Below are 57,671 nucleotides of genomic sequence, written 5' to 3' on the forward strand. Positions count from 1 at the left end.
TGAGGCCGTCACGATCAACATCAATGTTGTTTGATAATCCGCTTTCGCTGGCAAGCCAGCTCCTACAGGCAGAGCATTTCATCGGCACCCAACGTGCCAAAGTCCCTGTAAACTCCGCCTCTTTACCCGAAGCTCAGGGAGTTCAAATGTCCGGCTCGATCCTTTATATCCACGGTTTCAACAGCGCGCCTGCGTCGAAAAAGGCCACCCAGTTGAGCGAAGTGATGGAACGCCTGGGCTTGAGCGACCAATTGCGTGTGCCGGCCCTGCATCACCACCCCCGCGAGGCCATCGGTCAGCTGGAGCAGGCGATTGAAGCGCTCGGACGGCCACTGCTGGTCGGCAGCTCGCTCGGCGGCTACTATGCGACTCACCTGGCCGAGCGCCATGGCTTGAAAGCCCTGTTGATCAACCCTGCCGTCAGTCCGCACCGGATGTTCGACGGGTTCCTGGGTACACAGAAGAACCTGTATACCGACGAGGCCTGGGAAATGACCCACGACCATGTGACGGCCCTCGCCGAGCTGGAAGTGCCGGCACCCCAGGACCCGCAGCGCTATCAGGTATGGTTGCAGACCGGTGACGAAACACTGGACTATCGCCTCGCCCAACAGTATTACCGGGCCTGTGCCTTGCGCATCCAGGCCGGTGGCGACCATGGTTTCCAGGGTTTTGCCGAGCAGCTTCCGGCCATGCTGAGTTTTGCCGGCATTGGCGCAGATTTGTATCAGGCGATTGATTTCACCGCGCTGTGAAACCTTGCCCCTATTTTCAATGAAAGACTGACGACGAGACCCCATGGCCACTCCCAGCGCTAGCTCTTATAACGCCGACGCCATCGAAGTCCTCTCGGGCCTCGACCCGGTGCGCAAACGCCCCGGCATGTACACCGACACCAGTCGGCCGAACCACCTCGCCCAGGAAGTCATCGACAACAGCGTCGACGAAGCCTTGGCCGGACATGCCAAATCGGTACAGGTCATCCTCCACGCCGATCACTCGCTGGAAGTCAGCGATGACGGCCGTGGCATGCCAGTGGACATTCACCCCGAAGAAGGCGTTTCCGGGGTCGAACTGATCCTCACCAAGCTTCACGCGGGTGGCAAGTTTTCCAACAAGAACTACCAGTTCTCCGGCGGTCTGCACGGGGTGGGTATTTCGGTGGTCAACGCCTTGTCGACCGAAGTCCGGGTGCGTGTAAAACGTGACGGCAACGAATACCAGATGACCTTCGCCGACGGTTTCAAGAAAACCGAGCTGGAAATCCTCGGTACGGTCGGCAAACGCAATACCGGCACCAGCGTGTTCTTCGCGCCGGACCCGAAATACTTCGATTCACCGAAATTCTCCATCAGCCGCCTCAAGCACGTGCTCAAGGCCAAGGCCGTCCTGTGCCCGGGGCTGCTGGTCAGTTTTGAAGACAAGGCCAGCGGCGAGAAAGTCGAATGGCATTACGAAGACGGCCTGCGTTCCTATCTGGTCGACGCGGTCAGCGAATTCGAGCGCCTGCCGGACGAGCCGTTCTGCGGCAGCCTGGCCGGTAACAAGGAAGCCGTGGACTGGGCGCTGCTGTGGCTGCCGGAAGGTGGCGACGCGGTGCAGGAAAGCTACGTCAACCTGATCCCGACCGCCCAGGGCGGTACCCACGTCAACGGTTTGCGCCAAGGCCTGCTCGACGCCATGCGCGAGTTCTGCGAATTCCGCAGCCTGTTGCCACGCGGCGTGAAGCTGGCGCCGGAAGACGTCTGGGAACGCATCGCTTTTGTGCTGTCGATGAAAATGCAGGAGCCGCAGTTCTCCGGCCAGACCAAGGAACGCCTGTCGTCCCGTGAAGCGGCGGCGTTCGTCTCCGGTGTAGTCAAGGATGCGTTCAGCCTGTGGCTCAACGCGCACCCGGAAACCGGCCTGGCGCTGGCGGAACTGGCGATCAACAACGCTGGTCGTCGCCTCAAGGCCAGCAAGAAGGTCGAGCGCAAGCGCATCACCCAGGGGCCGGCGTTGCCGGGCAAGCTCGCCGACTGCGCCGGGCAGGACCCGATGCGTTCCGAGCTGTTCCTGGTGGAAGGTGATTCCGCCGGTGGTTCTGCCAAGCAGGCGCGGGACAAAGAGTTCCAGGCGATCCTGCCGTTGCGCGGCAAGATCCTCAATACCTGGGAAGTCGACGGCAGCGAAGTGCTGGCCAGCCAGGAAGTGCACAACATTGCCGTGGCCATCGGTGTCGATCCGGGTGCTGCGGACATGAGCCAGTTGCGCTACGGCAAGATCTGCATCCTCGCCGACGCCGACTCCGACGGCCTGCACATTGCGACCCTGCTCTGCGCGCTGTTCGTCCAGCATTTCCGCCCGCTGGTGGATGCCGGTCACGTCTACGTCGCCATGCCGCCGCTGTACCGCATCGACCTGGGCAAAGAGATCTACTACGCCCTCGACGAAGCCGAGCGCGACGGCATTCTCGATCGCCTGGTGGCCGAGAAGAAGCGCGGCAAGCCGCAGGTCACCCGATTCAAGGGCCTGGGTGAAATGAACCCGCCGCAGCTGCGCGAAACCACCATGGACCCGAACACCCGGCGCCTGGTGCAACTGACCCTGGGCGATAATTTCGACGCGACCTCGGAAATGATGGACATGCTGCTGGCGAAAAAACGCGCTGGCGACCGCAAGACCTGGCTGGAGTCCAAGGGCAACCTGGCGGAGGTGCTGGGCTGATGCGGCTGGGCTTTGCCCTGGCGTGTGCGTTGCTGCTGACCTCGATGACGGTGTCTGCCAAGCCGACACCGCAGCTGCGCCTGTTGTCCGAGCACGCCGTGGACGGCATGCGCGGCGGCAACCTGTCCGGGCTGGCCCAGTGCGGCACGGAGTTGTGGACGGTCTCCGACCGCGACGACGACCAGATCTACCGCCTCGAGACGGGCGCGGGTGTCTGGCGTGCGGAAGCGGTGGGCATCGGCGTGCCGCCCGTGCCGGAAAGCGGCTTGCCCTGGGGCCTGCGTTCGCGGGCCTGGGTGTCGTCGTTCGTGCGTGGCGGTGACCTGGATTTCGAAGGGATCACCTGCGACAGCGCTGGCAATCGCTACGTGGTCAGCGAGTCCCATGCGGCGGTGCTGCAAATTCCGCCAACCGGGCCAACCTTCTGGCTGAAGATTTCGCCGCTCATGGTGCGCGAGGCGCGGGCCAGCGGTATGTTGCTGCGCTTTAATGCATTGTTCGAAGGCCTGGCGATCAATCCGCAAGGTGACCAGTTGTGGTTGGCTGCCGAGCGCGAGAGCCGCGGGTTGCTGCTGGTCAAGCGCAAGCAGACCGTCTGGGACTGCGATGGCGGCTGTGTGCTGCTGAGCGAAGGCGCAAAGGAGATGCAACCGGCACAATTTCCCAGCGCCAGGCCGATGCCCCGGGATTTTGCCGACCTGTCATGGTTCGACGGCAAGCTGTTTACCCTCGAGCGCAATGCGTACCAGATTTGCCGTCGTGATGCGGTGACAGCCAAGGTCGAGCGCTGCTGGTCGTTTGCCGATGAGGCGTTGCAGGAAAATCGTCGTTATCCCCAGGACTTTGCCCTGACGGAAGCCTTGATCGTGGACGCCGAGGGCGCCTGGATCGGCATCGACAACAACACCGGCGCCCGCGCCGATGGCGAGGTCCGTCCGATCGTCTGGCGCTTTGCTGTACCTGAAGGTGGCTGGAGTGCCAAGTCATGAGCCAGCAAACGCCGGGCAAACGTGCCGGTCGGGTATTGATGGTACTGGCCTGGTGCGCCGCTTTGTTTCTGGCGACGCGGTTTTTCGGCCAGTGGGAAGAGCGTCAGCAAAATCCGAATGTGGTCGTCAGCTCGGAACGCGGCGAGGGTTTCGTCGAGGTGAAACTGGTCAGCAATGGCCAGGGGCATTTCGTTGCCAGCGGCCATATCAATGGCCAGCCGGTGAATTTCATGCTCGATACCGGGGCGACCGATGTGGCGATCCCGGCGCAAATGGCCGAACGGCTGAAACTGGAACAAGGCTTCGGGGTGACCCTGAGCACCGCCAACGGTCGCACCGAGGGTTATCGAACCCGGGTCGACCGGCTGCAACTGGGCGACATTGTGTTGCGTGATGTGCGCGCAATAGTCGTGCCAGGCCTGGATGGCGAGCAAGTGCTGCTCGGTATGAGCGCGCTGAACAAACTTGAATTTACCCAGCGCGGTGGCACCATGCTGCTGCGCCAGACAACGAACCGATGAGGCCCGCATGAGCGACTCCCTTGATCTCAGCCTGGACGGTGTAGAACGCCGGTCACTGGCTGACTTCACCGAAAATGCCTACCTCAACTACTCCATGTACGTGATCATGGACCGTGCCTTGCCGCATATCGGCGACGGCCTGAAACCGGTACAGCGCCGCATCATTTATGCGATGAGCGAGTTGGGGCTGGACGCCGATTCCAAGCACAAGAAATCGGCGCGTACCGTCGGTGACGTGCTCGGTAAATTCCACCCCCACGGCGACTCGGCCTGTTACGAAGCCATGGTCCTGATGGCCCAGCCGTTCAGCTATCGCTATACGCTGGTGGATGGCCAGGGTAACTGGGGTGCGCCGGACGATCCCAAGTCCTTCGCCGCCATGCGTTACACCGAGGCACGGCTGTCGCGCTACTCCGAAGTGCTGCTCAGCGAACTGGGCCAGGGCACGGCGGACTGGGGCCCGAACTTCGACGGCACCCTCGACGAACCGCTGGTGTTGCCGGCACGTTTGCCGAATATCCTCCTCAACGGCACCACGGGTATCGCCGTGGGCATGGCCACCGACGTGCCGCCGCACAACCTGCGCGAAGTCGCCAGCGCCTGCGTGCGTTTGCTCGACGAGCCCAAGGCCACGGTCGAACAGCTCTGTGAACACATCCAGGGTCCGGATTACCCGACCGAAGCGGAAATCATCACGCCGCGCGCCGACCTGCTGAAAATCTACGAGACCGGCCGCGGTTCGGTGCGCATGCGCGCCGTTTATCACATTGAAGACGGCGACATCATCGTCACCGCGCTGCCACATCAGGTTTCCGGCGCCAAGGTGCTGGAACAGATCGCGGCGATGATGCAGGCCAAACCCTCGAAAGCTCCGCAAATCGCCGATTTGCGCGACGAGTCGGACCACGAGAACCCGTGCCGGATCGTGATTATTCCGGGCGCCCGGAAAAACTTTGACCACGATGCGTTGATGCAGCACCTGTTCGCCAGCACCGAGCTGGAGTCGAGCTACCGGGTCAACATCAACATCATCGGCCTGGACGGCAAGCCGCAGCTGAAAAACCTGCGTGCCCTGCTGGTCGAGTGGCTGGAATTCCGGGTCCGGACCGTACGCCGCCGCCTGCAATTCCGCCTGGACAAGGTCGAGCGTCGCCTGCACCTGTTGGACGGTTTGTTGATCGCTTACCTCAACCTGGATGAAGTGATCCACATCATCCGTACCGAGGAGCAGCCTAAAGCCGCGCTGATCGAGCGTTTCGCCCTGAGCGAAATCCAGGCCGACTACATCCTCGACACGCGTTTGCGCCAATTGGCGCGACTGGAAGAAATGAAGCTGCGTTCCGAGCAGGACGAACTGCTCAAGGAACAAGCCAAGCTGCAAGCCCTGCTGAGCAGCGAAGCCAAGCTGAAGAAGCTGGTACGCACCGAGCTGATCAAGGATGCCGAGACCTATGGCGACGACCGTCGCTCACCAATCGTCGAGCGCGCCGAAGCCAAGGCGCTGACCGAGCACGATTTGCTGCCGAACGAGAAAGTCACTGTCGTGCTGTCGGAAAAAGGCTGGGTGCGCTCCGCCAAAGGTCACGACATCGACGCCACCGGTCTCTCCTACAAGGCTGGGGATGGTTTCAAGGCGTTGGCGGCAGGGCGCTCCAACCAGTTTGCGGTGTTTATCGATTCCACCGGGCGCAGTTATTCGGTGGCGGCACACACCTTGCCTTCGGCCCGTGGCCAGGGCGAGCCGCTGACCGGCCGTCTGACGCCGCCGCCAGGGGCGAGTTTCGAATGCGTGCTGATGCCCGAAGACGATGCGCTGTACGTCATCGCCTCGGACGCCGGTTACGGTTTCGTGGTCAAGGGTGAAGACCTGCAGGCCAAGAACAAGGCGGGCAAGGCCCTGCTGAGCCTGCCGAACAACGCCAAGGTGATCCTGCCGCGTCCGGTGGCCGATCGTGAGCATAACTGGTTGGCTTCGGTGACCACCGAAGGTCGCCTGCTGATCTTCAAGATCAGCGATCTGCCACAATTAGGTAAGGGCAAAGGCAACAAGATCATTGGGATTCCCGGTGAGCGTGTGGCCAGTCGCGAAGAATATGTCACGGACATCGCCGTTGTGCCGGAGGGCGCCACTTTGGTGCTGCAGGCCGGAAAACGTACCTTGTCACTGAAAGCGGACGACCTCGAACACTACAAGGGTGAGCGTGGTCGTCGTGGGAACAAACTGCCACGTGGCTTCCAGCGGGTAGATGCGCTGTTCGTCGAAAACCTCAATTAAGCGTCCTAGAGGCCTCGATCTACGATTTAACGCGTAGATCGACGCTTTGGCGCTGGAGTCGGAACGCATATTCACGGATGATATGGCCTTTCAAGCGCCGGCGTGGCCGAGCGTTCTTCATATTTATTGAGTATTTTCACTGTGATTAGCCTTGTGGCAATCACCTGGATGGGACGATGACTGCTCTGCGCCTTCCTTTTATTTTGATGCTCGCCGGCGTACTTGGCCTGGCGGGTTGCAGCGTTCACCAGCCGGTGTCGCTGTATCAACTGGACAGCGGAAGTCCGGTTCAGCCTGCGCAAAGCGCGGGCATGGCGGTTTTGTTGGGCCCGGTAACCGTGGCGGACTACCTGCAGCGCGAAACCCTGTTGCAGCGTCAGCCCGATGGCAGCCTGCAAGCCTCGGCCGACGGCCGTTGGGCTGGCAGCCTGTCCTCCGACATCGACCAGCTGTTGCTGCGTCAGGTGGCTGGCCACCTGGACAGCCAGCGTGTCGTGCTGGCGCCTGCGACCACAGGCTTCACGCCGGATGTCCAGGTGCTGTTGACCATCACGCGCCTGGATTCGGGGAAGTCGCAACCGGCGATTCTCGATGCGCAATGGCGTTTGATCGATCGTCGTGGCCAGGTGCGTGATAACCGCATCATTCACCTGCAGGAACAGCACGCCGGCAACACGGCGGCTCAGGTCCAGGCACAGGGTGTATTGCTGCAGAAGCTCGCTGAACAGCTCTCGGTAGCGCTCAAGCCACTGGCCAACCAGCCACCGATCGCCGAAGCACCACGCAAGCCGGCCGCCAAGCCTGCAGCACCGGCGGCGGAACAGGAAAAACAGCCGAAGATCCCGATGGCTGCGCCGATTCGTACGGATATGGAAGTGTTTCGCTTCTAAAGCTCGATGGATTGGAAACAAGGCCCGCGTTGATGCGGGCCTTGTTGTTTCTGCCGGTTGGAGATCTCTAGTGCCTGTCCCGGCCTCTTCGCGGGCAAGCCCGCTCCTACAGTGATTGATGTCGTACACAAGACCTGCGTTCGGCATGGAACCCTGTAGGAGCTGGCTTGCCAGCGATAGCGAAAGGACAGGCAACAAAAAAGCCCGCAGACGATCACTCGCCTGCGGGCTTCTTCATGACAGGGCTTTTACGCCCGACGTTCGTGCATCCGCGCCAGCTGTCGTTCCAGCATCGACGGATAAGGCTCCATCAGCCGCTCCACGCAGCAGGCGCCTTCAGGGCTTGCAATCGGGCGGATCCGTGCGCGCTGGCGGATCAGCGCATCGTCACTGATCTTGCGCTCCACCAGCAGCAGGTTGCGGCTGTGTTGCGACAGGGCCAGGGCATCCTGCGCGGCGTCGGTCAGCAACAGGTCGATCTGGCTCAGGCCGAACAGCTCCTCGCCCAGAGTCAGGCCCAGTTGCAATTGCAAGGTGATGCCGCTGTCGGCGACTTCGATCTGCAATTGATGCCCCAGCGCTCGCAGCAGCTCACCACAGCAGATGGCGTTGGTCAGGTAATCGTCGCCACTGTCTTCAGCGTGGAACAGCATCAGGGTGCTGCCATCGTTCAGGGTGTGCAGTTCGCTCTGGTAGAGCGAGGCCGCCTGGTCGAGGCAGTCGCGGTAGCGCTTGAGCAGTTCTTCCAGGCGTGTCCGCGGCAGGCGTCGCAACTGTTCCTGTGAGCCCAGCTGTACGGCCAGCACGGCGCTGTGCTGCGGCACGTTGGAAGCTACGGGTTTGGCCAACGGTTTCGCCACGCTGTCCGGCACATCATCGAGCAAGTCTGCGAACGCATCGTCATCGTCATCGTCTTCAACGGTGCTGACGACACGCCGTGGCGCGGCTTTCATCGCGGCCATCGGGCGACTTTCATCGAAACTCGGATCACGCAGGTTGCGCACTTCGAAGCCCGGTTCGCCGTCGTCGACATCGTCGTATTCGGGTTCCGGCTCGGGTTCCGGTTCGGCCGGTTCCGGCGCGAAGTCGGCATGCAGCTGGCGCGCCAAGTCGCCGATCTCGTCATTACGCTCGGTGGCCGGGGTGTATTCGTCGATGTTGCGCAGCCACACCCGCAATTGCAGCAGCGGCGTGGACAGGTATCGACCCATGCGCAGGCTCAAGGCCAGGGACAGGGCCAGCAGGATCGCACTCAAGATGCCCATGCTTTGCAGGCTGATGGTCATCGGCTGCTGGAATTGATCCATGTCCAGGCTGATGCGCAGCTGACCGGCGGTCACGTCCTGGAAGGTGATCTTGCTCTGGTACATGCCCTCGGCTTCGCCCAGCAGGCCATGCTTGGGACGCTGGCCGGCTTCGGCGAGGATGCGGTTGTCCACGCTGTAGATGGCGGCGTGGGCCACCAGCTTGTTCTTGGTCAGGTTGTTGAGCAGCACGTTGAGGCTGAGGATGTCGTTGGACACCAGCAGCTCGGTGGCCGAGGTGGCCGTCTGCATGGTCAGGCTTTCACCCAACGCATCCGCCTGCTCGTGCATGGCCTGCTTGAACTGCAAACCCATCACACAGGCGTAGATCACCAGGGCCAGAGCGACCAGGATCACGTTATGGCTGGCAATGCGCAATGCAATCGGTACACGGCGGTGGCGCAGTGCACGGAAGATCAGCAGGAAGAAGTTATCGGTTTTTACTGGCGTGGGCCGGTTCACTTGAGCTCGGCTCTTTTGTCCGTGAAGTTGACGCGCAGTATAGCGACAGGCCCTAGGCCGTCAAAGCGCTCACGGTGCCCGATGGTCACTGAATGTGGGTAGAATGCGGTTTTTTTCCACCTGCGGGGGTGCGCCTTGCGCGAAATCGTCCTGATAAACATCACGGGAGTCGACCGTCCGGGTCTGACTGCGGCCATTACCGGCGTTCTGGCCCAGGGTGGTGTGAACATTCTCGACATCGGTCAGGCGGTGATCCACGACACCCTGTCGTTCGGCATCCTGGTTGAAATTCCTGATACCGAACAAGGCAAGTCGGTGCTCAAGGACATCCTGTTCAAGGGCTATGAGCTGGATCAACAGGTGCGTTTCACGCCGGTGTCCGAAGAGGATTACCAGCAGTGGGTCGGCAACCAGGGTAAAAAACGCCACATCGTGACCCTGCTGACGCGCAAGGTCACCGCCGGGCAATTGCAGGCCGTGAGTTCGATTACCGCCAAATATGGTCTGAACATCGACCATATCGATCGCCTGTCCGGGCGCATGCCGCTGGACACCCCGGCTGATAAAGGCAAGGGCTGCATCGAGTTTTCCGTGCGTGGCGAGGCGGCTGATCCGCAGGCGCTGCGGGCCGAATTTCTCAGCGTCGCCCAGGAACTGAACGTCGACATCGCCTTCCAGGAAGATTCGCTGTTCCGTCGTAATCGCCGCCTGGCGGTGTTCGACATGGACTCGACCCTGATTGAAGCCGAAGTCATCGACGAGCTGGCCAAGGCGGCCGGTGTGGGCGACAAGGTGTCGGAAATCACCGAGCGGGCGATGGCCGGTGAACTGGACTTCCGCGCCAGCTTCAAGGAACGCCTGGCGTTGCTCAAGGGGCTGGATGTCGGCGTGCTGGACTCGATCGGCGCCTCGCTGCGCCTGACCGAAGGCGCTGAAACCCTGTTCGCCGAACTCAAGCGCCTGGGTTACAAGACCGCCATCCTGTCGGGCGGCTTCACCTACTTCGCCAAGCAATTGCAGGCCAAGCTGGGTATCGACTATGTGTTCGCCAACGAACTGGAAGTGGTCGACGGCAAGGTGACCGGCGTGGCGGTCGAGCCGATTGTCGATGCCCAGCGCAAAGCGGATCTGCTGAAAGAACTGGCACACAAGGAAGGCTTGCGTCTGGAGCAGACCATTGCGGTCGGCGACGGTGCCAATGACTTGCCGATGCTGGCGATTGCCGGGTTGGGCGTGGCGTTCCGGGCCAAGCCGCTGGTCAAGCAGTCGGCGAAACAGGCGATTTCCACCCTTGGGCTGGATGGCGTGCTGTATCTGCTGGGCTTTCGCGATCGCGACGGACAACTCTAACAGCACCGCAAATCCACTGTAGGAGCTGGCTTGCCAGCGATGGGGACCTCAAGGACGCCATCGCCAGCAAGCCGGCTCCTACAGATTTGGGCTGCGCACTTATGCCTTCGGCAGCCCCATACCCTGACCCATCCGCACCGGCGAACCGGCCAGCAACTCTGCATCCCACTGCACTTGATCCGGCCCGAACAGCACGACAGCGGTCGAACCCAGTTTGAAGCGGCCCAGCTCCGCACCTTTTTCCAGGTGGATCGGCGCACGCGCGGTTTCGTCGTAGCGGAAGGTTTTCAGCTCGCGTTTCGGCGGCGTCACCAGCCCGGCCCACACGGTTTCGATCGACGCCACGATCATCGCGCCCACCAGCACCACGGCCATCGGCCCGCGCTCGGTGTCGAAAATGCACGCTACGCGCTCATTGCGGGCAAACAGTTCCGGAACGTTTTCAGCGGTGGTCTGGTTGACCGAGAACAGCCGACCCGGGATGTAGACCATCTCGCGCAGGGTGCCGGCCAGCGGCATGTGCACGCGGTGGTAGTCCTTCGGCGACAGGTAGATGGTCGCGAAATCACCGCCCATGAACGGCGCAGCGTTTGCCGCATCGCCACCCAGCAGTTCCAGCACACTGAAGCTGTGGCCCTTGGCCTGGAACACCCGACCGTGTTCGATCGGGCCGAGCTGGCTGACCGCGCCGTCGGCCGGGCTGAGGATGGCACCCGGAGTCTCGTCCAGCGGACGGGCACCGTCTTTCAATGCGCGGGTGAAAAACGCGTTGAAGTGCTCGTAGGCGGTGAGGTCTTCGACCAGCGCCTCGGACATGTTCACCTGGTAACGCTTGGCGAACCACGCGGTGAACGCATTCTTGAACCAGCGCACGCGGCATTCGGCGATGCAGCCGGCCAGTCGCGAGAGCAGGTTGTGGGGCAGCAGGTATTGGCTGACGATAAACAGACGCTTGTTCATTAACTGTCCTTAAAAACCTTAAATCTCTACGGGCGTGTCGGGGTGGTTGCCCCATTCGCCCCAGGAGCCGGCGTAGCCTTTGACCCGCGGATAACCGAGAGCCTTGGCCACCAGATAGGTGAAGCCAGATCGATGGTGAGTCTGGCAGTGGGTAATCACTTCTTTGTCAGGCGTAATGCCGAGCTGTTCGAGGATCTGCGACATGTCGCTGCGGATGCGCAGCTGGCGAGACTTGTCCATGCCGGCGGTCCATTCGAAATTGACCGCGCCAGGGATGTGCCCGGCCTTGGCCGCGAGGACTTTCTCGCCGGAATACTCCAGCGGCCCGCGCGCATCCCAGATCGCCAGGTCGGCAGCGCCGAGACGGCTTTGCAGGTACTCGCGGGTGGCGATGGGTTCGTCGTGCAGGGTCAACGCGACCGGGCCGCCTGCAGGAGCGGGGACCTGGATCGACATGGGCATGCCTTCAGCCAGCCAGGCCGTCAGGCCGCCGTCGAGATAGTGGTATTGGCTGTGGCCAATGACATCCAGCAGCCAGATAAAGCGCCCGGCCCAACCGCCGCCTTCGTCGTCATAGACCACATAGACGGCATCGGGGTTGTGTCCCAGCTCACCGAACAATGCTTCGAGCGCCGCTTGCGGCGGCATCAGCCCCGGCGCGGGTGCCTGGCCGAGTTGTGTGCGTTTCGGATCGACAAACCGCGCACCGGGAATATGCCCTTCGGTGTAGCGGGCATGGCTGGTCAGGTCCACCAGGATCAGTTGGCGGGCTTCGAGGCGAGGGAGCAAGTCGCTCGGCTCGATCACCAGCGGCAAGCCAGAGAAGTCAGACATGTGAGGTCTCCAGGGCACAAAAGGGAGGATTGTAGCGCAGCCTTATTGGCCGCGCTGACTAAAGCTGTGCAGCGCTTTTTCGATGCATTGCGCGGTTTTGCCGAAGGCTTGCACGGCGATGTCCGAGAATGGCCCGCCACCCTGATCCGCCACGACGATCATGATCACTCGCCCATTGTTGAGCAGCGAGCGCAGCAACAGGTGCTCGCCGCTGAACTGGCTACGCAGGTTGTTGGGCAGCAAGGCGGAAAATTGCGCGTTGTTGAGCGGCGTCAGGCGTACCTGGGCCTGTTGCGAGAGCAGGCGTTGCAATAGCGCGCTTTGACTGACGTTAAAATTCAGCCCGGCCACTTCATCAGGCAGGCCGGCCGTCTGGTGCACACGCAGATTGGCGTGGGTGCGGTCGGCCATCAGGATCATCACCCGACGCATGCCACTGGCCACCAGCGCGTCGCGGGCAGAGGTGGTCAGGTGGATGGCATTGGTGAAACGACTTGGCTCGTGCAACAGCTCGGCACATTGTTTGCGCCATTTCGCCAGGTCGTCGGCAGTGGGTGCCGGGGCTGGCTGCAAACCGGCATGTACAGGGTTCGTACCCCATGGCCAGATCAGTGCGACAGCGGGATGCCAAAGATCGGGCATGGCGTGATAACGCGCACTGTTGGCGGCTTGCTGGTGCAATTGTTGTTGCACCTCGTCCATCGGTATTTGCAGGTAAAGGCCGGTCAAGTACTGCCAGCGCTCACTGTGCGGACTGTCCCAGGCCTGCTGCGCCGAGAGGGCCAGGCCGTTGGCCAATAACACCGTGTTGGCCGGTTGATTAAGCCAGCGACGCAGGGTCGGGTGGTCATCCAAGCGGTTCTGCTGGCGTAGCGGATGTTCGCTGTCGCGGGCAATGCGCAGCACTTTCACCAGTTCCCGTTGCTCGGTGAGCAGCAGTCGATAGCCCTGTTGCACCCAGATCGGCAGGTGCCAGAGATCCACCAGGGCCTGGCCGATTTCCAGCAGGCGCGCGCCAAACAGTTGCTGTTCGACTGCGCGCGCCGACTCGCCTTTATGAATGACCCGCAGCTCCCAGTCTTCGAGCAGCTGCGGATGCGTCATGGCAAGCGGCCACAGCGGCGACAGGAACAGCAGGCTGCCCCAGTGGATGTCCTGCCACAGGCGCGCCAGGCGGCCGGCAAAAAAACCGTTGGCCTGTTGGCTGGCGTGTTGGCTGATCATCTGCAACTGGCGCAGGGCTTTCGGGATCTCGGCCTGGGGCATTGCGGGCAATCGCGCGAGCAGCTCCTCGGTGCGCTTCAAGCCAAGGCGGTTGATGGCGACCTCAAGGTTTTCCGCAGGCTCGCTCATGGCGCCATGGCTGTGCCGGTTGGCTTCGCGAATCACGCTCAAGGCCAGGGCCGGGCTGCCCTGCATCAAGTCGGCGATGTTGCGCAGCGAGCTGCGACTGTCGCGCATGGCCCGGCACACTTGATCGTGACTGGCCTGCGGAACCGGCAGGCGCACGCCGTCGAGAAGCTTGACCCAGCCTTCGAGCGTGTTCGGTGTTGGCGTCGGGGCGTTCGTTTGTCTAGCCATGTCTGGAGGCGATCATCGTCAACAATACCTGGGCCCGGAGGGGGTCAAATTGGCTTTTCGCCTGAACTGGCTATAGTCTGGCGCAGTTTTGCCGATAAGTAGAAGAAGAGATTTTTTAACTTCCGAATATGACCTTGAACCCGACTCAGTAAGTGCTCTCCTACCTATGGCTAAAATTATCGGCATCATCGTCGTATTCGCGAGCGTGCTCGGCGGATACGTGCTCTCCCATGGCAAGATTGCCGCCCTGATCCAGCCTTTCGAGGTCATGATTATCGGTGGTGCGGCCCTCGGTGCATTCCTGCAGGCCAACCCCGGTTACATGACCATGCACGTGCTCAAGAAGTCCCTGAGCATGTTCGGTTCGCGTTTCAGCCATGCCTTCTATCTTGAAGTGCTGGGCCTGATCTACGAGATTCTCAACAAGAGCCGCCGCGAAGGCATGATGGCCATCGAAGCGGACATCGAAGATGCTGCGGCGAGCCCGATCTTCGCCAAGTACCCGACGGTCCTGAAGGATGAGCGCATGACCGCGTTCATCTGTGATTACCTGCGCATCATGTCCTCCGGCAACATGGCGCCCCATGAGCTGGAGGGCCTGTTCGACATGGAACTCTACAGCCTCAAGGAAGACCTGGAGCACCCGTCCCACGCGGTGAACGGCATCGCCGACGCCATGCCCGGTTTCGGTATCGTCGCGGCGGTCCTGGGTATCGTGGTGACCATGGCCTCGCTGGGCGAGGGCGACCAGAAGTCGATCGGTCTGCACGTCGGTGCGGCACTGGTGGGTACCTTCTTCGGTATTCTCGCCGCCTACGGTTTCTTCGGCCCGCTGGCGCATTCCCTGGCCCACGATGCCAAAGAAGAACTCAACGTCTACGAAGCCATCAAGGCCTCGCTGGTGGCTTCCGCCTCGGGCATGCCGCCATCGCTGGCCGTGGAGTTCGGGCGCAAGGTCCTGTACCCGGCGCACCGGCCAAGCTTCGCCGAGCTGGAACAAGCGGTTCGTGGTCGTTAAGTAATGGAAAATAACCAGCCGATAATCATCAAGCGCGTCAAGCGCATCGCCGGTGGGCATCACGGGGGCGCCTGGAAAATCGCCTTCGCCGACTTCGCCACGGCGATGATGGCGTTCTTCCTGGTGTTGTGGCTGTTGTCCACCGCCACCCCGGAACAGAAAATCGCCATCGCCGGCTACTTCAAGGACCCGATCGGCTTTTCCGAAAGTGGCACACCCTACATCATCGATCTGGGCGGCACGCCGACCATGGCGCCGGAAAATACCCTCAACCCCGAGGTGAAGACCCAGCCGCAGCCGGACAAGCTGACGGTCGACGTCGATCAGGTCGAGGGCATGGCCGAGACGGTGGAGAAGGAGCGTCTGGAACTGCTGCTGCAAGAACTGCAGAACAAGGTCGAAGAGAACCCGCAACTGCAGAAATTCAAAGACCAGATCCTGTTCGAAATCACCCCGGACGGTTTGCGCATCCAGATCGTGGACGCCGAAAACCGGCCGATGTTCGACTCGGGCTCGGCCCGCCTGAAACCGTATTTCGAAGACATCCTGCTGGCCATGGCCGACACCATCAAGGCGGTGCCGAACAAGATCAGCATCAGCGGCCACACCGATGCCACGCCGTACAGCGGCAGCGGCGAATTCGGTAACTGGGAGCTGTCGGCCAACCGTGCCAACGCCGCGCGCCGTGCGCTGGTGGCGGGCAGCTACCCGGAGGCACAGGTGGCGCGTGTGGTTGGTTATGCCTCGTCGGCCCTGTTCGACCGCGAGCATCCGTTCAATCCGGTCAACCGCCGTATCGACATTGTCGTGCTGACCAAGAAGGCCCAGCGTGCCATCGAAGGTTCGCAAGGGGCGGAACCTACTCCTGATGCGCCGCAAGATTCGGCTGCTCCAAATGCCGCACCGGCTGCGCCAGTCGATCCAAACGCGTTGCCAGCGGACAAGGAGCCGCTGCCGGCGCATGAGCTTCGGGAGCGTCTGAACCTGTTTGACGATCCTGCACCAAAACCGGGTGAGCCAGCCAAATCGGCTGAACCAACCAGGCAGTGACCGAAAAAAGCCGACAGCAATGTCGGCTTTTTTGTGTCTCGTGCTGGTGTTTCCGAGTTTCTGTATTTGCTTAGTCGTGTAGGAATTATCTGAAATTTCGCACCAGGGTTCTCAGCCGTGCACGCACTGCCTATAGTTTAACCGTTGCTGCTCACGCAGTGACCGATCTTAGCCGGTCGAAACAAAGATGGAACCTCACCCATTTGTTCGGAGTTAGACCTATGGCTAAGTACCACCCTCTGCATGGCAGCTTCAGCGTCGGCCCGACGCTGTACATCGACACCGAAGCCCGCCCTTCGGATCTTCTTGAAACGGCCTTCCACCGAATCAAAGCCGCTCGCAATCTACTTAACAGCGTCACATGTCTTTGTGTGAAGGATGTCGAAGGCCATGACCTGGAACATTTCGCCAATGCTGCGCACATTTTGATTCAGGATGGGTGTGATGGCTTGGATGCGCTGAGTTGGAGACTGGAAAAGGCAGCGCGCTAAAGTTTAGAAGGTCGCGATACTCACGGCTTTTTTGTCACATATTTGGGATGCACGGTCCAGAATCTGCCTTTCAATATCAGTCAGATACTTATTATTGCAAGGCTTTGAAATTGACTCCCTCTGACTGCTCCGGAATTCGCTATGGATAATCAATCACTGCCACAGCTCCAACAGCGATTCGATGTACTGGTACATCAAGTGCCTGATGAAGGCATCGAATTCTGGTTCGCTCGTGAATTGCAAGAGCCTTTGGGTTATGCACGCTGGGACAATTTTTTGACCGCCATCAGGCGTGCCATGGCCTCCTGTGAGGCCACAGGAGTGGAGCCTGCCGATCATTTTCGTGACGTCACGAAAATGATCGAGGTCGGAAAAGGTGGTAAGCGCCCCGTCGAAGACTTCATGCTCACTCGATATGCCTGCTACTTGATTGCCCAAAATGGTGATCCGCGTAAACAAGCGATCGCTTTTGCTCAGAGCTACTTCGCGTTGCAAACGCGCAAGCAGGAGTTAATCGAAGACAGAATGCGCTTGCAAGCCCGCTTCGATGCGCGAGATCGTTTGCGTGAGTCGGAGAAGGAGCTATCGCAGAACATCTACGAACGAGGTGTAGATGATGAAGGATTTGCCCGTATTCGCTCCCGAGGAGATGCAGCATTGTTCGGCGGTAAAACCACGCAGGCGATGAAGGACAGGTATGGCATCGTTAAGAGCCGTCCATTGGCTGATTTTTTGCCGACACTGACAATTGCAGCCAAAAACCTGGCTAATGAGATAACTAATCACAATGTGCTACAGGTGGATTTGCAAGGCGAGCCCGCCATTGCCAAGGAGCATGTCCAGAATAATTTGAGCGTCCGAGATATGTTGGGACAGCGCGGCATCAAGCCCGAGGAGCTTCCTGCTGAAGAGGACATACGAAAACTTGAACGTCGTGTGAAATCTGAAGAGAAAAATATTGCGAAACTGGCGACCAAGCTTCCTGCTGGTGATTCAACTGATGGTTGAGTTTGAATCTTGCCAGGCTAGTTGAATTGGCAGTCGTGAATCGATTCCCTTGGATTTTGATTGAATGTTCCGTACCCACAAAAAAACCGACAGATGTCGGCTTTTTTGTGGGCGTTTCCTGCCTTAAAACCCACGGATGATTCTGGATTTGAGATCCGTGTGGAATCGGTCGGCGTTACTCCTGTTGACGCTGCGTGCCGATTCGCTGCCATTCACGGATTCCAGTGACATCGAGCGCTTGAGCGTCGATTCGTTGCGATACGCGTCGATAAAGAACTCGATATCTCTGTCGCTGGTCAGCTTCGGCCACTTATCGAGATACAGCGGCAGCTCTGTCGGGCCGGTCTTGAACGAGCAGATACGCCGATTTGTGATGGTCGCCTCGCCGATTTCGAATGGCACCCACCAGGACAGCGCGGTTTTCTCGGATACCACTGCCAGCAGGTGCGTGCATTCGCTGATGTTGCGGGTGATTACCCCGGTAATGTCGTCGGTGGTCTGGGATTCGGCATCCAGTACATCAAGGTAGGTCTTGATGTTGGCCTGCATCAGGCGCGTGTTGATGTTGATCGCATAAGCGCGATCCATGTGGCGGTAGCTGATAAACACTGGCATCAAAAATGTCCCTTGATCGCGAGTTCGCGGTAATAGGCGCCGAGGGCGGTGAGGCGGCAGCCGGTGGCGTGGATGGCGGCGTAGTACATATGTTCGGCGTCCACCGGTTCGATGAGACTGTGGCGGTTGCACTTTTGCAGCTGGGCAAAGACTTCGCCCTGTTCAGGGTTGAACTCGGGTTCGGTGGGTTCAAAGCTGGGGGTGAGGGGGTATATCGACTCTGCTTCGGCAAACCATTCAGGAAGTTTGCGCAGGATTTCCTTGGGGATCAGCGGCGAAACTTCGCGCAGGGAAATGAACTGCGACACGTTGGTCTTGAACACCGGGCGCTGTTCCCAGGCGTCGAGGGCGTTGTCGACAAACGAATAGAGGCTGCCGGGGGTGATCTTGCCCAGGATGTTCGCAGCTCCGCCGTGCAGGGCCTGGAGCAACAGTCCGGTGAACACGCCGTGCTGTGAGCCCTCCATCGCCGGCTCTGCCTTTTTGCAGGCGGTCAGAATGGTCATGCCTTCGCCGATCACGGCACACTCGCTGCGCAAGGCACGCAATTCGCCGGCCGAGCCGCTCTGGCAGCAATCGAGAATGATCACTTTGTTCTTGATCTTGGTGGCCTTGGTTGCCCAGTTGAGGATGTCGCTGAGGCGAATCCCATCCTTGGCACTCTTGTAATCCTGCGGGATCAACATGCCTTCGTCGGTGTCGGTATCGAAGCTGCCGTGGCCAGCGAAATACAGCAGTGCGACATTGCAGTCCCCGGAAAACAGCTCGCGTATCTGGTCTTCGAGCTTTTCCCTGCCCAGGTAGTCCTCGGCGGAGGTCAGGACGATGTTCTTGAAGTTCGGATCGCCATTGGCGTCGGTCTTCAGCACGGAAGCCATGGCCATGGCGTCATTGCTGCAGCCGCTCAGGCGCGAAACGTGGGTGTAGTCGTTGATGCCGATAAAAAGTCCCTTGCGCATGGTTACACCGCCGTGTGCTGGCGAATGGCGCTGATGATGCTGTTGGTGTTCCACGCACATTCGGTGTGCGACGCGTCACGCACCACCTTGGAAATGCGGTCGGCGCCGAACGGCTTGATCGCAATGATGACCTTGCCCATGCGCCTGGCTATCTCGATTTCCTTGTTGATCCACTTGCTGTAGGTGGAATACATCCCGGCCATGATCAATACCGCCGAGCACGGGCGGATCTTGTCTTCGATGGCCTCCTCAAGTTGTTTGTCGGTTTTCGCGCCCACAATCGGCTTGTCGGGTGGCACCGAAAAGTTCTTGTACTTGAAGTCGGGCCGCGCGTTGAGCAAGCGCACGAGATTGTCGTGGGCGTGGGGGTAATTCCACGAGTGGCTGATGAACAAATGGTAGGTCTGCATGGGTATCCCTCGGTGTCGCTTGAGTGCGAAGAGGGTTTGAACCTAGGCGATTGCAGCGCGGCCACAAGGGATTGGCGCGAAAAGAGAAATGCCCTACAAGCGCGTGTGCACAAGCCTTACAGAAAGGTCTGACGTTTAAATGGAGAAGGGATCCAGCCGCCGGCCGCCCCGCTGTAGTCAGGGCGGCCGGCGCGTCTGTTTAGTAACCGTTTTCCGGCAGGCTGGCGATGATCGAGCGGTAACTGTTCATCCGTTGCTGTTGCACGCGGCCGTCTTCCAGGGCCTTGAGCAGGGCGCAACCGGGTTCGCGGTCGTGCTTGCAGTCGCGGAAGCGGCAGGTGCCGAGCAGGTCGTTGAACTCGATGAAACCGGCTTCGACGTCGGCGCGGCTGACGTGGCCCAGGCCGAATTCGCGGATGCCCGGGGAGTCGATCAGCTCACCGCCACCGGGGAAGTGGAACAGGCGTGCGGTGGTCGTGGTGTGGGTGCCCTGGCCGGACAGCTCGGACAACGGGCCGACGCGGGTTTCGACCTCTGGCAGCAGGCTGTTGACCAGCGACGACTTGCCGACGCCGGACTGGCCGACGAACACGCTGATGCGCCCGTCCAGTTGCTTCTGAAGCTGTTCCATGCCGTTGCCGTGGTGGGCCGATACTTCCAGCACCGGGTAACCCAGGGTGCGGTAGACCGCGAGCAAGGCGTTCAGGGCCGGGGCGTTGTGCTCGTCGATCAGGTCGAACTTGTTCAGCAGCAACAGCGGCTTGATGCCCGCATGTTCGGCGGCGACGAGGTAGCGGTCGATCAGGTTGGCATGGGGCTCAGGCAGCGGCGCAAACACGATGACAATCATGTCGACGTTCGCGGCTACCGGTTTGAGCTGGCCACGACTGTCCGGGCGGCAGAGTTCGGTATTGCGCGGCAATTGCGCCACGATCACGCCGATGCCCTGGTTGCCGGCACGCCAGACCACCTGGTCGCCGGTCACCAATGCGGGCAGGTTCGCCCGCAGGTGGCAACGAAACACCTGGCCGGCCAGCTCGCCATCACGGGCTTCGACTTCGACCTGCACCCCGAAGTGGGCGATCACCAGGCCGTGTTGTTCCGGGCCCAGGTCGCCACCCTCAAGTGCCTCGACGGCCGAGGACTCGCGTTTGGCGGCGCGGGCAGCGCGTTCGCCCTGAATCTTTTCGATGCGCCAGTTTTGACGACGATTGAGTTGGCGTTTGGCCATGGGTGTTCCGTATCAAGAATGCAGCGATTAGGTAAAACGGCCGCGAGTTTAGCACGCCCGGCCACCGGCCTAGGCTAAACTGCGCAGCATTGCCTAGGAGCCGACTCATGCAAAACCCGCAGAACCTGATCTGGATCGACCTGGAAATGACCGGTCTGAACCCGGATACCGACGTCATCATCGAAATGGCCACTATTGTCACCGACAGCGACCTGAACACCCTGGCTGAAGGTCCGGTGATCGCCATTCACCACAGCGACGAAATCCTTGCCGGCATGGACGAGTGGAACACCCGTCAACACGGCGGTTCGGGCCTGACCCAGCGCGTGCGCGACAGTCGCATCAGCATGGCTGAAGCCGAAGCCCAGACCATCGCCTTCCTGGAAAAGTGGGTGCCGAAGGGCAAATCGCCGATCTGCGGCAACAGCATCTGCCAGGATCGTCGCTTCCTTTATACCCACATGAAATCCCTGGAAAGCTATTTCCACTACCGCAACCTTGACGTGTCCACACTCAAAGAGCTGGCTGCGCGCTGGGCACCGGACGTGCGTGACAGCTTCAAGAAGGGCAGCACCCACCTGGCGCTGGACGACATCCGCGAGTCGATCGCCGAGCTGCAGCACTACCGCCAGCACTTCATCAAGGCCTGATTGTGTAGCGTCTGTTATGGCCCTTTCGCTGGCAAGCCAGCTCCTACAGGTTTGCGCGGTTCTGTAGGAGCTGGCTTGCCAGCGAAGGGGGCTTTGAAGACGCTATCGCCAGCGAGCCGGCCCCTACAGATGGCGGCGCCCTCTTTTGGTGCCTCGGCGAAGTGCGTAGACTGCGCGCCTTTTTGCAAGGATCGCCACCATGTTGCTGATGCTCTACCTGATCGCCATCACCGCCGAGGCCATGACCGGTGCGCTGTCTGCCGGTCGTCGCGGCATGGACTGGTTCGGCGTGGTGCTGATCGCGTGCGTCACGGCGCTGGGCGGTGGTTCGGTGCGCGATGTGTTGCTTGGCCACTATCCGCTGACCTGGGTGAAACACCCGGAATACCTGGTGCTGACCACTATCGCGGCGATGATCACGGTATTCACCGCGCGCTGGATGCGCCATCTGCGTTCATTGTTCCTGGTGCTCGACGCCGTCGGTCTGGTGGCGTTCACCCTGATCGGCTGCATGACCGCCCTGGAAATGGGGCATGGCATGTTGGTCGCGTCGGTCAGCGGGGTGATCACTGGCGTTTTCGGTGGCATCCTGCGGGACATCTTCTGCAACGATATTCCGCTGATCTTCCGGCGCGAGCTGTACGCCAGCGTGTCGTTCGCGGCGGCGTGGTGCTACATGTTTTGCCTATACCTGAACTTGCCGGGAGAGCAGGCGATCTTGATCACCCTGTTCGGCGGTTTCCTGCTGCGCTTGCTGGCGATCCGCTTCCATTGGGAAATGCCCAAATTCGTCTACAACGACGAGGCCTGACGCTCGGCGTGCTGCTGCAATGCCCACTCGACATGCTCGCGGACCAATTCGGACGGATGTTCACGCCTGGCCTTCAACGCTTCCAGCACCGGAATGGTTGAAGGCGCATTGCCGAGGCCGACGGCCAGGTTGCGCAGCCAGTTCTCGTACCCTGTCCGGCGTAGCGGCGAGCCTTCGGTGCTGCTCAGGAATTTATCCTCGTCCCACATGAACAGCTCGGCCAGTCCGGCGTTGTCCAGGTTGTGCCGCGGCTTGAAGTCGCTTTCCCCGGACGGGCGGGCAAAGCGGTTCCACGGGCAGACGATCTGGCAATCATCGCAACCGAACACCCGATTGCCGATCAGCGGCCGCAGTTCCTGCGGAATCGCACCTTTGAGCTCGATGGTCAGGTAGGAAATGCAGCGCCGGGCGTCCAGCACATAGGGCCCGACGAAGGCATTGGTTGGGCAGATGTCGAGGCAGGCGCTGCAGCGGCCGCAGTGTTCGGTGGCATGGGGCGGGTCCACCGGCAGCGGCAGGTCGACGAACAGTTCGGCGAGGAAGAAGTAACTGCCGGCCTTGCGATTCAAGACCAGGGTGTTTTTGCCGATCCAGCCCAGGCCTGCCTGTTCGGCGATGGCTTTTTCCAGCACCGGGGCACTGTCGACAAAAGCCCGGAAACCAAACGGGCCGATTTCTGCCTGAATCTTGTCCGCCAGTTGTTGTACGCGTTTACGGATCAATTTGTGGTAATCGCGGCCCAAGGCATAACGCGAGACGTAGGCTTTTTCCGGCTGGGCGAGCAGCTGCGCCATTCTGGTATCGCCCGACAGGTAGTCCATGCGCAGCGACACCACGCGCAAAGTGCCCGGCACCAGTTCTTCGGGGTGCGAGCGTTTGCTGCCGTGGGCGCCCATGTACTCCATTTCGCCGTGGTAGCCGGCGGCGAGCCAGCGTTCCAGGTGCTGCTCATGCTCGGCGAGGTCGAGGCCGCTGATGCCGACTTGCTGAAAGCCCAGCTCGCGGCCCCAGTCCTTGATGGATTGGGCGAGGGCGGGCAAATCTGTGGTAATAGCGGGCATGAGGCGAGAGAAACCGGAGCTGAGGTGCGTATAATTCTGCCAGACATCGGAGCCCATAGACGCATGCCGCACGCTAAAGATGATTTACCCGACGCGCTGTACAGCGCCGCGCAGGTCCGCGGGCTCGATGCGAGCCTGATCGCGGCCGGCACACCGGGCTTCGAGCTGATGCAGCGCGCTGCGCGAGCCACCTGGCGGGCGCTGGTCCGGCAATGGCCGACGGTAAGCGAACTGACGGTGGTTACCGGTCACGGCAATAACGCTGGCGACGGTTATCTGGTCGCCGTGCTGGCCAAGCGTGCCGGGTGGACGGTACGGGTGCTGGCGGCGGGCGATCCGCAGCAACTGCGAGGTGATGCGGCTTCGGCCCATGCCGAAGCGGTAGCGGAGAAGGTTGTGATCGATGCATGGAGTGCGCAATCGGACTTGCGTGGAATCACTCTGGACGCATTGCTGGGTACCGGCCTCACTGGCGAGGTGCGCGAGCCGTACGCCAGTGTCATCGCCGCGATCAACGCCAGCGGCCTTCCCGTGGCGGCAGTGGATATCCCCTCGGGGCTTTGCGCTGATACCGGTCGCGTCCTCGGTTGCGCGGTGCGCGCCAATCTGACGGTGACCTTTATCGGGCTGAAACTGGGGTTGTTCACCGGTGACGCGGCGGATGTCGTGGGTGAGCTGGTTTTCAACGACCTGCACTCTGATCCGCAGCTGCTTGAGGGGGCGCCGACTACTGCCCGTCTCCTCATGGCTGGCAATCTGGCGCGCCTGGCCCCTCGGACTCCGGCTTCCCATAAAGGCAGATTTGGCCATGTCCTGCTGATCGGTGGCGATCGCGGGCTGGGCGGGGCGATCCTGTTGAGCGCGCAAAGTGCACTGCGCAGCGGCGCGGGCATGGTGTCGGCGGCGACCCGTCCCGAGCATGTGCCCGCTGCGCTGGCGCGGATCCCTGAGGCGATGGTGTTAGGCACAACGTCGGCCAATCAATTGATGGATTTGCTTCAAAAGGTGTCCGTGTTGGTGGTTGGCCCTGGACTGGGGCAGGGCGCCTGGGGACGAAGCCTGTTATCGGCGGCCGCCAACGCACCCCTGCCGCAAGTCTGGGACGCCGATGCGTTGAACCTGCTGGCCGAGGGCCGGGTCAGCTTGCCCAAGGGCTGTGTGATCACGCCGCACCCGGGGGAAGCCGCGCGGTTGCTGGGGCTCAGCACTGCCGAGGTTCAGGCGGATCGCCCGGCGGCGGTCCATGCACTGAGCAAAAAATACAACGCCGTGGTCGTGCTCAAGGGCGCCGGTAGTCTGATCGCCTGCCCTGACGGGCGGCTGGCCCTTTGTCATCAGGGCCATCCGGCGATGGCCACCGCGGGGCTGGGCGATGTGTTGGCCGGTCTGGTCGGTGCACTGCTTGCACAGGGCATGGCGGCGTTTGACGCGACTTGCCTGGCGGTCTGGCTGCACGCCAACGCCGGTGAGCAACAAGGAAAATTCGGCCGTGGGCTGGCGGCCAGTGATCTGATACCAGCCATTCGTCAGTTGTTGGAGGAGCAAGCACCGTGTCTGAAGTAACCCTGTACCTGGCCGATGAGCAGGCCATGAGCGACTTTGGCGCACGCATCGCCCGTATCACCGAGGGGCACGGCCTGATCTTCCTTGAAGGTAATCTTGGCATGGGCAAAACCACCTTGTCCCGGGGTATCATCCGGGGCCTGGGGCATGTCGGCGCGGTCAAGAGCCCGACCTTCACCCTGGTCGAGCCCTACGAGATCGGCGACATCCGCGCCTTCCATTTCGACCTGTATCGCCTGGTCGATCCGGAGGAGCTGGAGTTTCTCGGCATCCGCGACTATTTCGAAGACGATGCCCTGTGCCTGATCGAGTGGCCCGATAAAGGTGCAGGCTTTTTGCCAAAGCCCGACCTGACCATTACCATTAGCCCGCAAGACAGCGGGCGTTCGCTGAAAATTTTATCCCAAGGCTCGCGTGGCGAGGCCTGGTGTGCCGCATTGGCATTGGAATCCAAATAGATGATGGGGTTAGGTATGCGCTTTCGCGCGTTGGTGGCTGCCGTAGGGGTGTTGTTTCTGGCGGTGACCGTCGACGCTGTGGCCGAGACGAAGGTCAACAGTGTTCGCCTGTGGCGGGCGCCGGATAACACGCGACTGGTGTTTGACCTGACCGGCCCCGTGCAGCACAGCGTCTTTACGCTGACGTCCCCGGATCGCCTGGTCATCGACATCAATGGCGCGAGCCTCGGTGCGCCGTTGAACGTCAACAGCGCGAACACCCCGATCACCGCCATGCGCTCGGCCCAGCGTACGCCGACAGACCTGCGGGTGGTCATCGACCTGAAAAAGGCCGTGACGCCAAAAAGCTTCTCCCTGGCGCCCAACGCCCAGTATGGCAATCGACTGGTGGTCGATCTGTTCGACAACCCGGCCGACGCCGCGCCGCCGCCAGCGCCGACCCCTTCGGTCGCCACAGTGCCGGCCGTGCCGGTCACGCCCTCGGAGCCGGCCATCAAGTTGCCGCCAGCACCGGCTGGCAAGCGCGACATCATTGTGGTGATCGACGCCGGTCACGGTGGCGAAGACCCGGGCGCCTCCGGCTCCCGCGGTCAGCGCGAGAAAGACGTGGTATTGGCCATCGCTCGCGAACTGCAGCGCCAGGTCAATGGCATGAAGGGTTTCCGTGCCGAGCTGACCCGCACCGGCGACTACTTCATTCCTCTGCGTGGCCGTACGGAAATCGCCCGCAAGAAAGGCGCCGACCTGTTCGTCTCGATTCACGCCGACGCCGCACCCTCTACCGCGGCCTTCGGTGCCTCGGTGTTCGCCCTGTCCGATCGCGGCGCCACTTCGGAAACCGCGCGCTGGCTGGCCGACAGTGAAAACCGTTCCGACCTGATCGGTGGTGCCGGCAACGTCAGCCTCGACGACAAGGACCGCATGCTGGCCGGTGTGTTGCTCGATCTGTCGATGACCGCGTCCCTGACCTCCAGCCTGAACGTCGGCCAGAAAGTCCTGAGCAACATCGGCCGGGTCACGCCGTTGCACAAGCAACGGGTCGAGCAGGCCGGGTTCATGGTGCTGAAGTCGCCGGACATCCCGTCGATCCTGGTCGAAACCGGGTTTATCTCCAACGCCAACGAGGCCTCGAAACTGGCTGCCGCGAGCCACCAGCAGGCGCTGGCACGTTCCATCAGCAGTGGCGTGCGCCAGTTCTTCCAGCAGAACCCGCCACCGGGCACCTACGTTGCCTGGCTGCGTGACTCCGGGAAGATCGCCCAAGGCCCCCGTGACCATCGGGTCAACCCGGGCGAGACGCTGGCGATGATCGCGGTGCGTTATCAAGTGTCCCCAGCCGCCGTGCGCAATGCGAACAACCTGTCGAGCGATGAGCTGAAGATTGGTCAGCACCTGACCATCCCGGGTAATGATCTGGCGGCCAAAGAATGAATCAGGTCGTGAACAACGGCGCTCGCATCGAGCTGCTCAGCCCGCGACTGGCGAACCAGATTGCTGCGGGTGAGGTGGTCGAGCGCCCGGCCTCGGTGATCAAGGAGCTGCTGGAAAACAGCCTTGACTCCGGTGCCCGGCGCATCGACGTCGACGTGGAGCAGGGCGGCGTCAAGTTGCTGCGGGTGCGCGACGATGGCAGCGGCATTTCCGCCGATGACCTGCCGCTGGCCCTGGCGCGCCACGCCACCAGCAAGATCCGTAACCTGGAAGACCTTGAACAGGTCATGAGCCTGGGTTTTCGTGGTGAGGCCCTGGCATCGATCAGTTCGGTGGCGCGCCTGACCCTGACGTCGCGCACCCGTGATGCCGAGCAGGCCTGGCAAGTGGAAACCGAAGGCCGTGACATGGCGCCCCGGGTGCAACCCGCGGCCCATCCGGTGGGCACCTCGGTCGAGGTGCGCGACCTGTTCTTCAATACTCCGGCGCGCCGCAAGTTTCTCAAGACCGAAAAAACCGAATTCGATCACCTGCAGGAAGTCATCCGGCGCCTGGCGCTGGCGCGGTTCGACGTGGCCTTTCACCTGCGTCATAACGGCAAGACCATCCTCAGCCTGCACGAAGCCCACGATGACGCGGCTCGCGCCCGGCGCGTGGCGGCAATCTGCGGGCCGGGTTTCCTGGAGCAGGCGCTGCCGATCGAAATCGAACGCAATGGCCTGCACCTGTGGGGCTGGGTCGGGTTGCCGACGTTCAACCGCAGCCAGGCGGATTTGCAGTATTTCTTCGTCAATGGCCGTGCCGTGCGCGACAAACTGGTGGCCCACGCCGTGCGCCAGGCTTATCGCGACGTGCTGTTCAATGGCCGGCATCCGACGTTCGTGCTGTTTTTCGAGGTCGATCCAACGGGCGTCGACGTCAACGTGCACCCCACCAAGCACGAAGTGCGCTTCCGTGAAGGGCGCATGGTCCATGATTTCCTCTATGGCACCTTGCACCGTGCCTTGGGCGATGTGCGCCCGGATGATCAGCTGGCGGCGCCGGTTACCACGGCCATTGTCCGGCCTACCGGCCTCGAAGCCGGTGAGTTCGGCCCTCAAGGCGAAATGCGCCTGGCCGCCAATGCGCTGCTGGAGCAACCCCAGGCCCAGCCGTCGTTCAATACGCCAGCCGGTTCAGGCTCTGGCGCCGGATATCAGTATCAATACGCACCGCGACCGCAGTCAGCGGTTCCGGCTGCAGAAGCGCAGGCGGCCTATCGAGAGTTCTTCGCGCCGTTGCCCGAGGCCAACGCGGTTGCGCTGCCAGCCGGACAGGACGACATCCCGCCGCTGGGCTATGCGCTGGCCCAGCTCAAGGGCATCTACATCCTCTCGGAAAACGCCCAGGGGCTGGTGCTGGTGGACATGCATGCCGCTCATGAGCGGATCATGTACGAACGCCTGAAAGTCGCCATGGCCAGCGAGGGCTTGAGCGGGCAACCGCTGCTGGTGCCCGAATCCCTGGCGGTCAGCCAGCGTGAAGCCGATTGCGCCGAAGAACACATCGCCTGGTTCCAGCGCCTGGGCTTCGAGCTGCAGCGTCTCGGTCCGGAAACCCTGGCCATTCGGCAGATACCGGCCTTGCTCAAACAGGCTGAGGCCAATCGCCTGGTGGGTGACGTGTTGGCCGACCTGATGGAATATGGCACCAGCGACCGGATCCAGGCGCACCTGAACGAGCTGCTCGGGACCATGGCCTGCCACGGTGCGGTCCGGGCTAATCGGCGTCTGGCCCTGCCGGAAATGAACGGTCTGCTGCGTGACATGGAAAACACCGAGCGCAGCGGTCAATGCAACCATGGCCGACCGACCTGGACCCAGCTGGGCCTGGACGATCTGGACAAACTGTTCTTGCGCGGTCGTTGATGAGCCAGCTCCCTCCTGCGATTTTCCTGATGGGCCCGACCGCCGCCGGCAAGACCGACCTGGCCATCGAACTCACCAAGGTTCTGCCTTGCGAGCTGATCAGCGTCGATTCGGCGCTGGTCTACCGCGGAATGGACATCGGCACCGCCAAGCCATCAAAAGAGCTGTTGGCGGAGTTTCCGCACCGTTTGATCGATATTCTCGATCCGGCCGAGGCTTATTCGGCGGCGGATTTCCGTCGCGATGCCCTGCAAGCCATGGCTGAGATCACCGCACGGGGTAAAATTCCGCTGTTGGTGGGCGGCACGATGCTCTATTACAAGGCCTTGGTCGAAGGGCTCGCGGATATGCCAGCCGCCGATCCGGATGTCCGCGCACAGATCGAGGAAGAGGCCGCCCGCCTTGGCTGGCAGGCGTTGCACGATCAGTTGGCGATCATTGACCCGGTTTCTGCGGCGCGTATTCATCCGAACGATCCCCAGCGTCTGAGTCGAGCACTGGAAGTTTTTCGCGTTAGCGGTCAGAGCATGACCGAGCTACGCTTGCAACAATCTGCGCAAAGTACTGAAGCAGCCGCTTCGGGACGGCAACAATTGCCCTATACTGTCGCGAACTTGGCCATTGCTCCGGCGAATCGCCTGGTACTGCACGAACGAATTAAACAAAGATTCACCTTAATGTTGGAACAGGGGTTCATTGACGAGGTCGTAGCCCTGCGTAATAGAAGTGACCTGCATACCGGGTTGCCGTCTATACGTGCGGTAGGCTATCGCCAAGTCTGGGATTACCTGGATGGCAAGCTGACGTCAGCCGAGATGCAGGAGCGTGGAATCATTGCCACGCGCCAATTGGCGAAGCGCCAGTTCACCTGGCTTCGCAGTTGGGCTGATTTACACTGGCTGGACAGCCTCGATTGCGACAATCTGCCGCGCGCCTTGAAATACCTGGGGACCATCTCCATATTGAGCTGAGTCCTTGCAATTGCCGTCTATCCTTGGGGGTGGGGCGGCCAAAGCCATCTGTTTACCTATTTTTTTATTTTGAATCCTTAAAGGAGTGCGGCACATGTCAAAAGGGCATTCGCTACAAGACCCTTACTTGAATACTTTACGTAAAGAGAAAGTTGGGGTGTCCATCTACCTGGTCAACGGTATCAAACTGCAAGGTACGATCGAGTCTTTCGACCAGTTCGTTATCCTGCTGAAAAACACCGTCAGCCAAATGGTCTACAAACACGCTATCTCTACAGTAGTGCCGGTTCGTCCAATTCGTCTGCCTAGCGCAACCGAATCGGAAGCGGGTGATGCTGAGCCAGGTAACGCCTGATAGGAGTCTCCTTTGTTCTTTGAGCGCCACGGTGGTGGTGAGCGAGTCATACTCGTTCACTTGGATGGACAGGACCCTGAGGCGCGCGAAGACCCGCAGGAGTTTCAGGAATTGGCTAATTCGGCCGGCGCCGAGACCGTTGCGTTTTTTAACGTGCCGCGTCATCGGCCAACCGCCAAATTCCTGATTGGCAGCGGCAAGGTCGAGGAACTGCGCGACTTGGTCAAGGCCGAAGAAGCCGATCTGGTGATTTTCAATCACGTCCTCACGCCCAGTCAGGAACGTAACCTCGAACGTGTTTTCGAGTGTCGCGTGATCGACCGTACCGGTCTGATTCTCGATATTTTCGCCCAGCGCGCCCGTACCCATGAAGGCAAGCTCCAGGTAGAACTGGCCCAGCTTGACCACATGAGCACCCGGCTGGTTCGCGGATGGACTCACCTTGAGCGCCAAGGTGGCGGTATCGGCATGCGTGGCCCGGGTGAAACCCAACTGGAAACCGACCGCCGCTTGCTGCGGGTTCGCCTGCGCCAGATCAAGGGCCGGCTGGAGAAGGTGCGCAGCCAGCGCGAACAGTCGCGCCGTGGTCGTTCGCGTGCGGATATCCCTACCGTGTCGCTGGTGGGCTATACCAACGCCGGTAAATCCACGCTGTTCAATAATGTGACGAAATCCGACGTCTACGCGGCTGACCAATTGTTCGCCACGCTGGACCCGACCCTGCGTCGTCTGGAACTGGACGATCTGGGGCCGATTGTCCTGGCGGACACGGTAGGTTTCATTCGCCACTTGCCCCACAAGCTGGTCGAGGCATTTCGGTCTACCCTCGAAGAATCGAGCAACTCCGACCTGTTGTTGCACGTGATCGATGCGGCGGAACCGGATCGCATGTTGCAGATCGAGCAGGTGATGGTGGTGCTGGGCGAGATTGGTGCCCAGGACTTGCCGATCCTCGAGGTCTATAACAAACTCGATTTGCTTGAAGGCGTTGAGCCACAAATCCAGCGCGACGAAAATGGCAAACCCCAGCGGGTCTGGCTGTCGGCGCGTGATGGCACTGGTCTGGAATTGCTTGAGCAAGCCATTGCCGAATTGCTTGGCAGTGATTTGTTTATCGGTACCCTGCGCTTGCCGCAACGATTCGCCCGACTGCGTGCGCAGTTTTTCGAACTCGGTGCGGTGCAAAAAGAAGAGCACGACGAAGAAGGCATCAGTTTGCTGGCCGTTCGTTTGCCCCGGGTCGAGTTGAATCGACTGGTAAGCCGCGAAGGATTGCAGCCGATGGAATTCATCGAGCAACACACTTTGCAATAAAAGCCTGAGAAAGCGGTTGTGCCGTGGTGACAGGCATTCTGTAGCATTGGTCGGCGCGCCGTGGGTGCGTCTTTGCTTTATCAGATGGAGAGCGCTATGGCTTGGAATGAGCCGGGTGGCAACTCGAATAATCAGGATCCTTGGGGTGGCAAGCGCCGCAATAACGGCGACCGCAAGGGACCACCAGATCTCGACGAGGCCTTCCGAAAGCTGCAGGAAAGCCTGAACGGGTTGTTCGGTGGTGGCAAGAAACGCGGGGATGATGGGGGTGGTTCGGGCAGGAGCGGCGGCTTCGGCGGCCTGCTGGGCATCGGCCTGGTCGTGTTGGCAGCCGTTTGGCTGTACAGCGCGGTCTATGTCGTCGACGAGCAGGAGCAAGCTGTGGTGCTGCGCTTCGGCAAGTACTACGAAACCGTCGGTCCCGGCCTGAATATCTACTTCCCGCCGATCGACAAGAAGTACATGGAAAACGTCACGCGTGAGCGGGCGTACACCAAGCAGGGTCAAATGCTGACTGAAGACGAGAACATCGTCGAAGTGCCGCTGACCGTGCAGTACAAGATCAGCAACCTGCAGGACTTCGTGCTGAGCGTCGATCAGCCGGAAATCAGCCTGCAGCACGCGACCGACAGCGCCCTGCGCCATGTGGTCGGTTCCACCGCGATGGACCAGGTGCTGACCGAAGGTCGTGAGTTGATGGCCAGCGAAATCAAGGAGCGCCTGCAACGCTTCATGGATACCTATCGCACCGGTATCACCGTCACCCAGGTCAACGTACAGAGCGCAGCGGCACCGCGTGAAGTGCAGGAAGCCTTCGATGACGTGATCCGCGCCCGTGAAGACGAGCAGCGTTCGCGCAACCAGGCTGAAACCTATGCCAACGGCGTCGTGCCGGAAGCCCGTGGTCAGGCCCAGCGCATCCTTGAAGATGCCAATGGCTACCGTGACGAAACCGTCTCGCGCGCCAAGGGTGAGGCCGATCGCTTCACCAAACTGGTCGCCGAGTACCGCAAGGCACCTGAAGTCACCCGCCAGCGTCTGTACCTGGACACCATGCAGGAAGTCTTCAGCAACACCAGCAAGGTTCTCGTGACCGGCAACAAGAATGGCCAGAGCAACCTGCTGTACCTGCCTCTGGACAAGATGGTCGAAAGTGGTCGCAGCACCAGCACCCAGGTGACCGGCGCGGCAGCCAGCAGCAATGAAGCGAATGCGCGTGCGGCAGCTGATCTGCAGCAACAGCAAGCACGTACCAGGGAGAGTCGCTGATGAGCAATAAATCGCTGATCGCCCTTATTGTCGGCGTCGTCGTGGCGATCGCTGCCTGGAACTGCTTCTACATCGTGGCTCAGACCGAGCGTGCGGTGTTGCTGCAGTTCGGTCGCGTGGTCCAGACCGATGTTCAGCCAGGCCTGCATGTGAAAGTGCCCTACGTTAACCAGGTGCGTAAATTTGACGCACGCCTGATGACGCTGGATGCACCGACGCAACGCTTCCTGACGCTGGAAAAGAAAGCCGTGATGGTCGATGCCTACGCCAAGTGGCGGGTGAAGGACGCCGAGCGTTTCTACACCGCGACTTCCGGTCTGAAGCAGATTGCCGACGAGCGTCTGTCCCGTCGTCTCGAGTCGGGCCTGCGTGACCAGTTCGGTAAGCGCACCTTGCACGAAGTGGTGTCCGGTGAGCGTGATGCGCTGATGGCGGATATCACCGCTTCGCTGAACAAGATGGCCGAAAAGGAGCTGGGCATCGAGGTTGTCGATGTTCGGGTCAAGACCATCGACCTGCCGAAGGAAGTGAACCGCAGCGTGTTCGAACGTATGAGCACCGAGCGTGAGCGTGAAGCTCGCGAGCACCGCGCCAAGGGTAACGAGCTGGCTGAAGGCATCCGTGCCGACGCCGATCGTCAACGCCGCGTGCTGCTGGCCGAAGCCTATCGTGAATCCGAAGAGATTCGCGGTGACGGTGACGCCCAGGCCGCTTCGATCTATTCCAAGGCCTACGGTCAGGATCAGGAGTTCTACGCGTTCTACCGTAGCCTGCGCGCCTACCGTGAAAGCTTCGCGAACAAATCCGACGTCATGGTCCTGGACCCAAGCAGTGACTTCTTCCACTACCTGGAAAAAGCCAAGCCTTGATACGACGTTGACCTGATTCATCCCGCCGGGCGGCTAAAACCTCTGGCGGGGTGATCCTTTGGGAAAACGTGTGTATGATGCGGCAGCCGGGAAATTCCCGGCTTTTTTGCGTCTGCACGTTTGATTGCTGTTTTGTGCAGGTGCCCGAGCTGAATGCTCGACAGGTTTTTCGAGGAAAGTGATTGGCGAAGCCGGTAGCAGGCGTTTCGCTTCGTTGCTCCTGCGTCCGATTTATGACCATGGGCTGATCATTTTCTGCTTCACTCAAGGCTCGGCCAAAGGCTGACCGCCCGGATACAGGGGAAGGCGTAATGGCAACGGTAGACCGCTGGCTTCTGCCAGATGGCATCGAAGAAGTACTGCCACCTGAAGCGGCGCGCATTGAAGTTGCGCGTCGTCAGGTGTTGGATCTGTTCCAGAGCTGGGGTTACGAGTTTGTCGTGACTCCCCATATCGAGTACCTGGAATCCCTGCTGACCGGCGCGGGCCAGGACCTGGACCTGCGGACCTTCAAGGTCATCGACCCGCAATCGGGCCGGCAGATGGGTTTCCGTGCCGACATCACGCCGCAAGTGGCGCGCATCGATGCGCACACCCTGCGTCGCGAAGGTCCGAGCCGCCTGTGTTACGCCGGCAGCGTGCTGCATGCCCAGCCGCGTGCCTTGTCGTCCTCGCGCAGCCCGATCCAGTTGGGCGCCGAGTTGTATGGCGATGCCAGCCCGAGCAGCGACGTGGAAGTCATCAGCCTGATGCTTGCCATGCTGCAACTGGCCGATGTGCCGGATGTGCACATGGACCTGGGGCATGTCGGTATCTACCGCGGCCTGGCCCGCGCCGCCGGTCTGTCCGGCGAAGTTGAACAACAGTTGTTCGATGCGTTGCAACGCAAGGCCATCGACGAGGTCATTACCTTGACCGAAGGCTTGCCGGCTGATCTATCGGGCATGCTGCGTGCGTTGGTCGATCTGTGTGGCGGCCGTGAAGTGCTGGCGGCCGCGCGTGAGCGACTGGCCAAGGCCCCGGCCCCGGTGCTGGCGGCACTGGATGACTTGCTGGCGATTGCCGAGCGTCTGTCCGTGCGTTTCCCGGAGCTGCCGCTGTACTTCGACCTGGGCGAGCTGCGCGGTTACCACTACCACACCGGTGTGGTGTTCGCGGTGTTCGTTCCGGGTGTTGGCCAGTCCATCGCCCAGGGCGGTCGCTACGACGACATCGGCGCCGACTTCGGTCGTGCCCGTCCGGCCACCGGCTTCTCCACCGATTTGAAAACCCTGGTGACCCTGGGGCGTGCTGAGATCGAGCTACCGTCTGGCGGTATCTGGATGCCTGACAGTACGGATGCGGCACTCTGGCAGCAGGTTTGCCAGTTGCGCAGTGAGGGTCAGCGTGTCGTCCAGGCATTGCCTGGGCAGCCATTGGCCGCCGCCCGTGAAGCGGACTGCGACCGGCAATTGATTCAGCAGAACGGGCTTTGGCAAGTATCGCCACTGGCTTCTTGAGTTTTCCTGCCGGCTGCCGCCGGCACCAAGTTTGCGCGAATGAGGACAAGTGTTATGGGTAAGAATGTCGTAGTCCTGGGCACCCAATGGGGTGATGAGGGCAAAGGCAAGATCGTTGATCTGCTGACCGAACATGCTGCCGCCGTAGTGCGCTACCAGGGTGGCCACAACGCAGGTCACACTCTGGTGATCGATGGCGAAAAAACTGTCTTGCACCTGATCCCGTCGGGCGTACTGCGCGAAGGCGTGCAATGCCTGATCGGCAACGGCGTGGTGGTTGCACCTGACGCCCTGCTGCGCGAGATCACCAAGCTGGAAGAAAAAGGCGTACCGGTGCGCGAGCGCCTGCGTATCAGCCCGTCCTGCCCACTGATCCTGTCCTTCCACGTAGCGCTGGACCAGGCCCGTGAAAAGGCCCGCGGCGAGCTGAAGATCGGCACCACCGGTCGCGGCATCGGCCCGGCCTACGAAGACAAGGTTGCACGTCGTGGCCTGCGTGTGGGCGACCTGCTCAACATGCCGCGCTTTGAAGACAAACTGCGTGAACTGGTGGATTACCACAACTTCATGCTGGTGGGTTACTACAAAGAGCCAGCCATCGAATTCGAAAAGACCCTGGCCGAATGCAAAGAATACGCGGAGCTGCTCAAGCCGCTGATGCTGGACGTGACTGCCGAGCTGCACGACCTGCGTCGCGCTGGCAAAGACATCATGTTCGAAGGCGCCCAAGGCTCCCTGCTGGACATCGACCACGGTACCTACCCGTACGTGACCAGCTCTAACACGACCGCTGGCGGCGTCGCTACCGGTTCGGGTGTTGGCCCCATGTTCCTGGACTACATCCTGGGCATCACCAAGGCTTACACCACGCGTGTAGGTTCGGGTCCATTCCCGACTGAGTTGTTCGACGAAGTCGGTGCGCACCTGGCTAAACAAGGTCACGAGTTCGGCGCAACTACCGGCCGTGCCCGTCGTTGTGGCTGGTTCGACGCCGTTATCCTGCGTCGCGCTATCGACGTGAACAGCATCTCGGGCATCTGCCTGACCAAGCTGGACGTGCTCGACGGTCTGGAAACCATCAACATCTGCGTCGGCTATAAAGATGCAGAAGGCAACGCCGTTGCCCCGACTGATGCTGACAGCTACGTGGGCCTGCAGCCTGTGTACGAAGAAGTGCCGGGCTGGACCGAGTCGACCGTGGGTGCCAAAACCCTGGAAGAGCTGCCAGCTAACGCCCGTGCTTACATCAAACGCGTCGAAGAGCTGATCGGCGCGCCGATCGACATTATTTCGACGGGTCCGGACCGCAACGAAACCATCGTTCTGCGCCATCCGTTCGCTTGATAAGCTGTTGATGTAAAACACAAAGGCCCCTCAATAGGGGCCTTTGTCGTATATGCCTGTCGAACGGCATGACCTTTGCTATTAGCTTTGCCTAAAGCGTCACTTTCGGGCGTGCCATCAATTTAATGGCGCTAATGCAGAGGGATTTCAAGTGTCGGCCGTTCTCTCATTGTTACAAAGCCGTTTGTTGCGGCCCGTATTCGTTACCCTTGGTATCGCCCTTTTGGTGCAGGTACTGGTGGCGGTCGCGCTGACCCGGAGCACTGTGACGGCGCTGGAAGCCGATCTCGGTCAGCGCCTTGGCGCGGACAGTCAAAAACTTTCCGGTGAGCTCGAGCAGGCGGGACGTGAAGTCACGTCGAGCCTCGACAGCCTGTCTGCCAGTACCCGTCAGCGCCTCACGGCTGGCTTGTCTACACGGCTGAAGGACGAGCAGGCGCAGTTGCGTGCGACCCTGGAAAAAGACCTGAAGGATTCCGCCAGCGACATGGCGCAGCTTCTGGCCTCGGTGGCTCCTCGTGCCATGTGGGACAACGACGTTCCGACCTTGTCCGAGTTCGCCCGTCGGGCCCAGCGCAACCCCAACGTGCTGTTCGTGGTGTATGACGACGCCACCGGCCAGCACCTGACGCGTTATCTCAACCGGGAAAACCCGATCAACAAGGCCCTTTTGGAAAAAGGCCAGGGCGAGCGTGCGCTGGACAAGGTGCTGGATGCGGCGAAGAACGATCCGTCAGTGTTCTACATCGAGGCCTCGATCAACCCGAACGGCGTGGAAATCGGCAAGGTCCTGATGGGCGTCTCGACGGCCTCGGTGGAGGCTGATCTGGCAGCCCTGGACAAGCGCTTCTCGGCCTTGATCGCCAGCGGCGACCAGCTGGTGGGTGACAGCCTCAAAGGCGCGGCGGCGGACAGTGCAGCCGCCATGCGTGCGCGTCTGCAATCGGCCCAGTCCACGGCCGCTGAAATGAAAGCCAACACCACCAGCACCGTGCAGGAGGCCGCGGCAACCTTGCGCTGGCGTATCGGTGTGAGTCTGGCGGTGGTGGGCTTTGGTGTCCTGCTGTTGCTGGCGGTGGTGCTCGGCCGTCGAGTGGTCAATCGCCTGAAGATGCTGATTGTCGCCATGGATGACCTGGCGGCGGGTGAGGGCGATCTGACCAAGCGCGTGCAGATCAGCAGCAAGGACGAAATCGGTGATATGGCCTCGGCGGTCAATCGCTTTGTGGATAAATTGCAGCCGATCGTGCGCGAGGCGGGTGATGTCGCACAGCGTACCGGTGTGGAAATCGGTGCCATGACGTTGCGTAACGCCGGGGCCGATGCGGCGGCAGGCATGCAGCGCGATGAGGTGGCGGAAAGCCTGCGGGCCCTGTCGCGAATGGCGGATGAAGCACAGTCTGAAAGTCATGCCATGCAAGCGGCATTGAAGCAGGTGGTGGATATTCGCCAGGCCACCGACGAAAACACCCGGACCTCGGCGAAAGTCGGCAACCTGATCGAAGCGTTGGCAGGCCAGGTCGAAACCGGCGCGCAAGTGATCGAGCGCCTGGCGCAGCAGAGCGAGCAGATCGAGGTGGTGCTGACGGTGATCCACGGGATTGCCGAGCAGACCAACCTGCTGGCGCTGAACGCGGCCATTGAAGCGGCGCGCGCTGGCGAAACCGGGCGCGGGTTTGCGGTGGTGGCGGATGAGGTGCGCGCATTGGCGAGCAAGACGCAAAGCTCCACCGGCGATATCCAGGCGCACATCGTGGCGTTGCAGCAAGGCGCCCGCGAAGCCGTGGCGGCCATCGGCCAGGCCGGGCGTCAGGCCAGCGAGGGCCTGCTGGTCCTGCGTGACAGCGCGCGGTTGCAGCAATCGGTGCAGGCTTCGGTCGAGCAGGTGCACACGGCGATCGGCCTGGCGACCCAGGCCGCCGAGCACCAGGCCCGTGGAGCCCAGGCGGTGCGTGGTCGGGTCGAGACTATTCATGTGCAGGCCGAGAAGGCGGCCCAGGCGGTGGTGGAAACCACGGCCAGCGGCAAGGTGCTCGATGGCCTGGCGGCGCAGTTGAAAGCGAGCCTGGGGCAGTTCAGGGCTTGATGTATTGCCTGGCCTGGCCCCTTCGCGAGCAAGCCCGCTCCCACATTTGATCGCGTTCTTTCTGGGCGAACGCGGTCCACTGTGGGAGCGGGCTTGCTCGCGAAAAGCGGTCTCAGCGGCTCAAATACATCCGAGTCGTCAGCAAATAAACCGGCAACCCCGACACCAGAATCAACAACGCCGCATAAGGCGCCGCCGCCGCAAACTCCACGTTCGCGGTATGCGCCCAGACCTCGGTAGCCAGGGTATTAAGCCCGGTCGGGCTCAACAGCAAGGTCGCCGTCAGCTCCTTCATCGCATCCAGGAACACCAGCGCAAACGCCGCGCCCAACGCCGGGAAAATGATCGGCAACGTCACCCGGCAAAACGCGCTGAACGATGACGCGCCCAATGTGCGCGCGGCCTCTTCCAGTTGCGGTGCCGCCTTGTTCAGCGCCGTGCGAATAGGCGCCTGGGCCAGCGGCAAGAACAGCAGCGCGTAAGCGATCAGCAGCAGCATCGACGTCTGGTACAGCGCTGGCACATAGTGCAACGCGAAATACACCAGGGTCAGCGCAATCACCAATCCTGGCAGCGCGTGCAGCAGATACGGCAAGCGTTCAGCCCAGATCGCCAGTTGGCCTTTATAGCGCACCACCAGCAATCCCACCGGCACCGCCAGGACAAGGCATAGCGCCGCGCCGCCCAATGACAGCGCCAGGGATGAAAGCAGCGCCTCACCGATGGCCGCCACCGGAAATGCCGCCGACGAGCCCACAGCCAGCCAGTAGACCAGCATCCCCAACGGGATGCCGCTGCCGATGATCGCCAGCAACAGGCAGTAAAGCTGCCCGGCCACCATCCAACGGCCCAATCGGACCTGTTCTGCCTGTCGCGCCGCACCCTGGCCGGTGCGCACGTGCCGGCCCTTACCGCGAACTCGCAGTTCCAGCCACAGCAACATCAGGCACAGCGCCAGCAGCACCGCCGAGAGCATCGCGGCGTTGGCGTTGCTGAACTCCAGCTCGAACTGCTGATAGATCGCGGTGGTGAAGGTTTGCAGGCCGATGATCGACAGCGCGCCGAATTCCACCAGCATGTGCAGGGCAATCAGCAGCGACCCCGCCAGCAGCGAAGGCCAGAGCAGGGGCAGGGTGACGCGGAAAAATACCCCCCAGCGATTCTGCCCCAGGGTGCGGGCAGACTCTTCCAGCGAGGGGTCGAGATTGCGCAGGGTGGCCGCCACCGGCAAAAAGATCAGCGGGTATTTGGACAGGCTCATTACCAAAATCGCCCCGCCGAGCCCTTCGAAATGCGCGCTCAGCGATACCCAGGTAAAACTGCTGACAAACGCCGGCACGGCGAACGGCAAGCACAGGATCACGCCCCACAAGCGCCGCCCCGGCAGATTGCTGCGCTCCAGCAGCCAGGCCAGCGACAGGCCAATCACGCCGCAGGCCAGCGTAACGCCGATCATCAGCGCCAGGGTATTGCGCAACAGGCCAAACACATAAGGCCGCCACAGCAAGTGCAGCGCCTCGGCCCAACCCGCTTGCCAGGCCTTCAGGCCGACGTAAGCCAAGGGCAGCAAGCTGAGTACCACCAGCAGCAGAACCGGCAGTACCAGCCAGATGGAAGGCCGCTTGCGCCCTGGCACGTACCGCCCATGAGTGGCGGAGGCGGATAGCGAGGCGCTCATCAGTTCAGGCCAACCTCGCGCTCAAGTTCCAGGGCTTCTTCGGCATTGCCCAGGTCGGCGGGCGTGACGTTCGGCGCTTGCAGCTCGCTGAAAGGCTTGAGGCCGCGATCCGATTGCATGCCTTTGTGCAGCGGGTATTCGGCGGTGGTCTGGGTGATCACGCGCTGGCCTTCCTCGCTGGCCATGTAGGCGAGCAATTGCTGGGCTTCTTTTGGATGTTTGCTGGATTTCAGCACGGCCGCACTCGATACGGTAATCAGGCCGCCAACGTCGCCGCCGGTGAAGTAATGCAGTTTCGAATCGAGCTGGCCTTTTTCACGCTGCAAGGCGAACCAGTAGTAGTTGTTCACCAGTACCGTCGCCACTTCGCCGTTTTCCACGGCTTTGAGGGCAACCATGTTGTTGCTGTAGGTCTTGCCGAAGGCACGCAGGCCGGTCAGCCATTCTTCGGCTGCTTCCATGCCATGCACCTTGATGATCGCCACGGCTTGTTCCTGGAACGCGCCGCTGGTGGGTACGAAGCCGACTTTGCCCTGCCATTTTGGATCGGAGAACTCCATCACCGATTTCGGCAGGTCTTTTTCGTCGATCAGTTTCGGGTTGAACGCGACGACGCGCACCCGGGCGGTGACGCCAATCCAGGTACTGTCAGCGGCGACATAGTCCTTGGGCAGGACCGCCAGCGTGGCGTCGTCGGCCTTGGCCAGCAGGCCTTGCTCGCCAAGCTTGTTCAGGGGTGGCGACTCTTCGGTGTAGATCACGTCGGCGGGGGAGCGATCACCTTCTTCGACGACCTGGCTGGCGAGCTGGTTGCTGCTGCCTTTGCGCACATTGACGTGAATGCCGGTCTTGGCTTCGAAGGCTTTGGCGACCGCGTCGCCAACTTCCTTGTGTTGGCCGTTATAGAGGGTCAGGGAAACGGGGTCGGCAGCCTGGGTGAGGGGAGTGGCGAGTGCCAGGCCGAGCAGGGTGGTGGTCAGGCCGCGGCGCAGGGTATTTCGAAACATCATTCGCAGGGTTCCTCACTGTCGCATTGCAAAAACTTGCAACAATGATAAACGATATTGTTTCTCAAATGGGCCTTGCGAGGCGCTTTGACCTTGTAGGAGCTGCCGCAGGCTGCGATCTTTTGATCTTAAAAACCAAAATCAAAAGATCGCAGCCTGCGGCAGCTCCTACAGGGGGCGTATGCTTTTCAAAGGCCAGAAACGCAAAAACCCGCTTTCGCGGGTTTCTGTGAAATCCAAGGCCGTAACCTTGAATTTGAATTGGTGCCCAGAAGAAGACTCGAACTTCCACGACCTTGCGGTCACCAGCACCTGAAGCTGGCGTGTCTACCAATTTCACCATCTGGGCATTTCGTCTTCAGCGTTGCCGCTGTTGATGTGGCGCACTATACGGAGCGCAATTTGATCTGTAAACCCCTGATTTAAAATTATTAAATCAGATCTCAAAAATGCTTGAACCAGATCTCGAAAATGCAAAAACCCGCTTTCGCGGGTTTTTGTGTGAGCCTTGAAATTGAACTAATCTCAAGCTCGAAATTGGTGCCCAGAAGAAGACTCGAACTTCCACGACCTTGCGGTCACCAGCACCTGAAGCTGGCGTGTCTACCAATTTCACCATCTGGGCAGTATCGGCAACGTTGTCCGTCGTCGATGGCGCGCACTATACGGAGCGTCTTTTTAACTGTAAACCCCCGACACCAAAAAAACCTGAAAAATTTCACCAGTGGTATTCAAATCAACATTCTGGTGTCGATACAGGGCTTTAGATGGGGCGTCTTAGCCTGAAATTTCCCGTTTCATTACGCCTATGCCAAACTAACCCGTATATAGACAAGGTGAAAACTCTCTAATGGCCGATTGGCAGTCCCTCGATCCCGAGGCCGCTCGTGAAGCGGAAAAATATGAAAACCCCATTCCTAGCCGCGAACTGATCCTTCAGCACCTTGCTGATCGGGGTTCGCCTGCTAACCGCGAGCAACTGGTCGAAGAGTTTGGTCTGACCACGGAAGACCAGATCGAAGCCCTGCGCCGCCGCCTGCGCGCCATGGAGCGCGATGCTCAGCTCATCTATACCCGTCGCGGCACCTATGCGCCGGTGGACAAGCTCGACCTGATCCTGGGCCGCATCAGCGGTCACCGTGACGGCTTCGGTTTCCTGGTGCCGGACGACGGCAGCGACGACCTGTTCATGAGCCCGGCGCAAATGCGCCTGGTGTTCGACGGCGACCGTGCACTGGCGCGTGTTTCCGGGCTGGACCGTCGCGGGCGCCGCGAAGGCATGATCGTCGAAGTGGTGTCCCGTGCCCACGAGACCATCGTCGGTCGCTATTTCGAAGAAGGTGGTATCGGTTTCGTTGTCGCGGATAACCCGAAGATCCAGCAGGAAGTGCTGGTGACGCCGGGCCGTAACGCCAACGCGCAGATCGGTCAGTTCGTTGAAGTGAAGATCACTCACTGGCCGACGCCACGCTTCCAGCCGCAAGGCGACGTGGTCGAAGTCGTGGGCAACTACATGGCGCCGGGCATGGAAATCGACGTTGCCCTGCGCACCTACGATATTCCTCACGTCTGGCCTGACGCCGTGCTCAAGGAAGCCGGCAAGCTCAAGCCGGAAGTCGAAGAGAAAGACAAAGAGAAACGCATCGACCTGCGTCACCTGCCGTTCGTCACCATCGACGGCGAAGATGCCCGCGACTTCGATGACGCGGTCTACTGCGAAGCCCGTCCGGGCAAGCTGCGCCTGTTCTCCGGCGGCTGGAAGTTGTACGTGGCGATTGCCGACGTATCCAGCTACGTGAAGCTCGGTTCGGCGCTGGATGCCGAGGCGCAGGTTCGCGGCAACTCGGTGTACTTCCCCGAGCGCGTGATTCCGATGCTGCCTGAGCAGTTGTCCAACGGCTTGTGCTCGCTGAACCCGCAGGTCGATCGCCTGGCCATGGTTTGCGAGATGACCATCTCCAAATCCGGCGAGATGACCGACTACTGCTTCTATGAAGCGGTGATCCACTCCCACGCCCGCCTGACCTACAACAAGGTCAGCGCGATGCTGGAAACGCCGAAAGCCACCGAGGCGCGCAAGCTGCGTGGCGAATACACCGATGTGGTGCCACACCTCAAACAGCTGTATTCGCTGTACAAGGTGTTGCTGGCCGCTCGTCATGTACGTGGCGCGATCGATTTTGAAACCCAGGAAACCCGGATTATCTTCGGTTCCGAGCGCAAGATCGCGGAAATCCGTCCGACCATCCGCAACGACGCGCACAAGCTGATCGAGGAATGCATGCTGGCGGCCAACGTGGCCACCGCCGAATTCCTCAAGAAGCACGAGATTCCTGCGTTGTACCGCGTGCACGACGGCCCGCCACCGGAGCGCCTGGAAAAACTGCGCGCCTTCCTCGGCGAGCTCGGCCTGTCCCTGCACAAAGGCAAGGACGGCCCGTCGCCGAAGGATTACCAGGCGTTGCTGGCCGGCATCAAGGATCGTCCGGATTTCCACCTGATCCAGACCGTGATGCTGCGTTCGCTGAGCCAGGCGGTGTACAGCGCCGATAACCAGGGCCACTTCGGTCTGAATTACGAGGCGTACACCCACTTTACTTCGCCGATCCGCCGCTACCCGGACTTGCTCACGCACCGGGCGATCCGCAGCGTGATCCATTCGAAGCAGGACACTCCGCACGTTCGCCGTGCCGGTGCGATGACCATTCCGAAGGCGCGCATCTATCCGTACGATGAGGCGGCCCTGGAGCAGCTCGGCGAGCAGTGCTCGATGAGCGAGCGCCGTGCCGACGAAGCGACCCGCGATGTGGTGAACTGGCTCAAGTGCGAGTTCATGAAAGATCGCGTGGGCGAGTCGTTCCCGGGTGTGATCACTGCCGTCACCGGCTTTGGTCTGTTCGTCGAGCTGACCGACATCTACGTCGAAGGCCTGGTGCACGTCACTGCGCTGCCGGGCGACTACTACCACTTCGACCCTGTGCACCACCGCCTGGCCGGTGAGCGTACCGGTCGCAGTTTCCGCCTGGGCGACACCGTTGAAGTGCGGGTCATGCGCGTCGACCTCGACGAGCGCAAGATCGACTTCGAGATGGCTGAAAAAACCATCAGCGCGCCGATCGGCCGCAAAAAGCGTGGCACCGAAACCGCAGCGCCTGCAGCGAAAGCCGAAGCAGAGCCGGCCCCGGCGAAAACCGGTCGTCGTCCTGCCAAGGAAAAGGCAGTCGAGGCTTATCGCCCGAGTGATGCGGCGGCGAAAAACGCTGAAGTGCGCAAGAGCCGTGAAATGAAGCAGGCGTTGCTCGCCGGCGCGAAAAGCGGCGGTAAAGCGGCGTCTGCGGGAAAGACCGGACGGTCGGCGCCTGAAAAGGCTGCCGGCGGCAAGCCAGCCAAACCGAGCAAACATCGTAAAGGCCCGCCAAAAGCGGGCTCGGCTCCAGCCAAGAGTGGCGGGGCGCGTAAACCTAAGGCCAAGCCATGAGTCAGTTGGAAAAAATCTATGGCGTGCATGCTGTAGAAGCGTTGTTGCGTCATCACCCGAAACGCGTCAAGCAGATCTGGCTGGCCGAAGGTCGCAATGACCCTCGGGTCCAGACGCTGATTGAGCTGGCCAACGAAAACCGCGTCCAGGTCGGCCAGGCCGAGCGCCGCGAAATGGACGCCTGGGTTGAAGGCGTGCACCAGGGCGTGGTCGCGGACGTGAGTCCGAGCCAGGTCTGGGGCGAGGCGATGCTCGACGAGTTGCTCGATCGCACCGACGGCGCGCCGTTGTTGCTGGTGCTCGACGGTGTGACCGATCCGCACAACCTTGGCGCCTGCCTGCGTTCCGCCGATGCGGCGGGCGCGCTGGCCGTGATCGTGCCGAAGGACAAGTCAGCGACCCTGACGCCGGTTGTACGAAAAATCGCCTGCGGTGCGGCGGAAGTGATTCCGTTGGTGGCCGTGACCAACCTGGCGCGCACCCTGGAAAAACTCCAGCAGCGTGGTTTGTGGGTTGTCGGTACGGCCGGGGAAGCCGAGGTCAGCCTGTATGACCAGGACCTGACCGGCCCGACCATCCTGATCATGGGCGCCGAAGGCAAAGGCATGCGTCGCCTGACCCGCGAGCATTGCGACTACCTGGTGAACCTGCCGATGGCCGGTAGCGTCAGCAGTCTCAACGTGTCCGTGGCGACGGGCGTGTGCCTGTTCGAAGCGCAGCGTCAGCGCAGCGTCAAGGCCAAGGCTGCCGCCAAAAAATCCTGAGCTGAACGCACATCCGTTGTAGGAGCTGGCTTGCCAGCGAAAGCGGAGCAACATTCAGCAACGATGCTGGATTGAATGCCGCTTTCGCGGGCAAGCCCGCTCCTACAGTGTTTTGTGGTGTGGCATGAATTGGGGGTTGTTCAAATAATCACCAATTCCCTTGCGCCTCCCACGCCCCTTCTCTACAATTGCGCCCCTTGCTGTGATGGCAGGCACCCACGTGTCTAGCGTCCTCAAGTCCATAAGTGTCATTCACTCCTTGTCTGACCGCTTTTGAGCGGCAGGCTACAACCCGTAAGGAGCATTCATGCGTCATTACGAAATCATCTTTTTGGTCCACCCGGATCAAAGCGAGCAAGTCGGCGGCATGGTTGAGCGTTACACCAAGCTGATCGAAGAAGACGGCGGCAAAATCCACCGTCTGGAAGATTGGGGCCGTCGTCAACTGGCCTACGCAATCAACAATGTTCACAAGGCTCACTACGTGATGCTGAACGTTGAGTGCACTGGCAAGGCCCTGGCCGAGCTGGAAGACAACTTCCGCTACAACGATGCAGTGATCCGTAACCTGGTCATCCGTCGCGAAGAAGCCGTTACCGGCCAATCCGAGATGCTCAAGGCTGAAGAAAACCGCAGTGAGCGCCGTGAGCGTCGCGACCGTCCTGAGCACGAAGGCGCTGAAAGCGCTGACAGTGATGACAGCGACAACAGCGATAACGCTGACGAGTAATCCACGGACCTTTTAAGGAGCCTATCAAATGGCACGTTTCTTCCGTCGTCGTAAATTCTGCCGCTTCACCGCTGAAGACGTGAAAGAGATCGATTACAAAGATCTCAACACTCTGAAAGCCTACGTATCCGAGACCGGCAAAATCGTTCCAAGCCGCATCACCGGTACCAAAGCACGTTATCAGCGTCAGCTGGCCACCGCTATCAAGCGCGCCCGCTTCCTGGCCCTGCTGGCCTACACCGACAGCCACGGCCGCTGAGACCGGGCAGTCGACACGTAGCAAAGGATTGAATGTATGCGTGCCTTAGCTGAGTTCATCATGCGGGGCCGTATGCAGGCCACTCTCGTAGTGGCTGGATGCGCGGCATTGCCGTTGTTGTATTGGTTGGGTGCTGCCGCCGGATGCCTTGTGCTCCTGCGGCGCGGATTGAAGGACGCCCTCGGCGTTCTTGCTCTGGGACTGCTGCCGGCATTGATCTGGTGGCTTTACTCCGACGACCCACGGGCACTTCTGGTGCTGCTGGGGTCTGCGAGCCTTGCGTTGGTTTTGCGCGCAAGCGAGTCCTGGAACCGCGTGCTGCTGGTCAGCATAGCGATGGGAGTGGTGTTTTCAGTGGTGCTGGGGATGGCTTTTGGTCCCCAGATCGAGATGCTGGCGCAGGCTTTGATAAAAGTCATGCCGTCGCTACTCGGTGATGTCTACCAGCAGATGTCGGTAGACGAGCAAGCGCGTTTCGCGTCCCTGATTACACCGATCCTGACCGGCCTGATTGCGGCCCTGTTGCAAATCGTCAGTGTGCTGAGCCTGATTGTCGGGCGCTACTGGCAGGCGTTGTTGTACAACCCCGGTGGTTTTGGTCGCGAGTTTCGCGCCGTCCGAATCCCGCTGGGTCCCGCGATGTTGCTGCTGGCGGGCATGGTTGTGTCACCGAATCTCGGTGTCCAGATGTCCATGCTTGTACCGTTGTGCAGCGTACCGCTGGTTTTCGCCGGGCTGGCCCTGATTCACGGGCTGGTGGCGCAAAAGCGACTGGCCAAATTCTGGCTGGTGGGGTTGTACGTCACGCTGTTGCTGTTCATGCAGCTGATCTATCCGTTGCTGGTGGTCCTGGCCATCGTCGACAGCCTGATTGATTTTCGCGGTCGTCTGGCGCCGAAAGACGCCGATGATGCGAACGGTGAAGGTTAAAAGTTAAGAGGATTTTCACATGCAACTGATCCTTCTGGAAAAAGTCACCAACCTGGGCAACCTGGGTGACAAAGTGAACGTTAAGGCTGGTTACGGTCGTAACTACCTGCTGCCTTACGGCAAAGCTACCGCTGCGACCCCAGCCAACCTGGCTGCGTTCGAAGAGCGTCGTGCCGAGCTGGAAAAAGCCGCAGCAGATCGTAAATCGTCGGCTGAAAGCCGCGCTGCCCAACTGGCCGAGCTGGAAGTGACCATCACTGCCACCGCTGGCGACGAAGGCAAGCTGTTCGGTTCGATCGGTACTCACGACATCGCTGACGCACTGACCGCCTCCGGCGTTGAAGTAGCGAAAAGCGAAGTTCGTCTGCCGAACGGCACTATCCGTAACGTAGGTGAATTCGACGTAGCCGTGCACCTGCACGCCGAAGTTGAAGCCACCGTACGCGTTGTCGTGGTAGCAGCTTAAGCAGCACTTGTCGGCTGGCACCCTCGGGTGCTTGCCGGTAACATCGGGCACGATCCTGTTCACAGGTCGTGCCCTTTGTCTTTCTGGTAACACCTGTTTTCAAACCCCTGCTTTTCCTTAACAAACCAAGTGGCCATGAACGAAATTTCCGCTCCTGAGCAATACGATCTGCAAACCGCCGCGCTGAAGGTGCCGCCGCATTCCATCGAAGCCGAACAGGCTGTACTCGGTGGTCTGATGCTGGACAACAACGCTTGGGAGCGCGTGCTCGATCAAGTCTCCGACGGCGATTTCTATCGACATGACCACCGTCTGATCTTCCGTGCGATCGCCAAGCTGGCCGATCAGAACATGCCGATCGACGTCGTGACCCTGTCCGAGCAACTGGACAAGGAAGGCCAGACGTCCCAGGTCGGCGGCCTTGGTTACCTGGGCGAACTGGCGAAAAACACGCCATCGGTCGCCAACATCAAGGCCTATGCGCAGATCGTTCGTGAGCGGGCCACCTTGCGCCAGCTGATCGGCATCAGCACCGAAATCGCCGATAGCGCGTTCAACCCGGAAGGCCGTACCGCCGCCGAGATTCTCGACGAGGCCGAGCGGCAGATCTTCCAGATCGCCGAGGCCCGGCCGAAAACCGGTGGCCCGGTGGGTGTGAATGACCTGTTGACCAAGGCCATCGACCGCATCGACACCCTGTTCAACACCGACAACGCCATCACCGGCCTGTCCACTGGCTATACCGACCTCGACGAGAAGACCAGCGGCCTGCAGCCGGCCGACTTGATCATCGTCGCCGGCCGTCCGTCCATGGGTAAGACCACCTTCGCCATGAACCTGGTGGAAAACGCCGTGTTGCGCAGCGAGAAGGCGGTTCTGGTTTACTCGCTGGAGATGCCAGGCGAATCGCTGATCATGCGTATGCTGTCGTCCCTGGGGCGTATCGACCAGACCAAGGTCCGTTCCGGTCAGCTGGAAGACGACGATTGGCCACGCCTGACCTCGGCGGTCAACCTGCTCAACGATCGCAAGCTGTTCATCGACGATACCGCGGGCATCAGTCCGTCGGAAATGCGCGCCCGCACCCGCCGCCTGGTGCGTGAGCATGGCGAAGTCGGCCTGATCATGATCGACTACCTGCAGCTGATGCAGATCCCGGGCTCCAGCGGTGACAACCGAACCAACGAGATTTCCGAGATCTCCCGGTCCCTGAAAGCCCTGGCCAAGGAATTCAACTGCCCGGTGGTGGCACTGTCCCAGCTCAACCGTTCCCTGGAACAACGCCCGAACAAGCGCCCGGTGAACTCCGACTTGCGCGAATCCGGAGCGATCGAGCAGGACGCCGACGTAATCATGTTCGTGTATCGCGACGAGGTGTATCACCCCGAGACCGAGCACAAGGGCATTGCCGAAATCATCATCGGCAAGCAGCGGAACGGGCCGATCGGCTTTATTCGCCTGGCCTTTATCGGCAAGTACACGCGGTTCGAGAACCTGGCGCCGGGTAGCTATAACTTCGACGACGACGAATAAGTTATATGGCGTCCTGAAGGGCCCCATCGCTGGCAAGCCAGCGCCTGCAGGGGGCGCGTCGTACCTGTAGGAGCAAGCTTGCTCGCGATAGGGGCGACGCAATTTCCGACCACAGCCGTCGGAATTGGTCAAAATTTGTGCTATATTCCGCGCCCGCGAAATTCAATGAAAGCCAACACCGGTTATCGACATGCAAGCAGCCAAGCCGTTATTTGACTATCCCAAGTACTGGGCCGAATGTTTCGGGCCAGCGCCATTCCTGCCCATGAGCAGGGAGGAGATGGATCAGCTTGGCTGGGATTCCTGCGACATCATCATCGTCACCGGTGATGCGTACGTCGATCACCCGTCGTTCGGCATGGCGATCATCGGCCGGCTGCTGGAGTCCCAGGGCTTCCGCGTCGGCATCATTGCCCAGCCGAACTGGCAGTCCAAAGACGACTTCATGAAGCTCGGCGAGCCGAACCTGTTCTTCGGTGTCGCGGCCGGCAACATGGACTCGATGATCAACCGCTACACCGCCGACAAGAAAATCCGTTCCGATGACGCCTACACCCCAGGTGGCATGGCGGGCAAACGTCCGGACCGCGCGAGCCTGGTGTACAGCCAGCGCTGCAAGGAAGCTTACAAAAACGTGCCGATCGTTCTTGGCGGCATCGAAGCGTCCCTGCGCCGCATCGCCCACTACGATTACTGGCAGGACCGGGTACGCAACTCGATCCTGATCGACGCCTGCGCCGACATCCTGCTCTACGGCAACGCCGAGCGTGCGATCGTCGAAGTCGCCCAGCGCTTGTCCTACGGTCACAAGATCGAAGACATCACCGACGTGCGCGGCACCGCGTTCATCCGTCGTGACACGCCAAAAGACTGGTACGAAGTCGACTCCACGCGCATCGACCGTCCGGGCAAGATCGACAAGATCATCAACCCGTACGTCAACACCCAGGACACCCAGGCCTGCGCCATCGAGCAGGAAAAGGGTCCGGTTGAAGACCCGCAGGAAGCCAAGGTCGTGCAGATCCTGGCAAGCCCGAAGATGACCCGCGACAAGACGGTGATCCGCCTGCCTTCGGTAGAAAAGGTCCGCAACGACGCGGTGCTCTACGCCCACGCCAACCGCGTGCTGCACCTGGAAACCAACCCGGGCAACGCCCGTGCCCTGGTCCAGAAGCACGGCGAAGTCGATGTCTGGTTCAACCCGCCACCGATTCCGATGACCACTGAAGAAATGGACTACGTGTTCGGCATGCCTTACGCCCGTATTCCGCACCCGGCGTACGGCAAGGAGAAAATCCCGGCCTACGACATGATCCGTTTCTCGGTGAACATCATGCGTGGCTGCTTCGGTGGCTGCACCTTCTGCTCGATCACCGAGCACGAAGGCCGGATCATCCAGAACCGTTCCCACGAATCGATCATTCGCGAGATCGAAGAAATTCGCGACAAGGTCCCCGGTTTTACCGGCGTGATTTCCGACCTGGGTGGCCCGACCGCGAACATGTATCGCATCGCCTGCAAGACCCCGGAAATCGAATCCGCGTGCCGCAAGCCATCGTGCGTGTTCCCTGGCATCTGCCCGAACCTGAACACAGACCACTCTGCCCTGATCAAGCTGTACCGCAGCGCCCGTGAATTGCCGGGTGTGAAGAAGATCCTGATTGCCTCCGGCCTGCGCTATGACCTCGCGGTCGAGTCGCCGGAATACGTTAAAGAGCTGGTGACCCACCACGTCGGTGGTTACCTGAAGATCGCCCCGGAACACACCGAGGAAGGTCCGCTCAACCAGATGATGAAACCGGGCATCGGCAGCTATGACAAGTTCAAGCGCATGTTCGAGAAGTACTCCAAGGAAGCAGGCAAGGAGCAGTACCTGATTCCGTACTTCATCGCTGCCCACCCGGGCACCACCGACGAAGACATGATGAACCTGGCGCTGTGGCTCAAGGGCAACGGTTTCCGTGCCGACCAGGTGCAGGCGTTCTATCCGTCGCCGATGGCCACCGCCACCGCGATGTACCACTCGGGCAAGAACCCGCTGCGCAAGGTCACCTACAAGAGCGACGCGGTGACCATCGTCAAGAGCGAAGAGCAGCGCCGTCTGCACAAGGCGTTCCTGCGTTATCACGACCCGAAGGGCTGGCCGATGCTGCGTGAAGCATTGACCCGCATGGGCCGCGCCGACCTGATCGGGCCGGGCAAGAACCAGTTGATCCCGCTGCACCAGCCGTCCACCGACAGCTACCAGAGCGCCCGTCGCAAGAACTCGACGCCGGCCGGCAGCCACAAGGTTGCAGGGGAAAAGACCACCAAGATCCTGACCCAGCACACCGGCCTGCCACCACGCGCCAGCGATGGCGGCAACCCGTGGGACAAGCGTGAGCAAGCCAAGGCGGCGGCATTCGCCCGCAACCAGCAGGCGGCCAAGGAGCGCAAGGAAGCGGCCAAAGGCAAAGGGCCCAAGCCTGCGCGCAAGCCGGTTGTGCCGCGCTAAGCTGCGCTTGAGCTGAACAGAACGCCAACCTTCGGGTTGGCGTTTTGCATTGCGTACTGCACTGATCCCTGAAATGTGTCGGGGCGACTGGCCTCTTCGCGAGCAAGCCCGCTCCCACAGGTTCTGTCGCGAACACATAATCGCAGGCAAGCTCAACCACTGTGGGAGCGGGCTTGCTCGCGAAGAGGCCGGTACAGCCAACGCTGAAGCAGGGTGACTACCCCGATCGCCACATTTACGTGCAACTCTCTCAAACCAATTTCCCGCATCGCCCGATTTTGGTGCTGTACTGCCTCCTGCAACGGGAGAAAGCGCCAGCACTGCGCGATGGCATAAGTCTTGCGCGCTTTCCAATACGCTTAGGGCTCGCAGGAGGCACGCCGTGTCGATTCATGTCGCATTGCATCACGTCACACATTATCGCTATGACCGCGCTGTCGAGCTGGGTCCGCAGATTGTTCGCCTGCGTCCGGCCGCCCACAGTCGCACGCGGATACTCTCCTATGCGCTGAAAGTCTCGCCCGAACAGCATTTCATCAACTGGCAGCAGGACCCCCAGGGTAATTACCTGGCGCGGTTGGTGTTCCCTGAGAAAACCGACGAGCTGCGCATCGAAGTCGATCTGCTGGCGGAAATGGCGGTGTTCAATCCGTTCGACTTTTTCCTCGAGCCCTACGCCGAAAAGATCCCATTCGCCTACGCAAGCGACGAGCGCAAGGAATTGGCCCCGTACCTGGAAACCCTGCCCCTGACGCCAAAGTTCCAGGCTTATCTGGACGGCATCGACCGCACACCATTGCCGGCCGTGGATTTCCTCGTCGCGCTCAACCAGCGCCTGAGCGAAGACATCAACTACCTGATCCGCATGGAGCCGGGGGTGCAAACGCCCGAGCACACCCTGGAGCAGGCTTCCGGCTCCTGCCGCGATTCGGCATGGCTGCTGGTACAACTGCTGCGCAACCTGGGATTGGCCGCGCGTTTCGTGTCGGGTTACCTGATTCAATTGACCGCTGACCTGAAAAGTCTCGATGGTCCTTCCGGGACCGACGTGGATTTCACCGACCTGCACGCCTGGTGCGAGGTGTATCTGCCCGGTGCCGGCTGGATCGGCCTGGATGCGACCTCGGGGCTGTTTGCCGGTGAAGGACACATACCATTGGCCTGTAGTCCCGATCCGTCCTCTGCGGCACCGATCAGCGGCTTGGTGGAACCGTGCGAGTGCGAATTCAGCCACGAAATGTCGGTGGAACGGATCTGGGAAGCTCCGCGGGTCACCAAGCCTTACACCGAAGAGCAGTGGCAGGCGATCCAGGCCCTTGGCCGGCAGATCGACGCCGACCTGTTGGCGGGCGATGTGCGCCTGACCATGGGCGGTGAGCCGACGTTCGTGTCCATCGATGACCCGGACGGCGCCGAGTGGAACACCGCGGCACTGGGGCCGACCAAGCGCCAGCTGTCCGCCGAACTGTTCCAGCGCATGCGTAAACGTTATGCCCCGCAAGGCCTGGTGCATTTTGGCCAGGGCAAGTGGTACCCCGGCGAGCAACTGCCACGCTGGTCGCTCAATTGCTATTGGCGCCGCGACGGTGTGCCGATCTGGCACAACAGCGCGCTGATCGCCGACGAGCAGCAGGATTATGGCGCCAATGGCGAATTGGCCGGGCGTTTCCTGGCGAGTGTCGCCGAGCGGTTGAAAATTCCGACACGTTTTGTGTTCCCTGCGTACGAAGACAATTTCTATTACCTCTGGCGCGAAGGCACTTTGCCGCAGAACGTCAGCGCCGAAGACTCGCGACTCGAGGAGCCCCTGGAGCGCGCGCGGTTGCGCAAAGTCTTCAGCCAGGGCCTGGACAAGGTGATTGGCCAGGTCCTGCCGCTCGCGCGCACCGCCAAGGGCGATCAATGGCAAAGCGGGCGCTGGTATCTGCGTGACGAGCACTGCCGGCTGGTGCCGGGGGACTCGCCGCTGGGGTATCGCCTGCCACTGGGCTCACAACCGTGGGTGAAGGCGGCGGAGTATCCGTTCATTCACCCCAACGATCCGAACCAGGATTTCCCGCCGCTGCCTGACACCGGGCAACTGCAGCGCCAGGGCACGGCGGCGCTGATTGAAGATCGGCCACCGAAGATCGATGAGTCCGCCGACTGGCTGACCCGCACCGCGTTCTGCGCCGAAGCGCGGGAAGGCCGGTTGTACCTGTTCCTGCCGCCGCTGGAGCGGGTCGAAGACTATCTGGAACTCGTCGCAGCCATCGAAGCCACCGCCGAGGAGCTGCATTGCCCGGTGTTGCTGGAAGGTTACGAGCCGCCGAGCGATCCGCGCCTGAGCAACTTTCGCATCACCCCTGATCCGGGCGTGATCGAAGTCAACGTGCAGCCTTCGGCGACCTGGGACGAACTGGTTGAACGCACCGAGTTTCTATATGAGGAAGCGCGCCAGACCCGACTCACCACCGAGAAATTCATGATCGACGGCCGGCATACCGGCACCGGTGGGGGTAACCACTTCGTACTGGGGGGCGCGACTCCGGCTGACTCACCGTTTCTGCGGCGTCCGGATTTGCTGCGCAGCCTGATCAGCTACTGGCATAACCATCCGTCGCTGTCGTACCTGTTTTCCGGGCTGTTCATCGGCCCCACATCCCAGGCCCCGCGTATCGACGAAGCACGCAACGACGCCTTGTATGAACTGGAAATTGCTTTCGCCCAGATGCCCGAGCCGGGCGAGGAGTGCGCGCCCTGGCTGGTGGATCGATTGCTGCGCAACCTGTTGATCGACGTGACCGGCAATACCCATCGCGCCGAGTTCTGTATCGACAAACTCTATTCGCCGGATGGCGCGACCGGTCGCCTGGGCTTGCTGGAGTTGCGGGCCTTTGAAATGCCGCCCCATGCACGCATGAGCCTGGCCCAGCAGCTATTGCTGCGGGCGTTGGTCGCACGGTTCTGGCGCGAGCCTTATGCGCCGCCGAAACTGGCGCGCTGGGGCACGGAGCTGCACGACCGATTCCTGTTGCCGCACTTTATCGAACAGGATTTCGCCGATGTTATCGTCGACCTCAATGCCGCCGGTTATCCGGTGCGGGCAGAGTGGTTTGCGGCGCACCTGCAATTCCGCTTTCCCAAGGTCGGCGACTACGCCGTCAATGGCATCGAGCTGGAACTGCGCCAGGCCCTTGAGCCGTGGCATGTGCTGGGCGAGGAGGGCGCGGTCGGTGGCACGGTGCGTTACGTGGACTCGTCCCTGGAGCGCCTGCAGGTCAAGCTCAGCGGACTGCCGCCGCAACGCTACCTGCTGACCTGCAACGGCATACCTGTGCCGTTGCAGCCCACCGGGCGGGTTGGCGAGTTCGTCGCCGGGGTGCGCTTTCGTGCCTGGCAACCGGCCAACTGTCTGCAGCCGACCATCCCGGTCCATGCGCCGCTGGTGTTCGACCTGCTCGACACCTGGATGGGCCGTTCGCTGGGCGGTTGCCAGTACCACGTCGCCCATCCGGGCGGGCGCAATTACGAGACCTTGCCCGTCAACGCCAATGAAGCCGAGAGTCGGCGAATGGCGCGTTTTTTCCGTATCGGACACACGCCGGGGAAACTTCCGATACCGAATATGGAAATTAACGACGAGCTGCCGATGACACTCGATTTGCGACGTTTCTAATTCGTACGCGACGCCCGGATTTTTCGTCTATCCGGGTGTCATGAGCGTGCGTTAGTCTGACCGTTCATTGCTGTCTGCCGAGCATTCCATGCCTGACCTGCTAGACCGCTACCCGCTGACGGCGGGCACCTATCACGAATTGCTCGACGACAGCGGGGCCGTACGGCCGCACTGGCGTCGGCTGTTCGACCAGTTGCAGCGCAGCACGCCCGCGCAGTTGGTGCAGCGTCAGGCGCTGCTGGCCCGGCAGATCCAGGAAAACGGCGTCACCTATAATGTCTATGCCGATCCCAAGGGCGCCGATCGACCCTGGGAGCTGGACTTGCTGCCCCATGTGATTGCCGCCGATGAGTGGGAGCAAATGTCCGCCGGCATCGCCCAGCGTGCGCGCTTGCTCAATGCCGTGCTGGCCGATCTCTATGGTCCGCAACGCTTGATCGCCGAAGGTCTGCTGCCGGCCGAGCTGGTCTTTGGCCACAACAATTTCCTCTGGCCCTGTCAGGGCATCCAGCCGCCTGACGGCGCCTTTTTACATCTGTACGCCGTGGATCTGGCGCGTACGCCCGATGGCCGCTGGTGGGTAACGGCGGACCGCACTCAGGCGCCGTCCGGAGCTGGCTACGCCCTGGAAAACCGCACTATCGTGTCCCGGGCCTTTCCCGAGTTGTACCGTGACTTGAAGGTGCAGCATCTGGCCGGATTTTTCCGTACCCTCCAGGAGACCCTGGCTCGCCAGGCGCCCAGCGATGAAGAGGCGCCCCTGGTGGTCCTGCTGACGCCGGGGCGTTTCAACGAAAGCTATTTCGAACACCTGTACCTGGCGCGGCAGCTCGGCTATCCGCTGGTGGAGGGCGGCGACCTGACGGTGCGTGATGCCACGGTCTACCTGAAGACCCTGAGCGGCCTGCGTCGGGTCCACGCGATCATGCGCCGGCTCGACGACGACTTCTGCGACCCGCTGGAATTGCGCACCGACTCCGCCCTGGGCGTACCAGGGCTGCTTGAGGCCGTGCGGCAGGGGCGAGTGCTGGTGGCCAACGCCCTCGGCAGCGGGGTGCTGGAATCGCCGGGCTTGCTGGGTTTCCTGCCGAAGATCAATCAATTCCTGTTTGGCGAAGAGCTGATCCTGCCGTCCATCGCCACCTGGTGGTGCGGTGAAGCGCCTGTGCTGGCCCAAGCCCTGGAAAAACTGCCGGAACTGCTGATAAAGCCAGCATTTCCGTCCCAGAGCTTTGCACCGGTGTTTGGTAGGGATTTGAGTGAATTACAGCGCGATGAGCTCGCCGAGCGCATGCAGGCACGCCCTTATGCCTATGTTGCGCAAGAACTTGCCCAGCTGTCCCAGGCGCCTGTCTGGCAGGCCGAGGACGGCCAATTGCAACCCCGGGCCATCGGCATGCGTGTGTATGCGGTGGCCAGTCGCGAAGGTTATCGGGTGTTGCCAGGTGGTTTAACCCGTGTGGCCGCCGAGGCGGATGCCGAAGTGGTGTCGATGCAGCGGGGCGGTGCAAGCAAAGACACCTGGGTGCTGGGGAATCGCCCACCCAGCGGCGAACAGTGGAAAACCCAACGCAACATCGGCGTGCATGATCTGGTGCGTCGCGATCCGTATCTGCCCTCGCGGGTCGTGGAAAACCTGTTCTGGTTCGGCCGCTACTGCGAACGCTGCGATGACAGTGCACGGTTGTTGCGCATCATGCTGGCGCGGTATGTCGACGGCGATGACCCACAGGCCCTGGACGCCGCGGTTGATCTTGGCGAGCGACTGAACCTGCTACCCGATGAAGGTGAACTGCCCGAACGGTTGCTGGCCGCGATACTCGGCGCTGACTGGCCGTTCAGCCTGCGTTCCAACCTGCAGCGTTTGCAATGGGCGGCCTCGCAGGTGCGGGGCAAACTCTCGCGGGAAAACTGGCAGGCGCTGGTGGAGTTGCAACGCGAAGCGATGGAACTCGAGACCGAGGAGCCGGACTTCGGTGAGCTGCTGGACTTCCTCAACCGGCTGGTGATGTCCCTGGCGGCACTGTCCGGTTTTGCCCTGGACGACATGACCCGGGACGAGGGCTGGCGATTCCTGATGATCGGCCGGCGCATCGAGCGCCTGCAGTTTCTCAGCGCCAGCCTGGCGGCGTTCCTGCGAGGCGCCGGGGCTTTCGATCAGGCGGGGCTGGAATGGTTGCTGGAGCTGGGCAACAGCAGCATCACCTATCGTTCGCGGTACCTCGCGGTGGCGCAATTGATCCCGGTGCTCGACCTGTTGTTGCTCGATGAGCAAAACCCGCATGCGGTACTGTTCCAGTTGAAATTGGTGACCCGCACGCTCAAGCACCTGTGCGACGATTTTGGTACCCCTCGCGAGGCGGGCCTGGCGCAGTTGGTGGAGCGTCTGGCGCGTTTCGACCTGGCCTGCCTGGAGAACCCGTTGTTTGGCG

General features: G+C 61.0%; 46 protein-coding genes and 2 tRNA genes (1 of these 48 running past the window's edge). 35 read left to right on the plus strand and 13 right to left on the minus strand.

The annotated features are described in order from the left end of the window. Positions 1–146 precede the first annotated feature (146 nt). The 6 genes from NPS56_RS23115 (at position 147) to NPS56_RS23140 (ending at position 7,381) form a co-directional block, all read left to right on the plus strand. Positions 147–755, plus strand: coding sequence for a YqiA/YcfP family alpha/beta fold hydrolase (locus NPS56_RS23115; RefSeq protein WP_274076779.1), 609 nt, complete (start codon positions 147–149; stop codon positions 753–755). Positions 756–798: 43 nt separating this feature from the next. Continuing rightward, complete coding sequence (gene parE, locus NPS56_RS23120; protein WP_274076780.1) at positions 799–2,706, plus strand: DNA topoisomerase IV subunit B; 1,908 nt, start codon at positions 799–801, stop codon at positions 2,704–2,706. Then, complete coding sequence (locus tag NPS56_RS23125; RefSeq protein ID WP_274076781.1) at positions 2,706–3,695, plus strand: esterase-like activity of phytase family protein; 990 nt, start codon at positions 2,706–2,708, stop codon at positions 3,693–3,695. Before parE ends, NPS56_RS23125 begins: the two co-directional genes overlap by 1 nt. Next, positions 3,692–4,216 carry a retropepsin-like aspartic protease family protein gene (locus NPS56_RS23130; protein WP_046819858.1) on the plus strand — a complete coding sequence of 175 codons (525 nt, stop codon included), beginning with the start codon at positions 3,692–3,694 and terminating at the stop codon, positions 4,214–4,216. The genes NPS56_RS23125 and NPS56_RS23130 overlap by 4 nt, the downstream gene beginning before the upstream one ends. 7 nt (positions 4,217–4,223) lie before the next feature. Continuing rightward, positions 4,224–6,491 carry a DNA topoisomerase IV subunit A gene (gene parC, locus NPS56_RS23135; RefSeq protein WP_274076782.1) on the plus strand — a complete coding sequence of 756 codons (2,268 nt, stop codon included), beginning with the start codon at positions 4,224–4,226 and terminating at the stop codon, positions 6,489–6,491. A 176-nt stretch (positions 6,492–6,667) separates the two neighbouring features. Next, the gene (locus NPS56_RS23140) at positions 6,668–7,381 is read left to right on the plus strand and encodes a PqiC family protein (RefSeq protein ID WP_274076783.1); all 714 of its coding nucleotides are present in this window, start codon (positions 6,668–6,670) and stop codon (positions 7,379–7,381) included. A gap of 248 nt (positions 7,382–7,629) precedes the next feature. Here NPS56_RS23140 and NPS56_RS23145 read toward each other — a convergent pair whose 3' ends face one another. Next, positions 7,630–9,147 (minus strand): AhpA/YtjB family protein, encoded by a 1,518-nt coding sequence (locus tag NPS56_RS23145; protein ID WP_274076784.1) that lies wholly within the window; start codon positions 9,145–9,147, stop codon positions 7,630–7,632. 135 nt (positions 9,148–9,282) lie between these two features. On the opposite strand from NPS56_RS23145, the gene serB reads away from it, so the two are divergent. Then, positions 9,283–10,497: a phosphoserine phosphatase SerB gene (gene serB, locus NPS56_RS23150; RefSeq protein WP_095192149.1), complete on the plus strand. Its 1,215-nt coding sequence runs from the start codon at positions 9,283–9,285 to the stop codon at positions 10,495–10,497. A gap of 99 nt (positions 10,498–10,596) precedes the next feature. Here the strand turns inward: serB and asd are convergent, their stop codons facing one another. Genes asd through NPS56_RS23165 form a run of 3 tightly spaced genes read right to left on the minus strand, consistent with a single transcriptional unit; the run spans position 10,597 to position 13,872 of the window. Next, on the minus strand, positions 10,597–11,457 hold the full coding sequence (asd, locus tag NPS56_RS23155; RefSeq protein WP_274076785.1) for an archaetidylserine decarboxylase: 861 nt from the start codon (positions 11,455–11,457) through the stop codon (positions 10,597–10,599). Positions 11,458–11,475: 18 nt separating this feature from the next. Next, complete coding sequence (gene rhdA, locus NPS56_RS23160; RefSeq protein WP_274076786.1) at positions 11,476–12,291, minus strand: thiosulfate sulfurtransferase; 816 nt, start codon at positions 12,289–12,291, stop codon at positions 11,476–11,478. A 42-nt stretch (positions 12,292–12,333) separates the two neighbouring features. Beyond that, the gene (locus NPS56_RS23165) at positions 12,334–13,872 is read right to left on the minus strand and encodes an HDOD domain-containing protein (RefSeq protein WP_274076787.1); all 1,539 of its coding nucleotides are present in this window, start codon (positions 13,870–13,872) and stop codon (positions 12,334–12,336) included. Between the two features lie 166 nt (positions 13,873–14,038). Here NPS56_RS23165 and motA point away from each other — a divergent pair, with 166 nt between their 5' ends. From motA to dinD, 4 genes are all read left to right on the plus strand, one after another. Further along, positions 14,039–14,890 (plus strand): flagellar motor stator protein MotA, encoded by an 852-nt coding sequence (gene motA / locus NPS56_RS23170; RefSeq protein ID WP_008063575.1) that lies wholly within the window; start codon positions 14,039–14,041, stop codon positions 14,888–14,890. Between the two features lie 3 nt (positions 14,891–14,893). Beyond that, positions 14,894–15,940, plus strand: coding sequence for a flagellar motor protein MotB (gene motB, locus NPS56_RS23175; protein WP_274076788.1), 1,047 nt, complete (start codon positions 14,894–14,896; stop codon positions 15,938–15,940). Positions 15,941–16,161: 221 nt separating this feature from the next. Then, positions 16,162–16,431, plus strand: coding sequence for a hypothetical protein (locus tag NPS56_RS23180; RefSeq protein WP_274076789.1), 270 nt, complete (start codon positions 16,162–16,164; stop codon positions 16,429–16,431). A gap of 141 nt (positions 16,432–16,572) precedes the next feature. After that, complete coding sequence (gene dinD / locus NPS56_RS23185) at positions 16,573–17,439, plus strand: DNA damage-inducible protein D (RefSeq protein WP_274076790.1); 867 nt, start codon at positions 16,573–16,575, stop codon at positions 17,437–17,439. A gap of 123 nt (positions 17,440–17,562) precedes the next feature. Here dinD and NPS56_RS23190 read toward each other — a convergent pair whose 3' ends face one another. From NPS56_RS23190 to rsgA, 4 genes are all read right to left on the minus strand, one after another. Then, the gene (locus tag NPS56_RS23190) at positions 17,563–18,054 is read right to left on the minus strand and encodes a toll/interleukin-1 receptor domain-containing protein (RefSeq protein WP_274076791.1); all 492 of its coding nucleotides are present in this window, start codon (positions 18,052–18,054) and stop codon (positions 17,563–17,565) included. Beyond that, on the minus strand, positions 18,054–19,013 hold the full coding sequence (locus tag NPS56_RS23195; protein WP_274076792.1) for a caspase family protein: 960 nt from the start codon (positions 19,011–19,013) through the stop codon (positions 18,054–18,056). The genes NPS56_RS23190 and NPS56_RS23195 overlap by 1 nt, the downstream gene beginning before the upstream one ends. A gap of 2 nt (positions 19,014–19,015) precedes the next feature. Next, a complete protein-coding gene (locus NPS56_RS23200) occupies positions 19,016–19,423 on the minus strand; it encodes a TIR domain-containing protein (RefSeq protein WP_274076793.1) in 408 nt (135 codons plus the stop codon). Positions 19,424–19,622: 199 nt separating this feature from the next. After that, positions 19,623–20,654 carry a small ribosomal subunit biogenesis GTPase RsgA gene (rsgA, locus tag NPS56_RS23205; RefSeq protein WP_008064125.1) on the minus strand — a complete coding sequence of 344 codons (1,032 nt, stop codon included), beginning with the start codon at positions 20,652–20,654 and terminating at the stop codon, positions 19,623–19,625. A gap of 107 nt (positions 20,655–20,761) precedes the next feature. Here rsgA and orn point away from each other — a divergent pair, with 107 nt between their 5' ends. Together orn and NPS56_RS23215 are read left to right on the plus strand one after the other, a co-directional pair. Further along, positions 20,762–21,304 carry an oligoribonuclease gene (gene orn, locus NPS56_RS23210; protein WP_179057346.1) on the plus strand — a complete coding sequence of 181 codons (543 nt, stop codon included), beginning with the start codon at positions 20,762–20,764 and terminating at the stop codon, positions 21,302–21,304. A 199-nt stretch (positions 21,305–21,503) separates the two neighbouring features. After that, positions 21,504–22,115 (plus strand): trimeric intracellular cation channel family protein, encoded by a 612-nt coding sequence (locus NPS56_RS23215; protein ID WP_274076794.1) that lies wholly within the window; start codon positions 21,504–21,506, stop codon positions 22,113–22,115. Here the strand turns inward: NPS56_RS23215 and queG are convergent. Continuing rightward, complete coding sequence (gene queG, locus NPS56_RS23220) at positions 22,097–23,176, minus strand: tRNA epoxyqueuosine(34) reductase QueG (protein WP_274076795.1); 1,080 nt, start codon at positions 23,174–23,176, stop codon at positions 22,097–22,099. The genes NPS56_RS23215 and queG overlap by 19 nt on opposite strands. 63 nt (positions 23,177–23,239) lie before the next feature. Here queG and NPS56_RS23225 point away from each other — a divergent pair, with 63 nt between their 5' ends. The 12 genes from NPS56_RS23225 (at position 23,240) to NPS56_RS23280 (ending at position 38,242) form a co-directional block, all read left to right on the plus strand. Further along, complete coding sequence (locus NPS56_RS23225) at positions 23,240–24,739, plus strand: NAD(P)H-hydrate dehydratase (RefSeq protein ID WP_274076796.1); 1,500 nt, start codon at positions 23,240–23,242, stop codon at positions 24,737–24,739. Continuing rightward, positions 24,727–25,197, plus strand: coding sequence for a tRNA (adenosine(37)-N6)-threonylcarbamoyltransferase complex ATPase subunit type 1 TsaE (gene tsaE, locus NPS56_RS23230; RefSeq protein ID WP_274076797.1), 471 nt, complete (start codon positions 24,727–24,729; stop codon positions 25,195–25,197). The genes NPS56_RS23225 and tsaE overlap by 13 nt, the downstream gene beginning before the upstream one ends. Then, the gene (locus NPS56_RS23235) at positions 25,198–26,628 is read left to right on the plus strand and encodes an N-acetylmuramoyl-L-alanine amidase (protein WP_274076798.1); all 1,431 of its coding nucleotides are present in this window, start codon (positions 25,198–25,200) and stop codon (positions 26,626–26,628) included. Then, positions 26,625–28,535 (plus strand): DNA mismatch repair endonuclease MutL, encoded by a 1,911-nt coding sequence (gene mutL / locus NPS56_RS23240; protein WP_425313645.1) that lies wholly within the window; start codon positions 26,625–26,627, stop codon positions 28,533–28,535. Before NPS56_RS23235 ends, mutL begins: the two co-directional genes overlap by 4 nt. Further along, a complete protein-coding gene (gene miaA / locus NPS56_RS23245) occupies positions 28,535–29,506 on the plus strand; it encodes a tRNA (adenosine(37)-N6)-dimethylallyltransferase MiaA (RefSeq protein WP_274076799.1) in 972 nt (323 codons plus the stop codon). The genes mutL and miaA overlap by 1 nt, the downstream gene beginning before the upstream one ends. Positions 29,507–29,600: 94 nt before the next feature. Then, on the plus strand, positions 29,601–29,861 hold the full coding sequence (gene hfq, locus NPS56_RS23250; RefSeq protein WP_007902656.1) for an RNA chaperone Hfq: 261 nt from the start codon (positions 29,601–29,603) through the stop codon (positions 29,859–29,861). 12 nt (positions 29,862–29,873) lie between these two features. Further along, positions 29,874–31,175 carry a ribosome rescue GTPase HflX gene (gene hflX / locus NPS56_RS23255; protein WP_274076800.1) on the plus strand — a complete coding sequence of 434 codons (1,302 nt, stop codon included), beginning with the start codon at positions 29,874–29,876 and terminating at the stop codon, positions 31,173–31,175. Positions 31,176–31,271: 96 nt separating this feature from the next. Then, entirely contained in the window at positions 31,272–32,444 is a 1,173-nt protein-coding gene (hflK, locus tag NPS56_RS23260; protein WP_274076801.1) for an FtsH protease activity modulator HflK, read from the plus strand. After that, positions 32,444–33,313 (plus strand): protease modulator HflC, encoded by an 870-nt coding sequence (hflC, locus tag NPS56_RS23265; RefSeq protein ID WP_008064109.1) that lies wholly within the window; start codon positions 32,444–32,446, stop codon positions 33,311–33,313. Before hflK ends, hflC begins: the two co-directional genes overlap by 1 nt. A gap of 311 nt (positions 33,314–33,624) precedes the next feature. After that, positions 33,625–34,812 (plus strand): ATP phosphoribosyltransferase regulatory subunit, encoded by a 1,188-nt coding sequence (locus NPS56_RS23270; protein ID WP_090328525.1) that lies wholly within the window; start codon positions 33,625–33,627, stop codon positions 34,810–34,812. A gap of 54 nt (positions 34,813–34,866) precedes the next feature. Next, positions 34,867–36,156, plus strand: coding sequence for an adenylosuccinate synthase (locus NPS56_RS23275; protein ID WP_016984782.1), 1,290 nt, complete (start codon positions 34,867–34,869; stop codon positions 36,154–36,156). 151 nt (positions 36,157–36,307) lie between these two features. Beyond that, complete coding sequence (locus tag NPS56_RS23280) at positions 36,308–38,242, plus strand: methyl-accepting chemotaxis protein (protein WP_274076803.1); 1,935 nt, start codon at positions 36,308–36,310, stop codon at positions 38,240–38,242. A 112-nt stretch (positions 38,243–38,354) separates the two neighbouring features. On the opposite strand, the gene NPS56_RS23285 is transcribed toward NPS56_RS23280, so the two are convergent. The 4 genes from NPS56_RS23285 to NPS56_RS23300 all read right to left on the minus strand — a co-directional run bounded on the left by NPS56_RS23285 (position 38,355) and on the right by NPS56_RS23300 (position 41,552). Next, entirely contained in the window at positions 38,355–39,920 is a 1,566-nt protein-coding gene (locus NPS56_RS23285; protein WP_274076804.1) for an ABC transporter permease, read from the minus strand. Beyond that, positions 39,920–40,930, minus strand: coding sequence for an extracellular solute-binding protein (locus NPS56_RS23290; protein WP_274076805.1), 1,011 nt, complete (start codon positions 40,928–40,930; stop codon positions 39,920–39,922). The genes NPS56_RS23285 and NPS56_RS23290 overlap by 1 nt, the downstream gene beginning before the upstream one ends. 259 nt (positions 40,931–41,189) lie before the next feature. Then, positions 41,190–41,276: transfer RNA gene (locus NPS56_RS23295), tRNA-Leu, on the minus strand. 189 nt (positions 41,277–41,465) lie between these two features. Continuing rightward, a tRNA-Leu gene (locus NPS56_RS23300) sits at positions 41,466–41,552 on the minus strand. 225 nt (positions 41,553–41,777) lie between these two features. Here NPS56_RS23300 and rnr point away from each other — a divergent pair. From rnr to NPS56_RS23350, 10 genes are all read left to right on the plus strand, one after another. Beyond that, positions 41,778–44,405, plus strand: a complete 2,628-nt coding sequence (gene rnr / locus NPS56_RS23305; protein ID WP_274076806.1) for a ribonuclease R — start codon at positions 41,778–41,780, stop codon at positions 44,403–44,405. Beyond that, a complete protein-coding gene (gene rlmB, locus NPS56_RS23310) occupies positions 44,402–45,169 on the plus strand; it encodes a 23S rRNA (guanosine(2251)-2'-O)-methyltransferase RlmB (protein ID WP_007973273.1) in 768 nt (255 codons plus the stop codon). The genes rnr and rlmB overlap by 4 nt, the downstream gene beginning before the upstream one ends. A gap of 307 nt (positions 45,170–45,476) precedes the next feature. Then, positions 45,477–45,899 (plus strand): 30S ribosomal protein S6, encoded by a 423-nt coding sequence (gene rpsF, locus NPS56_RS23315; RefSeq protein ID WP_003217491.1) that lies wholly within the window; start codon positions 45,477–45,479, stop codon positions 45,897–45,899. A 28-nt stretch (positions 45,900–45,927) separates the two neighbouring features. Then, a complete protein-coding gene (gene rpsR, locus NPS56_RS23320; RefSeq protein ID WP_002551829.1) occupies positions 45,928–46,158 on the plus strand; it encodes a 30S ribosomal protein S18 in 231 nt (76 codons plus the stop codon). Positions 46,159–46,194: 36 nt separating this feature from the next. Continuing rightward, positions 46,195–47,088 carry a hypothetical protein gene (locus NPS56_RS23325; protein WP_046819829.1) on the plus strand — a complete coding sequence of 298 codons (894 nt, stop codon included), beginning with the start codon at positions 46,195–46,197 and terminating at the stop codon, positions 47,086–47,088. 19 nt (positions 47,089–47,107) lie between these two features. Further along, positions 47,108–47,554: a 50S ribosomal protein L9 gene (rplI, locus tag NPS56_RS23330; RefSeq protein ID WP_008058981.1), complete on the plus strand. Its 447-nt coding sequence runs from the start codon at positions 47,108–47,110 to the stop codon at positions 47,552–47,554. Positions 47,555–47,689: 135 nt separating this feature from the next. Further along, positions 47,690–49,087 (plus strand): replicative DNA helicase, encoded by a 1,398-nt coding sequence (gene dnaB, locus NPS56_RS23335; protein WP_008058980.1) that lies wholly within the window; start codon positions 47,690–47,692, stop codon positions 49,085–49,087. Between the two features lie 190 nt (positions 49,088–49,277). Next, a complete protein-coding gene (locus NPS56_RS23340) occupies positions 49,278–51,581 on the plus strand; it encodes a YgiQ family radical SAM protein (protein WP_274076807.1) in 2,304 nt (767 codons plus the stop codon). A gap of 382 nt (positions 51,582–51,963) precedes the next feature. Beyond that, complete coding sequence (locus NPS56_RS23345; RefSeq protein ID WP_274076808.1) at positions 51,964–55,239, plus strand: DUF2126 domain-containing protein; 3,276 nt, start codon at positions 51,964–51,966, stop codon at positions 55,237–55,239. A gap of 88 nt (positions 55,240–55,327) precedes the next feature. Then, on the plus strand, positions 55,328–57,671 hold the 5' portion of the coding sequence (locus tag NPS56_RS23350) for a circularly permuted type 2 ATP-grasp protein (RefSeq protein ID WP_274076809.1). Its footprint extends 143 nt past the window's final position; only the first 2,344 of its 2,487 coding nucleotides appear in the window; it begins with the start codon at positions 55,328–55,330; its stop codon lies off the right edge, out of view.

The sequence above is a fragment of the Pseudomonas putida genome, from assembly GCF_028682635.1.
In the GTDB taxonomy this organism is placed as follows: Bacteria; Pseudomonadota; Gammaproteobacteria; order Pseudomonadales; family Pseudomonadaceae; genus Aquipseudomonas; species Aquipseudomonas putida_AE.

Excerpts from the sequence above, each read along its gene's own strand:
- asd (WP_274076785.1), bottom strand. The coding sequence starts at position 11,457 with ATGAACAAGCGTCTGTTTATCGTCAGCCAATACCTGCTGCCCCACAAC.
- hflC (WP_008064109.1), top strand. The coding sequence starts at position 32,444 with ATGAGCAATAAATCGCTGATCGCCCTTATTGTCGGCGTCGTCGTGGCG.
- NPS56_RS23275 (WP_016984782.1), top strand. The coding sequence starts at position 34,867 with ATGGGTAAGAATGTCGTAGTCCTGGGCACCCAATGGGGTGATGAGGGC.
- NPS56_RS23285 (WP_274076804.1), bottom strand. The coding sequence starts at position 39,920 with ATGAGCGCCTCGCTATCCGCCTCCGCCACTCATGGGCGGTACGTGCCA.
- rplI (WP_008058981.1), top strand. The coding sequence starts at position 47,108 with ATGCAACTGATCCTTCTGGAAAAAGTCACCAACCTGGGCAACCTGGGT.
- rhdA (WP_274076786.1), bottom strand. The coding sequence starts at position 12,291 with ATGTCTGACTTCTCTGGCTTGCCGCTGGTGATCGAGCCGAGCGACTTG.
- NPS56_RS23225 (WP_274076796.1), top strand. The coding sequence starts at position 23,240 with ATGCCGCACGCTAAAGATGATTTACCCGACGCGCTGTACAGCGCCGCG.
- rnr (WP_274076806.1), top strand. The coding sequence starts at position 41,778 with ATGGCCGATTGGCAGTCCCTCGATCCCGAGGCCGCTCGTGAAGCGGAA.
- miaA (WP_274076799.1), top strand. The coding sequence starts at position 28,535 with ATGAGCCAGCTCCCTCCTGCGATTTTCCTGATGGGCCCGACCGCCGCC.
- NPS56_RS23180 (WP_274076789.1), top strand. The coding sequence starts at position 16,162 with ATGGCTAAGTACCACCCTCTGCATGGCAGCTTCAGCGTCGGCCCGACG.
- NPS56_RS23140 (WP_274076783.1), top strand. The coding sequence starts at position 6,668 with ATGACTGCTCTGCGCCTTCCTTTTATTTTGATGCTCGCCGGCGTACTT.
- NPS56_RS23195 (WP_274076792.1), bottom strand. The coding sequence starts at position 19,013 with ATGCGCAAGGGACTTTTTATCGGCATCAACGACTACACCCACGTTTCG.
- dnaB (WP_008058980.1), top strand. The coding sequence starts at position 47,690 with ATGAACGAAATTTCCGCTCCTGAGCAATACGATCTGCAAACCGCCGCG.
- NPS56_RS23200 (WP_274076793.1), bottom strand. The coding sequence starts at position 19,423 with ATGCAGACCTACCATTTGTTCATCAGCCACTCGTGGAATTACCCCCAC.
- motA (WP_008063575.1), top strand. The coding sequence starts at position 14,039 with ATGGCTAAAATTATCGGCATCATCGTCGTATTCGCGAGCGTGCTCGGC.
- NPS56_RS23325 (WP_046819829.1), top strand. The coding sequence starts at position 46,195 with ATGCGTGCCTTAGCTGAGTTCATCATGCGGGGCCGTATGCAGGCCACT.
- dinD (WP_274076790.1), top strand. The coding sequence starts at position 16,573 with ATGGATAATCAATCACTGCCACAGCTCCAACAGCGATTCGATGTACTG.
- NPS56_RS23340 (WP_274076807.1), top strand. The coding sequence starts at position 49,278 with ATGCAAGCAGCCAAGCCGTTATTTGACTATCCCAAGTACTGGGCCGAA.
- NPS56_RS23115 (WP_274076779.1), top strand. The coding sequence starts at position 147 with ATGTCCGGCTCGATCCTTTATATCCACGGTTTCAACAGCGCGCCTGCG.
- hfq (WP_007902656.1), top strand. The coding sequence starts at position 29,601 with ATGTCAAAAGGGCATTCGCTACAAGACCCTTACTTGAATACTTTACGT.
- rsgA (WP_008064125.1), bottom strand. The coding sequence starts at position 20,654 with ATGGCCAAACGCCAACTCAATCGTCGTCAAAACTGGCGCATCGAAAAG.
- NPS56_RS23270 (WP_090328525.1), top strand. The coding sequence starts at position 33,625 with ATGGCAACGGTAGACCGCTGGCTTCTGCCAGATGGCATCGAAGAAGTA.
- NPS56_RS23190 (WP_274076791.1), bottom strand. The coding sequence starts at position 18,054 with ATGCCAGTGTTTATCAGCTACCGCCACATGGATCGCGCTTATGCGATC.
- NPS56_RS23125 (WP_274076781.1), top strand. The coding sequence starts at position 2,706 with ATGCGGCTGGGCTTTGCCCTGGCGTGTGCGTTGCTGCTGACCTCGATG.
- rpsR (WP_002551829.1), top strand. The coding sequence starts at position 45,928 with ATGGCACGTTTCTTCCGTCGTCGTAAATTCTGCCGCTTCACCGCTGAA.
- NPS56_RS23130 (WP_046819858.1), top strand. The coding sequence starts at position 3,692 with ATGAGCCAGCAAACGCCGGGCAAACGTGCCGGTCGGGTATTGATGGTA.
- hflK (WP_274076801.1), top strand. The coding sequence starts at position 31,272 with ATGGCTTGGAATGAGCCGGGTGGCAACTCGAATAATCAGGATCCTTGG.
- rlmB (WP_007973273.1), top strand. The coding sequence starts at position 44,402 with ATGAGTCAGTTGGAAAAAATCTATGGCGTGCATGCTGTAGAAGCGTTG.
- NPS56_RS23165 (WP_274076787.1), bottom strand. The coding sequence starts at position 13,872 with ATGGCTAGACAAACGAACGCCCCGACGCCAACACCGAACACGCTCGAA.
- parC (WP_274076782.1), top strand. The coding sequence starts at position 4,224 with ATGAGCGACTCCCTTGATCTCAGCCTGGACGGTGTAGAACGCCGGTCA.
- NPS56_RS23290 (WP_274076805.1), bottom strand. The coding sequence starts at position 40,930 with ATGATGTTTCGAAATACCCTGCGCCGCGGCCTGACCACCACCCTGCTC.
- rpsF (WP_003217491.1), top strand. The coding sequence starts at position 45,477 with ATGCGTCATTACGAAATCATCTTTTTGGTCCACCCGGATCAAAGCGAG.
- queG (WP_274076795.1), bottom strand. The coding sequence starts at position 23,176 with ATGCCCGCTATTACCACAGATTTGCCCGCCCTCGCCCAATCCATCAAG.
- mutL (WP_425313645.1), top strand. The coding sequence starts at position 26,625 with ATGAATCAGGTCGTGAACAACGGCGCTCGCATCGAGCTGCTCAGCCCG.
- orn (WP_179057346.1), top strand. The coding sequence starts at position 20,762 with ATGCAAAACCCGCAGAACCTGATCTGGATCGACCTGGAAATGACCGGT.
- parE (WP_274076780.1), top strand. The coding sequence starts at position 799 with ATGGCCACTCCCAGCGCTAGCTCTTATAACGCCGACGCCATCGAAGTC.
- NPS56_RS23235 (WP_274076798.1), top strand. The coding sequence starts at position 25,198 with ATGATGGGGTTAGGTATGCGCTTTCGCGCGTTGGTGGCTGCCGTAGGG.
- motB (WP_274076788.1), top strand. The coding sequence starts at position 14,894 with ATGGAAAATAACCAGCCGATAATCATCAAGCGCGTCAAGCGCATCGCC.
- NPS56_RS23215 (WP_274076794.1), top strand. The coding sequence starts at position 21,504 with ATGTTGCTGATGCTCTACCTGATCGCCATCACCGCCGAGGCCATGACC.